Origin of the sequence: Streptomyces sp. NPDC057438, assembly GCF_042802995.1 — a bacterium.
Lineage (GTDB): Bacteria > Actinomycetota > Actinomycetes > Streptomycetales > Streptomycetaceae > Streptomyces.
In genome coordinates, this window is record NZ_JBHVDD010000042.1 from 1 (window position 1) to 54,352 (window position 54,352).

General features: G+C 70.5%; 55 protein-coding genes and 7 pseudogenes (1 of these 62 cut by a window edge). 14 read left to right on the plus strand and 48 right to left on the minus strand.

Annotated elements, in window-relative coordinates:
* Nucleotides 1-402: pseudogene (locus tag ACFU5F_RS22680) on the plus strand (hypothetical protein); the annotation flags it as partial.
* 93 nt (nt 403-495) lie between these two features.
* Here ACFU5F_RS22680 and ACFU5F_RS22685 read toward each other — a convergent pair.
* Nucleotides 496-903 carry a peptidase inhibitor family I36 protein gene (locus ACFU5F_RS22685; RefSeq protein WP_383890135.1) on the minus strand — a complete coding sequence of 136 codons (408 nt, stop codon included), beginning with the start codon at nt 901-903 and terminating at the stop codon, nt 496-498.
* A gap of 560 nt (nt 904-1,463) precedes the next feature.
* Between ACFU5F_RS22685 and ACFU5F_RS22690 the strand changes: the two genes are divergently transcribed.
* On the plus strand, nt 1,464-2,108 hold the full coding sequence (locus ACFU5F_RS22690) for a hypothetical protein (RefSeq protein WP_383890138.1): 645 nt from the start codon (nt 1,464-1,466) through the stop codon (nt 2,106-2,108).
* A gap of 517 nt (nt 2,109-2,625) precedes the next feature.
* Here ACFU5F_RS22690 and ACFU5F_RS22695 read toward each other — a convergent pair.
* Both ACFU5F_RS22695 and ACFU5F_RS22700 read right to left on the minus strand, forming a co-directional pair.
* A complete protein-coding gene (locus tag ACFU5F_RS22695) occupies nt 2,626-3,681 on the minus strand; it encodes a replication-relaxation family protein (RefSeq protein WP_383890141.1) in 1,056 nt (351 codons plus the stop codon).
* A gap of 117 nt (nt 3,682-3,798) precedes the next feature.
* Nucleotides 3,799-4,269, minus strand: coding sequence for a hypothetical protein (locus ACFU5F_RS22700; RefSeq protein WP_383890144.1), 471 nt, complete (start codon nt 4,267-4,269; stop codon nt 3,799-3,801).
* Between the two features lie 251 nt (nt 4,270-4,520).
* On the opposite strand from ACFU5F_RS22700, the gene ACFU5F_RS22705 reads away from it, so the two are divergent.
* Nucleotides 4,521-5,072, plus strand: a complete 552-nt coding sequence (locus ACFU5F_RS22705; protein WP_383890147.1) for a putative immunity protein — start codon at nt 4,521-4,523, stop codon at nt 5,070-5,072.
* Here ACFU5F_RS22705 and ACFU5F_RS22710 read toward each other — a convergent pair.
* A pseudogene (locus ACFU5F_RS22710) lies at nt 5,038-5,756 on the minus strand (IS6 family transposase). The gene ACFU5F_RS22705 and the pseudogene ACFU5F_RS22710 sit on opposite strands and share 35 nt — an antisense overlap.
* Nucleotides 5,757-6,171: 415 nt before the next feature.
* Here ACFU5F_RS22710 and ACFU5F_RS22715 point away from each other — a divergent pair.
* Nucleotides 6,172-6,384: pseudogene (locus ACFU5F_RS22715) on the plus strand (DUF6233 domain-containing protein); the annotation flags it as partial.
* 92 nt (nt 6,385-6,476) lie between these two features.
* Nucleotides 6,477-6,709: pseudogene (locus ACFU5F_RS22720) on the plus strand (helix-turn-helix domain-containing protein); the annotation flags it as partial.
* 33 nt (nt 6,710-6,742) lie between these two features.
* Here the strand turns inward: ACFU5F_RS22720 and ACFU5F_RS22725 are convergent.
* From ACFU5F_RS22725 to ACFU5F_RS22780, 12 genes are all read right to left on the minus strand, one after another.
* Nucleotides 6,743-7,420: a LysE family translocator gene (locus tag ACFU5F_RS22725; protein ID WP_383890149.1), complete on the minus strand. Its 678-nt coding sequence runs from the start codon at nt 7,418-7,420 to the stop codon at nt 6,743-6,745.
* A 109-nt stretch (nt 7,421-7,529) separates the two neighbouring features.
* Nucleotides 7,530-8,789 carry an aspartate aminotransferase family protein gene (locus tag ACFU5F_RS22730; RefSeq protein ID WP_383890152.1) on the minus strand — a complete coding sequence of 420 codons (1,260 nt, stop codon included), beginning with the start codon at nt 8,787-8,789 and terminating at the stop codon, nt 7,530-7,532.
* Nucleotides 8,790-8,860: 71 nt separating this feature from the next.
* On the minus strand, nt 8,861-9,361 hold the full coding sequence (locus ACFU5F_RS22735; protein ID WP_383890155.1) for a flavin reductase family protein: 501 nt from the start codon (nt 9,359-9,361) through the stop codon (nt 8,861-8,863).
* Nucleotides 9,358-11,028, minus strand: coding sequence for an amino acid adenylation domain-containing protein (locus ACFU5F_RS22740; protein WP_383890157.1), 1,671 nt, complete (start codon nt 11,026-11,028; stop codon nt 9,358-9,360). Before ACFU5F_RS22740 ends, ACFU5F_RS22735 begins: the two co-directional genes overlap by 4 nt.
* Nucleotides 11,029-11,033: 5 nt before the next feature.
* Nucleotides 11,034-12,050, minus strand: a complete 1,017-nt coding sequence (locus ACFU5F_RS22745; protein ID WP_383890160.1) for a hypothetical protein — start codon at nt 12,048-12,050, stop codon at nt 11,034-11,036.
* A 105-nt stretch (nt 12,051-12,155) separates the two neighbouring features.
* Nucleotides 12,156-12,881 carry a 4'-phosphopantetheinyl transferase family protein gene (locus tag ACFU5F_RS22750; RefSeq protein WP_383890162.1) on the minus strand — a complete coding sequence of 242 codons (726 nt, stop codon included), beginning with the start codon at nt 12,879-12,881 and terminating at the stop codon, nt 12,156-12,158.
* A complete protein-coding gene (locus tag ACFU5F_RS22755) occupies nt 12,874-14,043 on the minus strand; it encodes an acyl-CoA dehydrogenase family protein (protein WP_383890165.1) in 1,170 nt (389 codons plus the stop codon). Before ACFU5F_RS22755 ends, ACFU5F_RS22750 begins: the two co-directional genes overlap by 8 nt.
* Nucleotides 14,040-14,297, minus strand: coding sequence for an acyl carrier protein (locus tag ACFU5F_RS22760; protein WP_383890168.1), 258 nt, complete (start codon nt 14,295-14,297; stop codon nt 14,040-14,042). The genes ACFU5F_RS22755 and ACFU5F_RS22760 overlap by 4 nt, the downstream gene beginning before the upstream one ends.
* 66 nt (nt 14,298-14,363) lie before the next feature.
* Nucleotides 14,364-15,695: a type III PLP-dependent enzyme gene (locus tag ACFU5F_RS22765; protein ID WP_383890172.1), complete on the minus strand. Its 1,332-nt coding sequence runs from the start codon at nt 15,693-15,695 to the stop codon at nt 14,364-14,366.
* Nucleotides 15,688-17,277, minus strand: a complete 1,590-nt coding sequence (locus tag ACFU5F_RS22770) for a class I adenylate-forming enzyme family protein (protein ID WP_383890175.1) — start codon at nt 17,275-17,277, stop codon at nt 15,688-15,690. Before ACFU5F_RS22770 ends, ACFU5F_RS22765 begins: the two co-directional genes overlap by 8 nt.
* Nucleotides 17,274-18,533, minus strand: a complete 1,260-nt coding sequence (locus ACFU5F_RS22775) for an acyl carrier protein (RefSeq protein WP_383890178.1) — start codon at nt 18,531-18,533, stop codon at nt 17,274-17,276. Before ACFU5F_RS22775 ends, ACFU5F_RS22770 begins: the two co-directional genes overlap by 4 nt.
* Complete coding sequence (locus ACFU5F_RS22780) at nt 18,530-18,799, minus strand: acyl carrier protein (protein ID WP_383890180.1); 270 nt, start codon at nt 18,797-18,799, stop codon at nt 18,530-18,532. The genes ACFU5F_RS22775 and ACFU5F_RS22780 overlap by 4 nt, the downstream gene beginning before the upstream one ends.
* Before the next feature lie 924 nt (nt 18,800-19,723).
* Between ACFU5F_RS22780 and ectA the strand changes: the two genes are divergently transcribed.
* From ectA to ACFU5F_RS22795, 3 genes are all read left to right on the plus strand, one after another.
* The gene (gene ectA / locus ACFU5F_RS22785; protein WP_383890182.1) at nt 19,724-20,287 is read left to right on the plus strand and encodes a diaminobutyrate acetyltransferase; all 564 of its coding nucleotides are present in this window, start codon (nt 19,724-19,726) and stop codon (nt 20,285-20,287) included.
* Nucleotides 20,284-21,132, plus strand: coding sequence for an enoyl-CoA hydratase-related protein (locus tag ACFU5F_RS22790; RefSeq protein ID WP_383890184.1), 849 nt, complete (start codon nt 20,284-20,286; stop codon nt 21,130-21,132). The genes ectA and ACFU5F_RS22790 overlap by 4 nt, the downstream gene beginning before the upstream one ends.
* A gap of 121 nt (nt 21,133-21,253) precedes the next feature.
* On the plus strand, nt 21,254-21,685 hold the full coding sequence (locus ACFU5F_RS22795) for a hypothetical protein (RefSeq protein WP_383890186.1): 432 nt from the start codon (nt 21,254-21,256) through the stop codon (nt 21,683-21,685).
* 45 nt (nt 21,686-21,730) lie between these two features.
* Here ACFU5F_RS22795 and ACFU5F_RS22800 read toward each other — a convergent pair.
* From ACFU5F_RS22800 to ACFU5F_RS22810, 3 genes and pseudogenes are all read right to left on the minus strand, one after another.
* Nucleotides 21,731-22,345 (minus strand): annotated as a pseudogene (locus tag ACFU5F_RS22800) (haloacid dehalogenase type II); the annotation flags it as partial.
* A 92-nt stretch (nt 22,346-22,437) separates the two neighbouring features.
* Entirely contained in the window at nt 22,438-22,932 is a 495-nt protein-coding gene (locus ACFU5F_RS22805; protein WP_383890188.1) for a lamin tail domain-containing protein, read from the minus strand.
* Between the two features lie 984 nt (nt 22,933-23,916).
* On the minus strand, nt 23,917-24,636 hold the full coding sequence (locus tag ACFU5F_RS22810) for an IS6 family transposase (RefSeq protein ID WP_383890191.1): 720 nt from the start codon (nt 24,634-24,636) through the stop codon (nt 23,917-23,919).
* A gap of 195 nt (nt 24,637-24,831) precedes the next feature.
* Between ACFU5F_RS22810 and ACFU5F_RS22815 the strand changes: the two genes are divergently transcribed.
* On the plus strand, nt 24,832-25,203 hold the full coding sequence (locus ACFU5F_RS22815) for a hypothetical protein (RefSeq protein ID WP_383890194.1): 372 nt from the start codon (nt 24,832-24,834) through the stop codon (nt 25,201-25,203).
* Between the two features lie 338 nt (nt 25,204-25,541).
* Nucleotides 25,542-26,036, plus strand: coding sequence for a hypothetical protein (locus tag ACFU5F_RS22820; protein WP_383890196.1), 495 nt, complete (start codon nt 25,542-25,544; stop codon nt 26,034-26,036).
* A gap of 81 nt (nt 26,037-26,117) precedes the next feature.
* Here ACFU5F_RS22820 and ACFU5F_RS22825 read toward each other — a convergent pair whose 3' ends face one another.
* The 3 genes and pseudogenes from ACFU5F_RS22825 to ACFU5F_RS22835 form a co-directional block, all read right to left on the minus strand.
* Complete coding sequence (locus tag ACFU5F_RS22825; protein WP_383890199.1) at nt 26,118-26,321, minus strand: DDE-type integrase/transposase/recombinase; 204 nt, start codon at nt 26,319-26,321, stop codon at nt 26,118-26,120.
* Nucleotides 26,257-27,049: pseudogene (locus ACFU5F_RS22830) on the minus strand (IS5 family transposase). Before ACFU5F_RS22830 ends, ACFU5F_RS22825 begins: the two are co-directional and overlap by 65 nt.
* A gap of 87 nt (nt 27,050-27,136) precedes the next feature.
* A pseudogene (locus tag ACFU5F_RS22835) lies at nt 27,137-27,615 on the minus strand (IS6 family transposase); the annotation flags it as partial.
* 80 nt (nt 27,616-27,695) lie between these two features.
* On the opposite strand from ACFU5F_RS22835, the gene ACFU5F_RS22840 reads away from it, so the two are divergent.
* The gene (locus tag ACFU5F_RS22840) at nt 27,696-28,022 is read left to right on the plus strand and encodes a hypothetical protein (protein WP_383890311.1); all 327 of its coding nucleotides are present in this window, start codon (nt 27,696-27,698) and stop codon (nt 28,020-28,022) included.
* Nucleotides 28,023-28,132: 110 nt separating this feature from the next.
* Complete coding sequence (locus ACFU5F_RS22845) at nt 28,133-28,834, plus strand: class I SAM-dependent methyltransferase (protein ID WP_383890202.1); 702 nt, start codon at nt 28,133-28,135, stop codon at nt 28,832-28,834.
* A gap of 112 nt (nt 28,835-28,946) precedes the next feature.
* Here ACFU5F_RS22845 and ACFU5F_RS22850 read toward each other — a convergent pair whose 3' ends face one another.
* From ACFU5F_RS22850 to ACFU5F_RS22910, 13 genes are all read right to left on the minus strand, one after another.
* Complete coding sequence (locus ACFU5F_RS22850; protein WP_383890205.1) at nt 28,947-29,801, minus strand: hypothetical protein; 855 nt, start codon at nt 29,799-29,801, stop codon at nt 28,947-28,949.
* On the minus strand, nt 29,788-30,138 hold the full coding sequence (locus tag ACFU5F_RS22855; protein WP_383890208.1) for a hypothetical protein: 351 nt from the start codon (nt 30,136-30,138) through the stop codon (nt 29,788-29,790). The genes ACFU5F_RS22850 and ACFU5F_RS22855 overlap by 14 nt, the downstream gene beginning before the upstream one ends.
* 67 nt (nt 30,139-30,205) lie before the next feature.
* Complete coding sequence (locus ACFU5F_RS22860; RefSeq protein ID WP_383890211.1) at nt 30,206-31,219, minus strand: NAD(P)H-dependent glycerol-3-phosphate dehydrogenase; 1,014 nt, start codon at nt 31,217-31,219, stop codon at nt 30,206-30,208.
* On the minus strand, nt 31,216-32,091 hold the full coding sequence (locus ACFU5F_RS22865; RefSeq protein WP_383890214.1) for a class I SAM-dependent methyltransferase: 876 nt from the start codon (nt 32,089-32,091) through the stop codon (nt 31,216-31,218). The genes ACFU5F_RS22860 and ACFU5F_RS22865 overlap by 4 nt, the downstream gene beginning before the upstream one ends.
* On the minus strand, nt 32,088-33,236 hold the full coding sequence (locus ACFU5F_RS22870) for a YcaO-like family protein (RefSeq protein WP_383890217.1): 1,149 nt from the start codon (nt 33,234-33,236) through the stop codon (nt 32,088-32,090). Before ACFU5F_RS22870 ends, ACFU5F_RS22865 begins: the two co-directional genes overlap by 4 nt.
* Nucleotides 33,233-34,471, minus strand: coding sequence for a TfuA-like protein (locus ACFU5F_RS22875; RefSeq protein WP_383890219.1), 1,239 nt, complete (start codon nt 34,469-34,471; stop codon nt 33,233-33,235). Before ACFU5F_RS22875 ends, ACFU5F_RS22870 begins: the two co-directional genes overlap by 4 nt.
* 319 nt (nt 34,472-34,790) lie before the next feature.
* Nucleotides 34,791-35,210 carry a hypothetical protein gene (locus ACFU5F_RS22880; protein ID WP_383890221.1) on the minus strand — a complete coding sequence of 140 codons (420 nt, stop codon included), beginning with the start codon at nt 35,208-35,210 and terminating at the stop codon, nt 34,791-34,793.
* On the minus strand, nt 35,197-35,769 hold the full coding sequence (locus tag ACFU5F_RS22885; protein ID WP_383890223.1) for an ATP-binding protein: 573 nt from the start codon (nt 35,767-35,769) through the stop codon (nt 35,197-35,199). Before ACFU5F_RS22885 ends, ACFU5F_RS22880 begins: the two co-directional genes overlap by 14 nt.
* 35 nt (nt 35,770-35,804) lie before the next feature.
* Nucleotides 35,805-36,428 carry a GntR family transcriptional regulator gene (locus ACFU5F_RS22890; RefSeq protein ID WP_383890226.1) on the minus strand — a complete coding sequence of 208 codons (624 nt, stop codon included), beginning with the start codon at nt 36,426-36,428 and terminating at the stop codon, nt 35,805-35,807.
* Between the two features lie 81 nt (nt 36,429-36,509).
* On the minus strand, nt 36,510-36,698 hold the full coding sequence (locus ACFU5F_RS22895) for a hypothetical protein (RefSeq protein WP_383890229.1): 189 nt from the start codon (nt 36,696-36,698) through the stop codon (nt 36,510-36,512).
* Nucleotides 36,699-36,706: 8 nt separating this feature from the next.
* Nucleotides 36,707-37,552 (minus strand): hypothetical protein, encoded by an 846-nt coding sequence (locus ACFU5F_RS22900; protein WP_383890232.1) that lies wholly within the window; start codon nt 37,550-37,552, stop codon nt 36,707-36,709.
* Between the two features lie 131 nt (nt 37,553-37,683).
* Entirely contained in the window at nt 37,684-38,355 is a 672-nt protein-coding gene (locus ACFU5F_RS22905) for a hypothetical protein (RefSeq protein WP_383890235.1), read from the minus strand.
* Nucleotides 38,356-38,434: 79 nt separating this feature from the next.
* Nucleotides 38,435-39,064, minus strand: coding sequence for a hypothetical protein (locus tag ACFU5F_RS22910; protein ID WP_383890238.1), 630 nt, complete (start codon nt 39,062-39,064; stop codon nt 38,435-38,437).
* Nucleotides 39,065-39,227: 163 nt separating this feature from the next.
* Between ACFU5F_RS22910 and ACFU5F_RS22915 the strand changes: the two genes are divergently transcribed.
* Together ACFU5F_RS22915 and ACFU5F_RS22920 are read left to right on the plus strand one after the other, a co-directional pair.
* Nucleotides 39,228-40,496, plus strand: a complete 1,269-nt coding sequence (locus tag ACFU5F_RS22915) for a Tat pathway signal protein (protein ID WP_383890240.1) — start codon at nt 39,228-39,230, stop codon at nt 40,494-40,496.
* Nucleotides 40,493-41,062 carry an N-acetyltransferase gene (locus tag ACFU5F_RS22920; RefSeq protein ID WP_383890243.1) on the plus strand — a complete coding sequence of 190 codons (570 nt, stop codon included), beginning with the start codon at nt 40,493-40,495 and terminating at the stop codon, nt 41,060-41,062. Before ACFU5F_RS22915 ends, ACFU5F_RS22920 begins: the two co-directional genes overlap by 4 nt.
* Nucleotides 41,063-41,468: 406 nt before the next feature.
* Here the strand turns inward: ACFU5F_RS22920 and ACFU5F_RS22925 are convergent, their stop codons facing one another.
* The 13 genes from ACFU5F_RS22925 to ACFU5F_RS22985 all read right to left on the minus strand — a co-directional run.
* Nucleotides 41,469-42,194, minus strand: coding sequence for a prepilin peptidase (locus ACFU5F_RS22925; protein WP_383890314.1), 726 nt, complete (start codon nt 42,192-42,194; stop codon nt 41,469-41,471).
* A 77-nt stretch (nt 42,195-42,271) separates the two neighbouring features.
* The gene (locus ACFU5F_RS22930; RefSeq protein WP_383890246.1) at nt 42,272-43,879 is read right to left on the minus strand and encodes a DUF2637 domain-containing protein; all 1,608 of its coding nucleotides are present in this window, start codon (nt 43,877-43,879) and stop codon (nt 42,272-42,274) included.
* 125 nt (nt 43,880-44,004) lie between these two features.
* On the minus strand, nt 44,005-47,469 hold the full coding sequence (locus tag ACFU5F_RS22935) for a LysM peptidoglycan-binding domain-containing protein (RefSeq protein ID WP_383890248.1): 3,465 nt from the start codon (nt 47,467-47,469) through the stop codon (nt 44,005-44,007).
* A complete protein-coding gene (locus tag ACFU5F_RS22940) occupies nt 47,469-47,921 on the minus strand; it encodes a TadE/TadG family type IV pilus assembly protein (protein WP_383890251.1) in 453 nt (150 codons plus the stop codon). Before ACFU5F_RS22940 ends, ACFU5F_RS22935 begins: the two co-directional genes overlap by 1 nt.
* Nucleotides 47,921-48,364, minus strand: coding sequence for a TadE/TadG family type IV pilus assembly protein (locus ACFU5F_RS22945; RefSeq protein WP_059082774.1), 444 nt, complete (start codon nt 48,362-48,364; stop codon nt 47,921-47,923). The genes ACFU5F_RS22940 and ACFU5F_RS22945 overlap by 1 nt, the downstream gene beginning before the upstream one ends.
* Nucleotides 48,365-48,378: 14 nt before the next feature.
* On the minus strand, nt 48,379-48,804 hold the full coding sequence (locus tag ACFU5F_RS22950) for a TadE/TadG family type IV pilus assembly protein (protein WP_383890255.1): 426 nt from the start codon (nt 48,802-48,804) through the stop codon (nt 48,379-48,381).
* Nucleotides 48,804-49,019, minus strand: coding sequence for a hypothetical protein (locus tag ACFU5F_RS22955; protein WP_059082776.1), 216 nt, complete (start codon nt 49,017-49,019; stop codon nt 48,804-48,806). The genes ACFU5F_RS22950 and ACFU5F_RS22955 overlap by 1 nt, the downstream gene beginning before the upstream one ends.
* 45 nt (nt 49,020-49,064) lie before the next feature.
* Nucleotides 49,065-49,949, minus strand: a complete 885-nt coding sequence (locus ACFU5F_RS22960) for a type II secretion system F family protein (RefSeq protein WP_383890259.1) — start codon at nt 49,947-49,949, stop codon at nt 49,065-49,067.
* The gene (locus tag ACFU5F_RS22965; protein WP_383890261.1) at nt 49,946-50,899 is read right to left on the minus strand and encodes a type II secretion system F family protein; all 954 of its coding nucleotides are present in this window, start codon (nt 50,897-50,899) and stop codon (nt 49,946-49,948) included. Before ACFU5F_RS22965 ends, ACFU5F_RS22960 begins: the two co-directional genes overlap by 4 nt.
* Complete coding sequence (locus tag ACFU5F_RS22970; protein WP_383890264.1) at nt 50,896-52,395, minus strand: CpaF family protein; 1,500 nt, start codon at nt 52,393-52,395, stop codon at nt 50,896-50,898. Before ACFU5F_RS22970 ends, ACFU5F_RS22965 begins: the two co-directional genes overlap by 4 nt.
* On the minus strand, nt 52,385-53,212 hold the full coding sequence (locus tag ACFU5F_RS22975) for a hypothetical protein (protein ID WP_383890267.1): 828 nt from the start codon (nt 53,210-53,212) through the stop codon (nt 52,385-52,387). The genes ACFU5F_RS22970 and ACFU5F_RS22975 overlap by 11 nt, the downstream gene beginning before the upstream one ends.
* Entirely contained in the window at nt 53,212-53,829 is a 618-nt protein-coding gene (locus ACFU5F_RS22980; RefSeq protein ID WP_383890269.1) for an SAF domain-containing protein, read from the minus strand. The genes ACFU5F_RS22975 and ACFU5F_RS22980 overlap by 1 nt, the downstream gene beginning before the upstream one ends.
* Nucleotides 53,830-53,937: 108 nt before the next feature.
* On the minus strand, nt 53,938-54,352 hold the final stretch of the coding sequence (locus ACFU5F_RS22985) for an ATP/GTP-binding protein (protein ID WP_383890271.1). 470 nt of this gene lie beyond the right edge of the window; the window shows 415 of its 885 coding nt (coding positions 471-885); its start codon lies off the right edge, out of view; it ends in the stop codon at nt 53,938-53,940.

The window sequence follows — 54,352 nt, forward strand, 5'->3', positions numbered from 1 at the left end:
GCCGCCGCCGACGCCCTCATGGACCGGCTCCCCGAGAGCGAGCGGTCGGACACCTGGCTGACGTACGGCGAGCAGAAGCACCACGTCCACCTCAGTCACGCCTTCACCACCCTCGGGGACACCCGCCGCGCGAACGAGAGCCAGCAGCGCGCCTTGGAGCTGTCCGCGCCGACCAGCGCCATGACGCGCACTCTGCTGAACATCGACGGCGCCGCCTGCGCCCATCACGACGGCGACACCGAGCAGGCGTGCAGTCGTACGGTCGCCGCCCTGACCGCACTGCCCGTGGGCTACCGCACCGGCCTGGTCCGCCGTCGCGCCCTGGACCTGTACGAGGCGATCCCCGCCCAGCACCACCGCGAGCGCGCTGTACGGGAACTACGCGACGTCGTGGCCGGCTGACAACGACTACGCCCACAGCGGGCGGGCCAGGCCGGTCCCGCCGCAGTGACAGCAGTCTCCCTCCTCGGGCCGCTCGATCGGTGCGGCTGTCGGCTATCCGATGGTGTACGGGAGGAACTGGACGGAGGAGGCCACGTCGTTGAAGCCGTTGCCCCGGTTGAAGCTGATGGACTCGCCGGGCAGCAGTGTCACGGGCACCCCCTTGAAGTCGTAATCGGGGTAGATCCGGACGATCAAGCGGCTGTTGTTGACGGCGGAGCTGGCCGCATCGTTGAAGTTGTAGTCGTTGAGGTTGGTGATGTCCTCGGTGGTCCGCAGGATGCGGGCGTTCGTGGGGACGTTGTAGTCCCAGTTGTCGTAGAGGCAGACGTAGCTGCGGGTGCATGCGTCGCGGCCCTGGCCTCGGATGATCGAGGCGTCGGCGGAGGCGGGAGCGGCCGCCGTCAACATGGCGGCGGTGGTGAGCGCGATGCTTGCCGCGAGGCGGACTGGAGTCTGCATGGTCAGCGTCATCCTGCTTTCCGGTAGTGGAGGGGGCGGCGGGGCCGACGGCAGCACTGATGCGGCGCGTACGCGAGGGGGCAACACGGCACGCGTACGTTCCGGGCAATTGCGAGAGCCAACGACACCTGCGACCCGCGAAGTCACAACCAGCATTCTCGTGACCGAAAGTAGCGGCAATACTACTAATGGTAGTGGTTGGTGAATTGAGACATCGTCACGCCGACGCGGTCGCCAGCTCTGCGCGCCCTCACACCCCCTTGCCGGCCCCTCACCGCCGACAGTCCTCACGGCAGCATGACCACCGAACCGGAGCAAAGACTCCCCCCGCCGTGGTGCCCGGTACAGCCTCAACGAGGCCTTTCACTTCTGCGGGCCCCCTTCCCGCCCCCGTTCGTCGGCTCGTGCACAAGCGCCCGGCGGTGGCCTCAACCAACGGGCCCGCATGAGTGGCGGGAAAGTGATCGCCCAATCGGATGGTTGAAGCGTTGAGGCGTGTCACGAGGGTGAAGCGGGACAGGTTGCGGGCGTCCCATTCGTCCTTTGCGAAGGAGCACATCATGCGTGTACGCCGATCCATGGCCAAGGCGACCAGTACGGCTGCCGCCTGCCCGAGCCGCCGGCGGTGGCGCCGGACGGCTGTTGCTGCGGCCGCGGTGTGTGCCGCGCTGGGTGGCGTGCTGGGTGCTGCGACGTCCGCAGCGGCTGAGGTGTACGGCGGCACCGGAGAAGTCCGCAACGCCAGCACCGGCCGACACATCGGAACCTACGCCAACGTCGGCCAGGTGCTTGCCGCGTTCACCGATGCGAACTGGTCGCACTCGACCGACAGGAGCTGGACCTTCACTCCACGCGAGCACGACAGGTACTACAGCATCCAGAGCACCACCAAAGGAACGTGCTGGACCCGCAGCCCGAGGCCGGCAGCCGGTGGCGACTGGGAACGGTACGGCCCATGGGTTGTCACCCTGGCACCGTGCAACCCGAACGCCACGAACCAGCAGTTCCAACTGTGGTCGGAGCCCTACCCGGCACCGCGTGGGACGGTCTCCATCCACCCCCGGGACAACATCTCCACCGTCCTGAGGCAAACCAGCACCCCCCTCGGCGACGAGGGCACCTGGAACGCACTGAGCCTGGAGAACCCCCAGCACACCAACGACGAGCTCTGGACGGTACCCGTCCCTCCCAACGTCGGCTGGTGAGCCCATACACCTCTGGCACGTCCTGCGGCATTGAGGCAACAGCGAGTCCACTCGTGACAGGTATGCGCCGGCCTCTCATCAAAACCGTCAGCAGAGCGGCCGCAAGGCCCATGGCCAGCCGAACCGACTAGCCCGCTCATCAGCAGGAAAGGATCACCGTGGACCCCACCCCCGAACAGATCCGCGCCGCTATCCGATCAGCCCGCACGCGGTGCACACGAAGTACGGGCAGCGTTCCTCTCGGGGAACCTCGGTCACCGGGAATCTCCTTCAGAACGGCTACGAGTCACAGGTTCTGGCACCGCTTGGCGGTGTAGCTGCGCGGACTCGCGCGAATCGTCCACGGTGTCTGCGGCGTTGGAAACCCTATCGGCCCGGGCGGGCTGTGGTTGGGACTCCGGGCCAACCGGCCGGCCCCGCGCAGACGTGAGACACGTCGACGGAACAGGCCGCAGAACGACGCTCCCCCACTGCTGTTGTGGGAGGGAGCGTCGTCGTCTCGGCGGGCCTGCTCCCCTCAGCGGCCTACGGGCTCCGGGTAGCGCCTGCGGCGCCGGTCCGGGTCGTCGACGCCGATCTCGTACCAGGGTTCGCCGCGCTGGAGCCGGGGCAGGGTGTTCACCCAGACCGCGACGGCGATGCCCTTCACGTCGTCGGCGAGCGCCTTCAGGCGGTTGTCGAGCAGGCGCTCCTCCTTGCCCGCCAGGACGGCGTGCAGCCGCGGGAAGGTCTGGGAGCGGGTGTAGCGGTGGCGCTGCCAGAAGGGGAAGGTGCGGCCGTTGGTGCCGCGGGCGCCTTCCCAGACGCGGTGTCCGGCGTAGCGCTCGTAGTCCCAGACCTCCTTGGCGAGGCGGGCCTGGGACATGGTGCCGTTGTCGAGCTCGAAGAGGCGCACCTCGCTGGTCTTGGTCGGCCATGCGAGGACGGCGTCGGTGTTGAAGCTCAGGCCGGTCTCCTTGATGGCGTGGTTGACCTCCACCTGCCAGTCGGTCAGATGGTCCCGGCCACCGAAGGCCAGGATCATGTCCGTCACCGCGACGCCGTGCGGACCGAACCCGGCCTTCACCGCCTTCGCGCCGGTGCCGGCCTTCGGTCGGGGAGGCAGCTCGTTGCCGTCGGCCAGAGCCTTCTGTCCCGCCGGAGTCAGGTTCCAGATCGGGTGCTTGCCGTCCTTGCCGTTCGTCTCCGCCAGCCCGAGCTCAGCCAGCTTGTTCATCGCTCTGCGCACGTACGACCGGCCGTCCGACTCCTCTTTCCTGATCACCTCAGCCATCTGCCGGACCGTGGCTATCCGCACGCAACCCGGCATTCGCAGCGCATCGGCACGCACCTTCATGGCCGGAGTGGACTTCTTCCCCTTCGCTGACGTCTCAGGGGAAGGGAGAGAGGTGTCAGCGTGTCGGGAGGCCCCCTGGCGGGCGGTGTGAGCTGCGGTGATGGGAACGACGTTGGAATCGTTCGCGGCACCGTTCACGGCACTGGATTCCTGGCCGCCCAAAGGCCGCTCGACACCCCTTGACCAGGTCGGGCGCGGCTCCGGCTCGGGCTGCCGGGCGCTGCTGGTGTCCGTCATGACGAAGCTCCTCACACAGGTGGCGCGGAGGTCCGGATGGAATCCCCCGTCACCTGGTAGAGGTGTGGCGAAAGTCGACGGTGTGACGCTCCACTGAGTGCCGTTACCGAGCCGTGATCATCCGGCGGGCGCGGCGCAGAGCTCGGAGACGATCGCGAACGAGGTCGTCACCATCGGCACCGCCATGGCTGGCGGCATCACCGCGTGGGTGGTCTGGCCGTGCGCCATGCCGTTGCGGATCTGCCGGCCATAGTCGAGGTACTCCGCCTGCCGGGCCGTCAGGATCCCGTCGGCGGCGCCCTGCTTGATGAGCTGGTGCAGCGGCTTCTTGCCCGCGTCCGGGATCCGGTCGCGCAGCACGATCTCCACCGCGATCAGGGAGTGCATGACCGCCACGGTAGAGAACTCGTAGCAGTAGTAGGACTGGCGCAGCAGCTCGCGGGCCGTACGCAGGACGGTCGCCGCGGCCTCGGGCACGCCGTCGGGCACGACCAGGTCCTCAACGAGGTCGTGCATGTCGGCGTAGCTACCAACGAAGTAGTGGGCGCGTTCGTCCGGGACCGGGAACGGCAGCCGCTGCGTGGTCATCTCCGCAGTCTCCCAGCGGCGCGCCCCGCCCGGCAGCGGCTTTTCCTCGTCGTCGCTCAGCGTGCCGGGACGGAGATTCTTTCCCCATCAAAATGGGCGGTATGTCGCACGTAGCGGACCAGGTCAAGACATCTCAGGGGGCCAAGAAGTCAAGTCCGACGATCCTGTCCGCGTCGGAGGGCCAGTCGGTATGAGCGGCCGAGACCGACTTCCTGCCGCGCTGTCCGGAGGGAATCAACGAGGATGGCAGCATGACAGGGGAAGCGAGCGAGGTCGTTTTGAGCAAGCAGGATCTTCGTGCGGTCACCGCGTTCGCCGCGGCTTCTGCGGAGGTCGTGCTGAAGATATTCGAGGCTGATCAGCCAGACGACTCGCGGCCTCGAGATGCCATCGGTGCCGCGTGGGCATTCGCCCGGGGCGGCGAGCGCGGGAAATCTTTGCGCGACACAGCGTCGGCGGCACTCAAGGCAGCCAAGAGCGCCCACACTGCGGCTGCGCGCGAGGCAGCGTGGGCAGCGATGTCTGCGGCAGGCGCCGCCTACCTGCATCCGCTGGCCAAAGCCACCCAGGTCAAGCACATTCTGGGAGCCGGCGCTTATGCGGCCAGAGCGGCCGAACTCGTCGCCGCCGACGACCGGAGCGTCGGTGCTGAGCACCTTGAACGGACGGTGCGTCGTGCAACACCGGTCGTGGCGTTGTCACGTTGCTGGATGTGGGGGTGTCTGACGGTGTGCCGGGGCGTGGAGGAGTCGGGTTCCGGCTGTGTGCTCACGGCGCGGTGGGCAGGCCGGCGGCTCCGGTGATCTGCTCCCAGATCGCGAAGCGGACGGTCATCTCGGCTCGAGAGTGGGATGCGGGGATCAGATGGCGGCGGGGCCGGAAGTGGGGCGAGATGCCGCTGAACGCGGACAGAAACCGCTGTGCTCCGCCCACCGAGCGGAAGCCTTTCATCGCCCGTTCGCGCTGCCTCGTTGGCTGGTGACTGTTTTCCGCCCGGTTGTTCAGGTACTTCGACTACCGGTGCTCGACGGAGGGCATGACCTCGCGGTGGGCCGCACCGTAGGAGCGGAGCTTGTCGGTGACGATCACCCGCGGCACCGCACCGGTCTTCTTCAGCAGCCTGCGCAAGAAACGCCTGGCCGCGGCCTTGTCCCGGCGGTCCTGACGAGGATGTCCAGGACGTTGCCGTCCTGGTCGACGGCCCGCCACAGGTACCGCTGCTCTCCGTTGATCTTGATGAAGACCTCGTCCAGGTGCCATTTGTCACCAGGCCGGAGCTGCCGGCGGCGCAGTGCGCCTGCGTACCACTGCCCGAACTTGGCGCACCAGCGGCGCACCGTCTCGTACGAGACGACGATCCCCCGCTCGAGCATGAGCTCCTCGACCTCGCGGAACGACAGCGGGAAGCGGTAGTACAGCCACACGCAGTGGGAGATGACCTCGACCGGGTACCGGTGCCCCTTGTACGACAGCGACACGACCCCCACGAACAGCCCCCTCCAGCACGATCCAACCAGAAGATCATCCCACCCGGTCAACCAACGTGACAGCGCCTTCCAACGACCAGACCACTGACCATCCACGCCGGAAGCCACGTGATCAAAAACTCTTGGCAGACTTCTGAGCCAGCCCGAGGGCTTCCGCATCACCTACCTACAAGGCTCACTCCAGAACGCGTGGCCCCGTTCCTCAACGAACTGCGCACGCCCGGCACCGCAGTCAAAACCACCGCCTTGACCCAGAGTTCACCCAAGCAATGGACAACGCGCGGCAATCCGGCTCGGGGGCAATGGCTGGCCCTACCACCCCGGGCCGGTCGAAGACCGCACGGTTGCCAACGGGCAAGCGTTGCCGATGAGCAAGCGTTGCCGATGAGCAAGCGTGCTATGGCTGAAGCCGTCGCCCACGTCGGTGGTCCGCGAGGTCCTCGGGGAGCGCCGGCCTTCGGGGTGGGTGCTCGCCAAGGTGCGCGACGGGCGCGGCCCGGCCTGGTCCGTCCTGCACGCACCGGACTGCGAGGAAGCACCGGCAGGTGCGCCGCTGCTCGATGTGGACCGCGCCCTGGACGCGGCAGAGCACCCAGGCACCCGGCTGTGCTCCCTGTGCTCGGCCGCAGCCAGCTCGGCCTGGATGCGGTCGGCCTCCTCCCGCAGCCCGTCGACTCGACGGCGAGCGGCGAGCTCGTGTTTTGGGCCCGGCTCGACGCCCTGCCGCCGAGCCGACGCGATCGTCTCACGGAGACGCTGCGCGTGCACATCTCCACCCGGGTACCCGCTGAGCAGGTCGGCGAGGCGCTGGGCGTCCACGCCCAGACCGTTCGCTACCGCCTGCGGAACCTCGACACCCATCTCGGCGACCGCCTCGCCGACCCCGACCACCGCTTCGCCCTGGAGCGGCCCTGCGCTCCCTGCGTCCGCGGGGCGGCGGCGGGGCGCAGTGACCGGGCGGTGACCCGTCCCGGTCGGCGGCAACCTCAGGCTGCCGCGGCGACGCCGATGCCGATGCCGATGAACAGCCAGCCGGTCGTCATTTCCCAGCGGTAACGGACCTTCGGGCGGGCGAGGAACGCCCGGAGTCGCGCGGCGACGGCGACCAGGGCGAACCAGTAGGCGACGCCGATGACGATGTCCAGCGTCCCGAGGAAGAAGATCTGCCGCGAGGTGGAGCCGCCGCCGTGGACGAACTGCGGCAGGATGCTGAGGAAGAACAGCGCCGCCTTGGGATTGAGCACGTTGGTGAGGAAGCCCTGGGTGAAGCCGGACTGCCACCGGCCGCGGGCCGGCCCGTCCTGCTCCTTTGGAGTTCGCGGGCCGGTGCCGTCCTCCAGGCCGCCGGTCGCCTCCCGCCCGGCGGCCCGCTCACGGGCGGCCCTCCGCGCGGCCAGCACGGCCCGCACTCCCAGGTAGACGAGGTAGGCCGCGCCCAACAGCTTGATGGCGTCGTAGACCGCCGGCGAGCGGGCGGCGATCAGGGACAGTCCGGCCGCGGCGGCGAGCATGTGCACGCACAGTCCGGTCTGGGCGCCCAGCGCTGCGGCCCGGCCCTTGGCGGGATGCTCGGTGGCCGACCGCACCACCACGAGGAAGTCGGGGCCGGGGACCACATACGCCACCAGTACTACGCCGAGGAAGCCGACGAGGTCGACCGACATCCGTTCTCCCTTTCGTTGGCCCCGCGGCCGGTTCTTCGCCGGCCCTGTGGCCGGTTCGCCGCGCGAGGGTCGTGCATCGTGCGTGCAAGAGCAGGCTGCCCGGGTCCGGTCAGGCCGCGAGGGTCCGCCTGCCGACCGTCGAGGCGACGGACTCGTCGAGTATCCCAAGGCCCAGTTCCAGTTGCCCGTCCGCCACGGTCAGCGGCGGCAGGACCTTGGCCACCTCGTCGTTGGGCCCGGCCGTCTCCAGCAGCAGGCCGCCGCGGTACGCGGCGTCGCACACCTCGCGGGCCGCGCCCGGTCGGCGGAACGGCAGCCCCCAGGCCAGACCGCGTCCGCGCGGGGCGGGCAGTCCGTACCGGCGGGCGGTGTCGGCGAGGGCGCGGCCGACCCTCTCGCCCAGCGCCATGGTCCGGTCCTCCAGCGCGCCGTCGGACCAGAACAGCTCCAGCGCCCGGGTCGCGGTGACGAACGCCGGGTTGTACCCGCGGAAGGTGCCGTTGTGCTCGCCGGGCTTCCACACGTCGTACTCGGGACGTATCAGCGTGAGGGCCATGGGCATCCCGTACCCGCTGATGGACTTGGACAGGCAGACGATGTCGGGGACGATTCCGGCGGGTTCGAAGGAGAAGAACGGTCCGGTGCGCCCGCAGCCCATCTGGATGTCGTCCACGACCAGCAGCGTGCCGTGTTCCTGGGTCCAGGAGGCCAGCGCGTGCAGCCAGGCCGGACGGGCCGGGTTGACCCCGCCTTCGCCCTGCACGGTCTCCACCACCACGGCCGCGGGGAGCCCGTCCTCGGCGACGCCGTCGAGTGACCGGACCAGCCGGGCCACCGTCTGCTCTTCGTCGTCCGCGAGATCGTCGAAGGGCACCGGCACGGTGTACGGCAGCGGTACGCCCGCCCCGGCGCGCTTCATCGGGTTGGCGGTGACCGCCAGCGCCCCGAGCGTCATGCCGTGGAAGCCGCGCTGGAAGTAGGCGACGGCGTGCCGTCCGGTGACCTTGCGGGCGAGCTTGAGCGCGGCCTCGACCGCATTGGTGCCGCCGGGTCCGGGGAACTGGACGCGGTAGTCCAGGCCGCGCGGCGCGAGGACCAGGTCGCGCAGCCGTTCCAGGAAGACGCGTTTGGCCGCGGTGTGCATGTCGAGTCCGTGCGTGACGCCGTCGCCGGAGAGGTATTCCAGCAGCGCGGCCTTCAGTTCGGGCGGATTGTGCCCGTAGTTGAGCGCGCCGGCGCCGGCGAAGAAGTCGATGAAGGACTCTCCGGACTCGTCGCGCAGCACGGCGCCCCGTCCAGTGGTGAACACGGTGGGCCAGGCCCGGCTGTAGCTGCGGACCTCTGATTCCATGGTGCCGAATACGCTCATGCTCATCCCTGTCAGATGCGGGTGCGGGTGTGGGGTGCTGATGCGAGTGCGGGGTGCCCGTGCGGGTGGGGTCAGAGGGCCACGGCCTGCTGGTGGCGCTGGTAGAGCACCAGGGCCTGGGCGGTGGGGTCCTGGGTGGTCCACAGGACGCGGCCGATCAGGAGGGTGTGGTCGAGTGCGGTGGGCGCCTGGTCGAGGCGGCACACCACGGTGGCGACGGTGCCCTCCAGGGCGGGGCAGCCCTCCTCGTCCCGGTAGGGGACGCCCTCGAAGCGCTCCGGTGCCGGCAGCCGGGCGAAGCGGTCCATGAGGCCGCGCTGCTGCCAGCTGAGGATGTTGACCGCGAAGCCGCCGTGGTCCCGCACGTGCCGCACGGTGCGGCCGCTGCTGGCGAGCGAGACGAGCACTGAGGGCGGCTCGGTGGACAGGGAGAGCACCGCGTTGGCGGTGCAGCCGGCCGGGCCGTCCGGGCCGGCGGTGGTGATGACGGCGACGCCGGTGGCGAGCTGGGCCATGGCGGAGCAGAATTCCTCGCGCTCGGGCAGCGCGGTGCGCGTGCTGGTCGCGGTCACGAGACCGGGTTCCTTTCGGTAGAGGCTGCGCGGCGGGCCTCGGAGGCGGTCCGGTCCGCGGGGACGGGGCGGGGGGTGCCGGGCGTGGTGGGGCGGGCGGTGTCCAGGGCGGCGAGGACGGCCTGACGGTCGGTCTTGCCGTTGAGGTTGAGCGGCAGCTCGGGCAGGCGCAGCAGGGTGCGGGGCACCATGTAGGCGGGCAGCCGCTGCTGCAGGGCCGCCAGCAGCGGCGCGGAGTCGCGGGCGTCGCCGGTGTAGACGGCCTGGAGGACGGGGGCGGACCGGTCGGAGCGGGCCACCACGACGGCGTCGGCGACGCCGGGACAGGAGCGCAGTGCCTCCTCGATCTCGCCCAGTTCGACGCGGTAGCCACTGATCTTGACCTGGCTGTCGAGGCGGCCCAGGTGGACGAGCCCGTCGCCGTCCCGTGCCACCCGGTCCCCGGTCCGGTACCAGTGGGCCTCGGTCAGCGCTCCGCCCTCGTAGGGCGTGAGGCCCGTGCCGGGCTCGCCGCCGGCGAAGCGGCCCGGGTCGTCGGCCGGGTCCAGGTAGCCGGGGAACCGCTGCGGGCCGCGAACCAGGAGTTCTCCCTCGTCGGCGGGACGCATCCGCTCGTCCACCACCAGGGTCTCGGCGCCGGGGTGGGCGGTGCCGATGGGCAGGGTGCCGTTGGCGGTGCGCGGCCAGTCGGCCGGATCGGCAGGGAGGCGGTAGCCGGTGCAGGTGACGGTCAGCTCCGTGGGGCCGTAGAGGTTCTCCAGGCGCGCACCGGGGGCGGCCGTGGCGAACGACCGGGCCTGGTGCAGGGTGAGCGGTTCACCGGCGAAGGCCGCGTAGCGCAGCGTCGGCATCGAGTCCGGCCCCAGCCGCCGCAGCCGGGCGGCGAGCGAGATGACCGACGGCACGGAGAACCAGTGGGTCAGCCGGTGCCGCGCCACGAATCCGGCCGGGTCCATGAGTTCGTCCCGGGTGGGTACGACGAGGGCGGCGCCGGTGCTCCAGGCCACGAACATGTCGAAGACGGACGGGTCGAAGGTCAGGTCGAAGGTCTGCGAGAGCCGGCTGTCCGGCCCGGCGCCGGTCCGTTCGACCGCGTGGTCCAGGTAGGCGTCGGTGTTGGCATGGCTGATCACCACACCCTTGGGCCGGCCGGTGGAGCCCGAGGTGAACAGGATGTAGGCGGTGTCCTGCGGACCGGGTCCGGGGAGAGCGGACAGGTCGGGACCCACCGTGGAGCCCGCGGTGTTCGCGGTACCCGTCGTGTGCGTGCGGGAGCCGGTGTCCGTGAGGGCGACCGGGAGCAGTGGCGCGGCCTGTCCCGCCGGGACGGCGTCGCATGCCGCGTCGGCCACCACCAGGGCCGCGCCGGACTGCCGTACGACGGTCTCGTTGCGGCCCGGCGGGGACGCCGGGTTGAGTGGCACCACCGCGGCTCCCAGCCGCTGCACCGCCAAGTAGGCGGCGTACGTCATGGGTGTCCGCTCCGCCAGCAGGGCGACGCGGCGGGGTGGCGGGCCGGCGCACAGCCGGGCGGCCAGCGTTTCGGCGTGCGTGCGCAGTTCGGCGTAGGTCAGCGTGGTGGAACCGGTGGTGAGCGCGGGGCGGCCGGGGTAGCGGACGGCCGTGCGGGCGAAGCGGTCCCACAGGGTGAGCGTGGACGTCGGCACCGGGATCACCTTTCCTGTCGTTCGGGTGACGTGACCGTGGGACGCGCCGTGGGAACGCCGTAGCCGTGCGCCGCGTGCAGGGGCGAGGCCGCGGCCTCCAGCTCCGCCAGCGCGGTGAACACGCCGCTGACCAGGGAGGGCCGGGGGCGGCCGCGGCGGGCCGAGTTGGCGGCGAACCGGAGCATCCGCGGCAGCTCGCGCCACTTCGCGGTGGTGGCGTCGACGGTCTCGCGTTCCGCCGGGGACAGCTCCGCGCCCGCGGCGGCCAGCAGATGGGCGTCGCGGAACATGTGGTGCTGCGCGGCCGCCCAGACGTCCTCCAGCACGCCCCGCGAGCCTTCGCCGTCCATGTCCGCCAGCAGTAGCCGCGCGGTCTCCTCCAGGGCGGCGGACCCGGTCAGCCAGGACCCGCGGGGCAACTGCTCCCCGGTGGCGCCCTCTTCCTCGGCCAGCCACTGGTAGGTCTCGTGCGGCGGCAGCGTGACCGGGAAGCCGAAGGCAAGGGAGTTGCGCGTGCGGTGCACTCGCGACAGCCCGCGGGGGAAGGCGAGCAGCGCCATGAACTCCGCCTCGGACAGCTCGCCCGAGAACGGGTCCTGGGAGCCGCCGCCGCTGAACAGGGCGGTGAAGCCGTCCACCACGTGCCAGTTGCCGTCCGGGGCGCGGCCGTCCACCAGGATCAGGTGCGGCGCGTGGTCGTCGGCCGCACCGGTCAGCCAGGGCAGCGCGCCGCTGTCGGCGACCACCAGCACCCTGTTGCGTTCGGCCAGTTCGGCGGCGATGCCCGTGCGGGCGGCCTCCGCGTCGAGGACGCCCCGGTAGCCGAGCCTGCGTCCGCCGGGCAGGTTGTTCAGAGCACGGTCGTGGTGCGAGAAGCTTGCGGTGGACGGGTCGACCGCAAGCCGCACGGACCGGGCCAGCAGGTCGGTGGAGTCGGGGGCGCGGGCGGACAGGTAGGCGGCGAGGTTCTCCGTGTAGCAGCTCAGGCCCACGCTGTCGGGAACTTTCGAATCGGTACGCATCGGATCCTCCGCGAAACAGAAACGGTGATACGGCGGGCCCGTATCCCGTGCCGTGCCTCCCGTGTCCTACGGGACGGGACGGACTGGCCGGAACGGGGTGTGGTGTCAGGTCGGCTGGGCGGCCGGTCCGTAGGCGCAGGCCAGGGCTGCCTTCTCGCCGCCCGCCGGGGCCGGCTGGGCAGCGCGGCGCCAGAGCAGCGCACCCCAGGACCCGGCCTGGCCGTCCGGCTCGGCCCGCACCCGCCAGGGAGCACCGGACAGGCCCGTGCCGCGCGCCTTCACACACGCCTCCTGGACGGTCCATATCCTGGCGAAGACCTCGGCGGCCGGCTCGGGCGACAGGGACGCCAGCCGCAGCGCCGTCTCCGGCGGGCAGCAGCGGCGGACCATCGCGGACGACGGTGGCCGGGGCACCTGCACGTCGACACCGACGTCCAGTCCGACGCCGACGGCGGCCGCCACGTACGGGCCGCTGTGCGAGATGCTCACCCCGGTCCGGGGCGAGCCGGGCAGCCTGGGCCGGCCGCCCGGCTCGGGGACCACCGGCGCGCGGGCGTCGGCCTCGCCGGTGACGTCGGCGAGGAGCAGTCGCAGCAGCACCCGGCCGGCCAGGTGTTCGCGGGCCCGCCAGGCTGCCATCGCGGCGGCCGACGCGTGCTCCTCGGGGCGCAGCCGGTCCAGGGCGGCGGGCGTCGCCAGCACGGCGTCCGTGCGGGCCAGGGCGACGGTGACATCCGGAGCCGGTGCCCACAGGCGGGCGACGGGGCCACGGGCTGGACGGCCGGTCCCGGCCCCGGTCCCGGCCGACCGGAGGGCGACGGTGTCAGACAAGGGTGGTCTCCTGGTCCAGCAGGCTCAGCGAACCGTTGGCCAGGTGCAGCCGGTCGTTGCCGTAGTTGAGTGAGGCGGAACGCAGGTCACGCAGCGCGCGTTCCAGGGCCAGCGGCTGGTTGCGCAGATAGCCGTGGCGCAGTCCGACCAGCTCGATCAGCTCCTCCACGGCGGCCGGGCACTGCTCGGAGGCCGTCACCTTCAGGGCGTTGACGAGCAGCTGCCAGGGCGCGCCGCCGCGCTCCCGCTCGGAGAGGGACGTGTACACGTCGGCGGCGTGACTGAGCATGGCCTGTACGGTGTCGACGCGCTGGCGGGCCCGGGACAGCCGGGTCAGCAGCAGCTCGCTCTTGAGGTCCCGGCGGCGCCGTTCTTCGGGGCTGCGCAGCATCCGCACGGTGCGGGAGAGCGCGCCGGCCGCCGTTCCCAGCCAGCAGGCGCTCCAGCCGAGGTGGGCCAGCGGGGCGAAGACGTCGACGGTCACCCGGCGGAAGTCGCCGTGGGCGCCCACGACCTGATCGTGCGGCACCGCGCCGGTGAACCGCATCGGAACACTGTGCGTGCCGCGCATGCCCATGGGGTCCCAGCCCCCGAGCACCTGTACGTCCAGCTGACCGCGCTCGGCGTAGACCAGCGACACCTGGCCATCGGAGCCGGCTCCGGGCGCGAGAACGGTCATCAGATAGGCGTCCGCGTGAGCGCCGCCAGTGACGATCGGCGCCATTCGGTCCAGCTCGATGAGGTCGCCCTCGCGCCGGGTGCCGGTCTCGGAGCTGAGCAGATGCCCGCCCTTGCCGGCCTCGGTGGTGACCGATCCCAGGTACAGGTCCCCCCGGGCCACCTTCGGCAGCACCCGCTCGCGCAGTTCCTCGGAGGCGTGGTGGACCAGCGCCGCCACCTGCTGGCCGTGCATGGCGAACACCATGGCCGCCGACATGTCCTGACGGGCGATCAGCTGCGAGACGGCCAACAGTTCGGGGACGGTGCCGTCCAGGCCGCCGTAGCGGGCCGGGACCAACAGGCCGAGGAGGCCGGAGGCCCGCATCGCGGTCAGGCCCTCCACCGGGAAGGACGCCTTCTCGTCACTCTCGGCGGCGTGCTGCCCGACCGTGGTGAGCACGGGTTCCAGGCGCTCGGCCAGCGCCGGGTCGAGGGCCTTCACCGGGCGTCCGTCAGAGAGTCGGAGCGTGCGTCCTGCACGGCCGACCACAGGGCGCCGGCGGTCTCGAAGTTGGCGTCCGTGAGCTGGTCGTCGGGGAGGGTCACCCCGCAGTTGTCCTCCAGGTCGAAGACGAGGTCGATGGCCTGCATGGAGTTGAGCCCCAGGTCACGCAGCCGGTCCTCGGGCCGCAGCTCCTGCTCGGGGGCGAGGTAGCGCAGGTGGGGGCGAAGGGTGTCGACGAAAGGCTGGTCCATGGTGATTCTCCTAGCTGGGTCGATCCTGATGGATTGGTCCGGACGGTCCCGAGTCGGTACGGGTGGTCAGCCGTCGCCGCGCCGGACGAAGATCAGCTGGTCGCTGCGCAGCACACGGCCGCCGTCGGTGACGACCTCCAGCGGGGCCGGATGGCCGAGGAAGAGCACGAGGCTGGCGTGCAGGCCGTAGGCACCGGTGTTCGGCACGGCAAGCAGGTCGCCGGGGGCGACGGTGGGCAGCGGGTGCGACCGCGCCCAGGTGTCGAGCGGAGTGCACAGGGGGCCGCAGATCATCGCGGGGCCGGACGGTTCGGTGGGGCTGCCGGGGTCCGCCGTATGCGTATCCGGTGCGTCGGCGTCCTCCGGTCGGGTGCCGTGGGGCCGGACGACGTCGGGGTGCAGCGGTGGTACCCGGCGCAGGCCGGCCATGCCGCCGAGGTGGTTGATGCCGGTGTCCAGGACCACGACCCGCTGCCCGTGGGAGGACTTGACGTCCAGTACCCGGGTCAGCAGCTGCCCGCAGGTGGCCGTCAGGTAGCGGCCCGACTCGAAGGCCACCGTGGGCATTTGCCGGCGCCAGCCGGGCAGTGCCTCGTCCAGCCGGTCCGCCAGGCGGCCCGCGAGGCCCGGGTAGGCGGGCAGCTCACCGGCGCGGGCGTACGGGGCGCCGAAGCCGCCGCCGAGGTCGATGGTGCGCAGAGGCACAGCGAGTGCGTCGCTCAGGTCGCGCGCCACGGTGATCGCCTCACCGAAGGAGCTGTCGAGGGCCTCCTCGTCGGCGATGTTGGTGGCCAGATAGAGATGGAGACCGTCGATCCGGGCGTGCTCGCCGCCGGTGTACCGCTCGGGACGGGCGGCGATGTCCTCGGCGTCGGCGCCGAACGCCGAGGGGTCCCCGGTCATCCGCAGTCCGGCTCCGCGGGACCCGCCTCCGGGGTTGACGCGCAGCAGGTAGCCGACGCGCACGCCGTGCCGGGCGGCGGCGCCGTCCAGTTGGCCGATGCCGTGGACGGAGTCCACCGCGAAGTCGCGTACTCCCGCCTTGAGCGCTTGGTCGAGGTCCTCGTCGCGTTTGCCGGGGCCGGTGTAGAGGATGTCGTGGGCCGGGACCCCGGCCTCCAGGGCGGCATCCAGTTCGCCGGGCGAGCTGACCTCGGCCCGGCAGCCCAGCGCGTGCAGGGTGGACACCACGGCCGGGTGCGGGTTGGCCTTGAGCGAGTAGTACAGCTCGCTCGGCTCCGGCAGCCACGACCTCAGCCGGGCGTGCGCGGAGCGCACCACTGCCAGGTCGTAGACGTACGCCGGGGTCGCCGTGCCGGGCGGCACGGGCGCGGTGGACGGCTGGTGGGCGGAGGCGTGCGCGGCCGCGGGTCCGCCGCGGGAGACGGTGTCAGTCACGGACGGCCTCCGCGAGCTGTCCGGCCAGTACGGACTTCGCGGTCTTGCCGTTGGCGTTGACCGGCAGCGCGTCGACCGCGTGGCACACCCGGGGCACCTTGTAGTCCTCCAAGTGTTCGCGCAGCCGGGGCAGAACGGTGGCGGGGTCGGCCGTGCCGGTGACCACCAGGACCGCCTCGGGACGCGAGCCGTCGGGTGTCAGGACGGCCGCAGTGCTGACGTCCGGCAGCCGGCGGGCGGCGGCCTCGACCTCGATGGCGCTGACCCGGAAGCCGTCCTGCTTGTAGATGTCGTCGCGCCGGCCGGCGAAGTACAGTCGGCCCGCTTCGTCGGTCCATCCGTAGTCGCCGGTGCGCAGTTCGGGGAAGAGTCCGTCGCGGCGGGGGAAGCGGGAGGCGGTGAGTTCGGGCCGGCGCCAGTAGCCGGCCATGACGTTCGGCCCGCGCACGGTGATCTCGCCGACCTCACCGGCCGGCAGCCGTTCGCCCTCCTCGTTCACTACGAAGACCTCGGTACCGGTCAGCGGGAGTCCGCAGCTGCCGGGGCGGATCAGGTCTTCGTCCGGCTCGGCGATGGTGAGACGCTTGCACTCGGTGAGCCCGAACATCAGCTGTACGCGCAGACCGGGAAGCACCTCGCGCAGTCCGGTCGGGATGTCGGCGGGCAGCGCGGCGCCAGTGTTGGTGAGCAGTCGCAGCTGCGGCCGCTCACCGCCGCGCCTGCGCAGCAGCCTCAGCAGCGCGGCGGACACCGGCGGCACGGCCGGCAGGACGGTCGCCCGGCTGCGCACCAGGTTGGCCAGGAGTGCCGGGCCGGACTCGGTGGCCGAGCCGAGCCACACGTGGCTGCCCGCGAGCGCGGAGAGGAACACCTGGTACAGGCCGTAGTCGAAGGAGAGTGGCAGCGGGCAGTAGACGACGTCGTCGGCGCGGTACGCGAGGCGCTCGGCGATGGCGTGGACGGCGAACATCATCTGCTGGTGGGTGGAGACCACGGCCTTGGGCATGGCGGTGGTGCCGGAGGTGTAGATCAGGCAGACCGGATCGACCGGCAGCGGTCCGCCGTCGACGCCGTCGTCCTCCGCCCGGCCGGCTTCGTCCGTGGCGTCGGTCGCCGGCTCCTGGCCCGCCACGGCGTCCCGTACAGCGTCCCGTACGACGTTGAGGTCCTCCGGAGCGGCCACGACGACCCCGGCCTCGCGCACGGCGTCCCTTGTGGCGGGCGACGCGGCGATCGCGAGGGCCGGTTCACAGTCGGCTAGTACGTGACGCAGGACGTCGCCGCGTACTTGCTCGTGCAGGACGGAGAACACGACGCCGAGCCGGGAGGCCCCGAACAGCAGGGGCACCAGGAGAGGGCCGCCGTCGCTGGTCACCACCAGCCGGTCGCCGCGGCGCAGTCCGCGGGCGCGCAGCTCCCTCGCGCAGCGGTGGCTGGCGCGGACCAGTTCGGCGCGGCTGAGGGTGAGGTTGCCGCAGGTGACGGCCGGGGCGGCGGGGTCGGTGGTGGAGGCGGTGGGGGCGTCGAGGAGTTCGTGCAGCACGGTGGCGTTCGGGACGGTGGCGTGCGGGCGGGTGCTCACCGGTGGGCCACCTCCGTCCCGGTGGTGGTGCGCAGCACTAGGTCGACGAGTCCGTCGACGTGTCGCAGGACGGCCGGTTCGAGGTCGCCGGGGGCGAACTCGACGCCGTAGGAGTCCTCCAGGCGTTCCACCGTCTCCACCATCTGGAAGGAGGCGAAGCCGTCGAGGCGGCTCAGGTCGTCGGTGGCGGCGACCGCCTCCGGTGCGGCGCCGAGGACATCGGCGACGGTCTCCACCACCGTCCGGCGTACCTCTGCGGGTTCCTGGGGCATGGTCTCTCCTGGTCCGGTGCCGGCTGCTGCCACGGCGAACCGGGCGTCCGCGCGCAGCAGTTCGACGAGGCTGGTGTGGATCTGCGGGGGTACGGGGCGGCCGCGCTGGACCCGGCGTGCGGCCAGGTAGCACTGGCCGGCCAGGTCGTCCCAGGCGGCGGCCTGGTCGCGGGCGGTGTGCGCGAGCGTGGAACCCGGCGCGTGGTGGGCCGCCCAGGCGGCGTGCAGCCGCCGTGAACGGTTCAGCAGCCAGGTCTCCAGCAGCAGTGCCGTGCACGCCTCCTGCTGGTCCGGGTGGTCGCGGTAGGCGGCCGCGTAGCGCTCGGGTGTGTCACCGGCCAGCAGCAGGTCCGCGTCCCGGGCGTTCTCGGCGAGGGTCTCGGACACCGGCCGGCGGGCGGGCGGTGCGGGGCGCACCGTCACCGGCAGGACGGACGAGCCGTTGAACAGGGCGGCCGCCTGCGAGCGGTCGTAGGCGCACACCACCGGCTCCGCCCGGCCGTAGGGCGTCTCGTTGTCGTAGGCGTCCACCGCCTCGACAGTGCCGCCGTCCGCCACCCGCAACAGCACGCTGTGGTCCATGTGCTGGTGGCCGTGGTAGGGCAGCCACGGCATGCGCCAGGCGTCGCCCACGATGTACAGGGGACTGCCGTCCTCGGGGAGCAGGTCCAGCAGCGCCCGGCCTTCCGTCAGCGGCCGACGCGTTTCCAGGACGAGCCCGAGAGGGCTGCCCATCCATGCGAGCTGGTCGGCCGGTGTCTGCTCGACGGTGGGCAGGCCGCCGTCTTCGCCGAAGCGCGGGGCGAACCGCAGCCGGCCGCCGAGTGCCAGGTGGGCGCCCGGTCCGTGGGTCGCATGGGCGAGGACGGCGGCGTTGACCTGGATGCAGTCCAGCGCCGTGGTGTCGATGGCCCGGACGGCCTCGGTCAGCGGGTCGGTGGCGGAGGCCTGTGCCGGGGCGGAGGGCTTCGTCGAGGTGCTCACGCGACACGCTCCCCGGGCTCGGCCGTGGTCCGCACGATGTCCACCAGGTCTCCGACCGTGTAGACGGCAGCGAGCCGCTCGTCGGGGATGGTGACGCCGTAGGAGTCCTCGATGTCCTCCAGTACGTGCACGATCGCCATCGAGTCCATGCGCAGGTCCTGTTCCAGCCGGGTCTCGGGCGTCACGGCGGCCGGTTCGGCGGGAGGGTGTTCGGTGCGCGCCCGGATCAGCGGGGTCAGGGCGCGCAGGACGTCGTTCGTGGTCATCAGTGAAGGTCTCCTCCGCGTACGGCTGCGGAAAGGTGGGGATGGTGGGCAGGCGTGTGACCGCGGTCGCCGTCTCTACGGGCGCGTGGTCGCCGTCGCCTTCGGTGCGGGCGGGTGTGCCGGGTGGGCGTACCGGGCGCGGCCGACGGGCCACGCCTCGGTGCACGGTGGGCAGAGTGCGCGGACTGCGCACAGCAGCACGGTGTGCCGGCCCGGTGTTCTAGAAAACGCGGTACGGGATTTTCTGGTGGCTTCTCACGACTCGACGAGGGCGGCACGACAACACAGGCGTCCTGAGAAGGCGGGCTCGGCGAAGAGGGTTCCGCGCCAGGACATGCTCCTCATACAGAAATCGTTCCATTCGTCGTTGTTCCCGCCTCGGCAGGACCGTCCGTCGAGTTGACGTGATCGAAAATACGACTAGCCAGGCTAACGGTATCCATGCAGAACACATCGAGGAGTGTCCGAAAGGAAACAGCGGAAGGATCTTGTCCATTTCAAACCGGCGGGTGAAGATCGTTCGACCGGATGTCGACCGTTCCGCGGAAGCAGCTAGTGACAAGCCGTTAACCCGCGCCCACCACCTGCACAACGAACCGCCCGAAGCGTCACGCCGGTCATCCGAAGATCTTCGTTGCCTCGCGGAAACCAGCCAGAGACAGTTTTCGGCAGTTTCCCCGGGACTGACACGGGGACCCTGTGGTGTACACATATCCCGAAGGTCCTGGCGTGATCCGCATTCCCCGTGTTAGACAGTTTTCACGTCTTTGCGCGCCCCGGGAGAAAGGACTCTCCGGGCGCCGGCAGGCACGCGTTCGCGCGGTTTGACGCGGCCCACACGCCGTTCCCAGCGCGGAGCAAAATTCCGGTAAGAACTTTCCCCTTGCATTCTTTGCCGTGCCATCGAATCCCTGAAAGGCTCCCATGACCGACTCCGACGCCCCTCACCTCACCCTGCGCAGCCCGCGCCTGGCGGACGCCCCGGCGGTATGGCGGCTGGTGCGCGACTCCGACATCCTCGATACCAACAGCCTCTACTACTACAATCTCTGGTTCCGCGACTTCGCCGACATGTCCATCGTCGCGGCGACCGACGACGGCCGGATCGCCGGCTTCGTCACCGCCTACATCCGCCCGTCCCGGCCCGACACCCTGATGGCCTGGCAGTCGGCCGTCGCTCCCGATCACCACGCGCCCGGCCTCGCCGTACGGATGATGCACGAGCTGGCCGACCGCGCCGCCGGCCACGGAGCCACCTGCTTCGAGACCACGGTCAACCCGGGCAACCGCGCCGTCGCCCTGATGATGCGCAGGTTCGCCCACGAGCGCGGACTCGACGTCCACACCGAAGTCCTCTTCCGCAGCGAGGACTTCCCCGCCGACGAGGCGCACGCCCATCCTCCGGAGGTGCTCTACCGGATGACTCCCGCCGTGCCGGCCCCGGCCGCAGCCGGGCCCGCCGTCGCGGCCGTCGCGAGCCGTCGATGAGCGACACACCGTTCCATGTCACCGTGGCCGACGGCCTCGCCCTCGTCACCATCGTCGGCAGCGGCAAGGGGAACGCACTCGGCGGCTCCTTCTGGGACGATCTGCGCGACTTCATGGAGCAGGCCCGCCACCGGGACCACATCCGCGCCATCGCCCTCACCGGCGAGGGGAGAACCTTCTCCGTCGGCATGGACCTGCGCTGGTACGTCGTACGACTCCGCCGTGCGCAGCGCGCACGGGACCGCTCCTTCATGGACGCCGACGTACGCCTCCTCCAGCAGGCGGTGACCGCCGTCGCCGACTGCCCCAAGCCGGTCGTCGCCCTCATCGACGGCGAGTGCACCGGAGCCGCCCTGGAACTGGTCAGCGCCTGCGACATCCGCTACGCCACCCGGCAGGCCCGTTTCGCGCTGCCCGAGGCCGAGTTGGGCGTCGTGGCCGACCTGGGCGGGCTCCAGCGACTCCCGCTGCTGGTCAACCAGGGACATCTGCGCGAGCTGGCGTTCACCGGCCGCACCATCGACGCCGAACGCGCGAACCGTATCGGCCTGGTCAACGACGTGTTCGCCGACCCCGCAGCCCTGCACCACGCCGCCCGGCAGTTGACCGACGACCTGCGCCGGCATCCCGCACACGTCATGGAGGGCATCAAGCGCACCCTCGACACCGTCCACCAGGACGGTGTCCGGCAGGGCCTCGACCACTCCGCCCGATGGAACAGCACCCACACCGGGCCCGACGGCCTGGGCCAGGCCATGAGCGCCCGGCTGCGAAGTCCCGCCGTACCGGCCGACAGCGGCCGTCCGGCTCCCGAAGGCGCCCGCGCCATGAGCCCACATGTCTAGCCCACACACCTAGCCCGCACCCGCAGCCCACTCCCAACCCCGTACCGCCGCACCGGCCCGCCCCACGCTTGGCGTCAGACGACATGGCGTCACACGGCATCGAGCTTCGAGGAGTACCCGCATGAGCCAGCCCACCCCGGTACGGTCCCGGCCACGCCCCGCTCTCGTCCGTGGCCTCGCACCGCGCTTCGCCCTCCTGATCGGCGACCCCCGCGTGACCTCCGCACTCCAGGTGTCCTGCGTGGACGACATGATCGACGTCCGTTACCCCGAGAGCCACATCAGCTGCCGCCTGCTGCTCCAGCCGGCCACCGGCCGACTGCTGTGCGCCTTCCACGTCACCCACCTCGCCCTCGACGGCTCGGCCGAGGAACGCCACCGGATGGACCTCACGCTCGACGGCCCTCCGGGGTCCGCCGCGCAGCGCGAGGCCATCCTCCACCGACTCCACGCGTTCCGCTGCGCGGCCACCGCGTCCCGCGTCCGCGTCGCCACCCGCGTCCTCGGCCGCGCGAGCCGGCCGCTCGGACACGCGTATCTGACCGCAGCATGACCGGACCGAGTCCTGGCGGAACGGCGACAAGCCACGACCCCGCCCTCAGCCCAACACGCCGTCCGCGAAGTCCAGTTGGCCGGCCGGATCGGCCAGGTCATCGGCGTACAGGTCGAACCTGTCCGCGGTGGCGGGCGGATCGCCGACGCTCCGGGCGACATACGCGCAGCGCAGGCCGTGGCGCTGCGCTCCGCGCAGGTCCCAGGCGTGGGTGGCGACCATGAGCAGCCGCTCCGGCGGTCGCCCGGACGCGGTGACCGCCAGCCGGTAGATGGACGGGTCAGGCTTGTAGGTGCCGGCCTCCTCGGCGGACAGAGCCGTGTACCACCGCAGACCCGCGTGGGCGCTGAGCTCCAGCAGGGATGTCCGGCTCGCGTTCGACAGTCCGATCAGCCGGTACCGCTCGGCCAGCCGGTCGAGCCCCGCCACGGTGTCGGGCCATGGCGGGAGCCGACGGGCCGAGCCAACCAGCTCCGCCGTCAGCGCGGGGTCGGCGCCGATGGCGTCCACGACGAGCCGGGCGGCCTCCCGGTCGAGAACGTCGCTGGGCGCGTACGGCCGTGCGCCTTCGCGGACACGACGCTACTCCGCGTCGGCGTGCCTCTGCCACAGCGAGAGGAGGGCTTCGGCCTCGGACGCGCCGAGTGCCGGATCGAGCGCGCTTCCAGGCCCGGGCCGCCATGGCCCGGGCGCGCCGCCGTCTCACGTGCGTGGGCGGGTGGCATGGTCAGCCGTCCACGCGGTGGGCAGCGTCAGTGGCGGGCGTCGCCGCGGTCGTGGTGACGGTCGCGGCCCCAGGACTCGTCGTCGACGAAGCGGCCGCGGTCGTTGCGCAGGGTGGCGGTGTCGGAGCGGTTGTCCCAGACGTAGTGGCGGCGGTCCTGGAACAGGTCGGTGAGGGTGTCGCGGCCCTCACCGGTGTGGATACGGACCGTGGCGCGGCCGGCCAGGCGGTAGTGGTCGAAGGTGTAGGTGCGGCCGGAGTCGTCCTGGAGGGTCCAGCCGTCGAGGTTGACCGCCCTGCGGGTGGTGTTGGTGAGTTCCACCCACTCCTTGTTCAGCGAACGGTTGGAGCGGTCGTCGCGTCCCGGGGAGTCGTACTGAACAGCCGAGATCTCCACCCTCGGGTGGTGCGGGCGGGCGTGGCCGGCCGCGGACGCCGGCATGGCCGCCACCGAGACCAGAGCACCGGCCGCGAGGGCTGCGGCGGCCAGACGACGGGCGGTGTCAGAAGCGGAAGCGGACAAGAAGTCCCCCTCATCGTTGCGGGCACCTCTCCCCGCAAGCGGCCTTCACGGCCACCCGTAGGAATCGTAGCGGTGTGCGGGTGGCGACCGGCCGGCCGCCCACACACACCCTGTCCACCTCGTGCAGGAGTTGAGGCGAAAACATGGACCGTGTTACCTATTGCCCATATTTCTGTGACTCTCAACTGCATCATCCACGTATGCCGCTGCCCCCCGGCGTTGACGACCCAGCACGACCCCACCCCCGTGCAGGAGTTGCCCCAGTCCCCGCAGCGCCACACCACTCCACCCCGCCACCATGCGAGCCGTCACCCGAAAGTGAGTAACAGCCCCCGCGCTCACCTAAGCCGCGGGCGAGCCGGAAACGGCACACACACCAGAACTCCGGAAGAAGCCACAGCCTCATGCCGATACCGGCCGGGGCAGGGCAGCCAACCACTCGCCGGCCTCACCGAAACCCACCAGGTCGTCCACCCGCACAAGCAGCACACACACCCGCGACGCCTCCGGCCGGTGGCGCCACCCCGCACGCCAGCACCGCGCCCGCCCCGGCCTCTCCCCCACCACCAACCGATACGAGAAACCGCTCCTGGACAGCTGCGCTCACGGAGCTGGACGTGCGCTGGGCGTGACACCGGTCGCTGTTGGTCGTTGAACCGGACGGTCAAGCGAAGTGCACTGAGAGGCCCCGGGCGTCATCGCCCGGGGCTTCGTGCTGTCGGCGGTTCTCTCTGTCTGGACCTGGGCACGCCTGCAACGCGAGGTGCGACACGGGTGCCTGGATCCCCTTCCCGAGGCATCGCTGCAGTTCAGGAGTGAAACACGCGACGGTGTTTCACTGGCCGCGCTTCAGTGCCAGGGGCCAGCGCCGGGCTTGGTGAAAGCTCTGCGGCCCCGGGAACGGCACGGCGTTGTCACGTTGTTGGGCGTGGGGTTGTCTGACGGTGTGCCGGGGCGTGGTGGAGTCGGGTTCCGGCTGTGTGCTTACGGCGCGGTGGGCAGGCCGGCAACGCCGGTGATCTGCTCCCAGATCGCGAAGCGGACGGTCATCTCGGCTCGGTAGCCAGCAGCGGTCATCAGATGGCGGCGGGGCCGGAAGTGGGGTGAGATGCCGCTGAACGCGGACAGGAACCGCTGGGCCCCGCCCACGGAGCGGAAGCGTTTCATCGCCCGTTCGCGTTGTCTGGTGGGCTGGTGGCTGTTTTCGGTCCGGTTGTTCAGGTACTTCGACTGCCGGTGTTCGACGGAGGGCATGACCTCGCGGTGGGCCGCGCCGTAGGAGCGGAGCTTGTCGGTGACGATCACCCGCGGCACCGCACCCGCGTTCTTCAGCAGGCGGCGGAAGAAGCGTTTGGCCGCGGCGGTGTCCCGCCGGTTCTGTACGAGGATGTCGAGCAGCATCCCGTCCTGGTCGACGGCCCGCCACAGGTACCGCAACCGCCCGTTGATCTTGATGAAGACCTCGTCCAGGTGCCATTTGTCACCAGGCCGGGGCTGCCTGCGGCGCAGGGCGTTGGCGTAGGTCTGCCCGAACTTGGCGCACCAGCGGCGGATGGTCTCGTAAGAGACGACGATCCCGCGCTCGAGCATGAGCTCCTCGACTTCGCGAAACGACAGTGGGAAGCGGTAGTACAGCCACACGCAGTGGGAGATGACCTCGACCGGGTACCGGTGGCCCTTGTACGACGGCGGCACGGCCCCCACGAACAGCCCCCTCCAGCACGATCAACCAGAAGATCATCCCATCCAGTCAACCAACGTGACAGCGCCCAGCAGACCGGATGCCACAAGGCGGCCATAGTGAAACCGTGAACCTCGACGAGGTACCAGCGGCGGCACTGTGGGACCGGGTGGTCGCGGCGCGCCGGTGAGGTGCAAGCTCAGGCGGACATGTCCCGAGTGGTGCTGTCCCTCGCCCGCATGGACGGCGCCCGCGTCCTGGTCGTCGGGACGGACCAGCCGCTTGGGCCGTCCAAAGGAAGCCCCGAATGCGCCGCCGGGGAAGAACTCGCCGATGACGGATGGCTGGTGTGCACGGCGAACATGACCGCTGCCGCGGCGGACGCCGCTCTGCGCGACCTCAGAACATGGGCGGCCATGGCCGGTGTGACCGAACCCGAGGCGATGCGCACGGCCGACTGGCCGGTGCCGCTGCTCCGCAACACGTACATGCTGAATGGCCCAGCAGACGAGGAGTTCAGTCAGGCGCGCATAGCGGCAGGGGTGCCGCTACACCCAATCTTCGCCGACGCTCCGGACGAGGACGGCTGACCGGAGGCCGAAGCGAAGATCAAGTGCTTAGCGTTGCTGGCTGTTCTGTTGGTCCAGTATCAAGGCCGGGGACGTCCGTAGCCCTTCGATCTGAAGGTACGGGTGCCCAGCGAAGCGGCCGAAGGCCTGCACCGTCTCCCAGGTCGGAAGCCACTTCGTCCTGAAGGCATCAATTTTGTTCGCCAAGTTGGGCCGGGCCCTCACAGCTTCAAGATCATCCCATGGCCCCTCTTGGGCTCACCTCGATACCCCCTGCGCGCCCGTGCGCCCCTGGGATGCAACGCTGCGCTGACAGTGTGGCGTTGTCAGCATGATGCTGTGCCGAGAGAGTGAGCGGCATGACGACCACTGACAAGCCCGCTCGTCCACCCCGGCCGATCCCGTACGTGATGGACGAGGACCAGGCCCGGCTGCTTGCCCGGCTCTCCGAGGACTACGCCGACGTCGCACCCGAGATCCAGAACCGTACGCCGCAGGCGTCGGTCGCCGTGCTGCTGCACGCCGTCCATGCCCATCAGGCGCAGCGCGTGTTCGCCACCAACACACGCTGGAGGGAGATCGCGGGCCTCACGGAGGTGCCCGAGGACCGCGCGGACGACATCGCCGCCGCGCTCGCGTTGCTCCAGGTCGCCCGCGCCGATCTGGAGGGCCTGGAGGCCGCTCTGCTGCTGGCCGCTCGCACAGCCAGCACCCGCACGGGCAAGCCGGTGCTGACGTTCAAACAGATCGCTGCCGCGCTCGGCGTCGAGTCTGAGCAGGCCGCCCAGGGCCGCTACCGCCGCAAGGTCGGCAACCTCAACGGCAGCGACTCCGGCGCCGACGGCACCCCGTAGACGAAGGCGTGGCCGGGAGCGACCACCTGAGTATCACGCTCACCCCGCGTTCAAGCTGTAGCGGCTACTTCGCACCGTGGGTCAGAGATAGGACGCCGGGGCCAACGCGGAGAGAAACTGCTGGGCTTCACCGGTACTGCGGAAGCCCTTCATCGCGCGTTCACGCTGCCGGGTGGGCTGATGGCTGTTCTCGGCCCGGTTGTTCAGGCCCTTAGAGGTCCTAACAAAGGCGTTGGACGTGTCGGTGGGTGATGAGACAGGTGGCGAGGCCGAGGAAGGCTTCATGGATGTCGTCGCGTCGTTCCCAGCTCGGATGCGCAGGCGACGGAAGCCGTGGAGCCAGGAGATGGTGCGCTCGACGACCCAGCGGAAGATGCCCAGGCCGGAGCCATGTGGCTAGCCCCGTTCGGCGATCGCGGGCCGGATGCCGCGTTTCCGCAGCAGTCGCCGGTACTTGTCGTGGTCGTAGCCGCGGTCCGCGAAGAGCATGTCCGGCCGTCTCCGCGGCCGCCCGACCGTGCCGGCCACGGGTGGAATCTTGTCCAGCAGCGGGATCAGCTGAGTGACGTCATTGCGATTGCCGCCGGTCAGCGACACCGCGAGCGGGATGCCCTGCCCGTCGACAAGGACGTGGTGCTTGCTGCCCGGCCGTGCGCGGTCGACCGGGCTGGGACCGCTTTTGGGCCCCGTCGGGCCGCCCGCACGTGGGAGGAGTCGATCACCGCCCTCGACCAGTCCAGCTGCTTCGCCGACCGCAGCTTCTTCAGCAGCACCAGGTGCAGCTTCTCCCACACACCGGCCTCGTTCCATGCGGCCAGGCGCCGCCAGCAGGTCATGCCCGAGCCGAAGCCCAGTTCCTGGGGCAGGTACTCCCACTGGATGCCCGTGTGCAGCACGAACAGGATCCCGCACAGGGCTTGTCGGTCCGGCACCCGCGGCCGGCCCGCCACCAGCTTCGGTCCCGGCTCGGGCAGTAACGGCTCGATGAGCGACCACAGTTCGTCCGACACGATCCACGGCCGCGACTGACGTTTCCCCACGACCAGACCAACGACCACCCAAGTCGAAAGTCACTTGATCAACAACTTCTGTTAGGACCTCTTATGGGAACGGTGCTCGACCGAGGGCATGACCTCGCGGTGGGCGGCGCCGTAGGAGCGGAGCTTGTCCGTGACGACCACCCTCGGCACCGCGCTCGTCTTCTTCATCAGACGGCGCAGGAAGCGCCGGGCCGCGGCCTTGTCCGGCGGTTCTGCACGAGAATGTCGAGCACGTTGCCGTCCTGGTCGACGGCCCGCCACAGGTACTTCCGCTCCCCGTTGACCTTGATGAACACCTCGTCCAGATGCCATTTGTCCCCGGGCTGGGGCCGGCGGCGACGGAGTCCGTCGGCGTAGGCCTGCCCGAACTTCCGGCACCACCGCCGGACCGTTTCATAGGAGACGATCACGCCGCGCTGGAGCATCAGCTCCTCCACCTCACGGAATGACAGCGGGAAGCGGAAGTACAGCCACACACAGTGGGAGATCACCTCGACCGGGTAGCGGTGCCCCTTGTACGACGGTGACGTGCTCGCCAAAGACAATCCCCCTCCACCACGATCACGAAGAAGATCATCTCATCCCGTCAGCCAACGTGACAGCGCCCTACGACTCGGTCATGGCCGCCCGGGTCCTCGGTCAGGGCTACGCCTACCTGCTGACCGCGATGAACCACCGGGGCGAGCGGCTGGGGCTGGCGCCCAGCAAGCTCGTCGACATCGGCGTCCACACGGTCATCCTGGACACGGTCGCGTACGCCGAGCTGTGCGAGAAGTTCAACGGCGGACAGTTCTTGCACCACGTGCCCAAGGTGGACATGAAGAACGACGGCTCCGTGATCAAGACGGCCCACATCGTCGCCGCCGACGGCTGGGAGGTCGACCTGCCGTTGTGGACGGACGCCGCCGACTGCGGCCCGTGCCACCCCGGCAGCGACTCGCACTGATCACGCCGCAGCTACGAGCTCCTCGGGCCCCGGCCGCACGGCTGGGGCCCGACGGCACGCCCGGGTGAGATTTCGGCGAACCGGCCCACGGCCCGGTTGCGGCCGCCAGGATGGTCCGGGTGACCACCAGCACCGCAGACTTCTGGCACCACTACGGCCGCGCCCGCGCCACCAGTGACCGCGCCGTTCCCGGCACCTTCTACTGGAGTTGGGGCCAGGACGCCGGGCCCGGTCCCGAGGTCCTCGGTGAGGTGACCGGCCGCTGTGTGGGCGACCTCGGCGCCGGCACATCCCGGCATGCAGCGCACCTGGCCGTCCATCACCAGCCGGCCCGGATCGTCGCCGTCGACGCCTCGCCCGCCCAGCACGCCATGGCAGCCGACCTCTATGCCCACCTCGCTCCGCGCCTGCGCATCGTGCAGTCCGACGCGGTGCCCCACCTGCAGGCGATGACGTGCGCGTACGACGTGTTGTACAGCGTCTTCGGCGCCGTGGACTTCACCGACCCGCGCGAGCTGCTGCCTGCGGCGGCCGCCGCCCTCAAGCCGGGCGGACGACTGGTGTTCGCAACCCTCGCCCACTACCTGAACGGGGCACCTGCCCAGCCCGATGCCACGGCCGCCGACATTCCGGCAAAGACACCGGACGGCCGAACCACCACAATGCGCCGCTGGGTCCTCCAGGAGCACGTGTGGACCAAGCTGCTCGACGAGGCCGGATTTACCGACATCACTGTTGACGTGCTGCCCGCCGCCACCGGCGGGCCTCGCACCGCCGACACCCTGCTGGTGAGCGCGTACCACCCGTCTTAAGGGCGGGGCTGTCTATGAGCGGCCGAAGCCGGCTGGGGCCCGGATGCAGTCGTGCCCCGCCGGTTTCCCGTGAGGGGTCTGGCGGGGCGCGACTGCGTCTGTCGGCGAGCGCTCAGGCGGCGAACGCGGTGTAGCTGCCTGTGGTGAGGCCGGAGAAGGTGATGAGCTGGCGGGGTTTGAGGCAGGTGAAGGCGATGTGCATCGTGATGCCGGCGGCGATGGCGTAGGGCATGGTCTGTTCGATGAGCAGGGCGGGTGGCAGGGCGATTTCCGCGGTGATGACGGTCGCGGCGACCAGGCGCCACATCCGGACGTCACGACTGTTGAGGTTGCCCGTGTGGCGGCGGACGGGGGCGGGGATGGCGTGCTGGCTCCGGTAGGGAAGCCGGTCTTTGACCTGGGTGTAGGTGTGGACCCATTGGGCCAGGTAGAGGCCGGTGCGGAACTGTGGGGAGGTGAGTTTGTGCCAGGCGCTGTTCCAGTAGACGTCGGTGGTGATCAGCACGAGGAGACACAGTGCCCAGGTGTTGGCCGTGCTGGAGCCGTGCTCGATCCCCGGTCCGCGGCCGAGGTCGCCGGCGACGAGGAGGCAGCCGCCGGTGAGCAGGGTGTAGCGCACGGCGTTGGGGCTCTTGAGGTAGCACAGCTCCATCGCGGCACCGGCCAGGACCATCACGAGCGCCGCCCGGGGCGCCAGACCCGCCGCGAGGGCGGCGGCCGCCATCGTGCGGGCGATCAGCACGGGCCGGTAGGCGCCGGTCAGGCACCGGGCCCGCACGGGGCCGTAACGCTGCTCGGCGGTGTGGGTGCTGAGTGAGCCGGGGGTGAACCGGTCCCATCCGCCCTGGCCGAAGGAGAGGGCGAACCGCAGGGTGCAGACGGTGCCGTAGAGGATGCGGAACAGGTGGAGCCGTCCGGGATCGGTGGGGTGCTGGAACCCGGAGGCGAGGGCGTCAACGAACCACACTGTCAATCACCTCGATCGGCTGCTCGCCCTGCGCGCAGAGGACTCGGCCGCGGCCGTCGATGCGGTCGTAACCGCCGGGGCGGGTCAGGTGAGTGATGATCGCCTGGAGCCGCTCGGGGCTGAGGAGGAAGCTGCCCGGGGAGAGGTAGCGGTAGGGGTTCACCGGTTCGGTGCGGCCGTTCCTGGTGCCGTCGAGGGTGATGATCGTGAAGCGGGCGCGGCAGAACATTCTCCAGCGCAGCCACCTGCCGGGCAGGTGAGTGAACCCGGTGAGCATCCAGCCCACGAGGCCGGCGGTGACGGCGAGTTGGACAGCGGACAGCACAGACGCGTGCATGGGAAAGGGGCCTCCGTGATGGGGAGGGTGACGTGGTGAGGGGCGCCGCGCGAGGGGCGCCCGGGGGTCAGTGCTCGGGCTTGGGGGGCCGCTGCATGAGTGCGGCGGCGGCCTCATCGAGCGTGACCTTCTCGTGCAGGAGTGCAGAGACGATGTCCGTGATCGGCATCTCGACGCCGTGGGCGCGGGCGAGTTCGAGGACGGCCCCTGCGGACTTGACGCCTTCGGTGGTCTGCCGGGTGGCGGCTGTGGCCTCCTCGACGCTCATGCCCTGGCCCAGGTGGGTGCCGAAGGTGCGGTTGCGTGAACGCGGTGAGGAACACGTGGCCACGAGGTCGCCGAGTCCGGCCAGTCCCGCGAGGGTGACCGGGCTGGCACCCATGGCCACGGCCAGGCGGGTGGTCTCCGCCAGTCCGCGGGTGATGAGCATGGCGGTGGCGTTGTGGCCCATACCCATGCCGGCCGCGATGCCCACGGCGAGCGCGATGACGTTCTTGACCGCGCCGCCCATCTCGCAGCCGACGACGTCGGTGCTGGTGTAGGGCCGGAAGTAGGGGGTGAGGCAGGCTGTCTGGACGCGTCGGGCGACGGTAGCGTCCGGGCAGGCGACGGTGGCGGCTGCCGGCTGGCCTTGCATGATCTCGCCTGCCAGGTTCGGCCCGGACAGCACCGCGATCCGCTCCGCGCCGATGCCGGTCACCTCGGCGATGATCTGACTGGCGCGCTTGCCGCTTGCGGTCTCGATGCCCTTCATCAGCGACACGACCACGGTGTCCGCTGCGATGAGCGGCGCCCACGCGGTCAGGTTCTCGCGCAGAGCCTGCGCGGGAATGGACAGGACCAGGAAGTCCGCGCCGTCCAGGGCTGCCGCCGGCTCGGTCGTGGCCGTGAGCAGAGCGGGAAGCTCGGTCTCGGGGAAGTAGGCCGGGTTGCGGTGGGCGGTGTTGATCGCATCGGCGATCTCGGGGCGGCGGGCGTGCACGGTGACCCGGCTGCCGGCGTCCGCCATGATTTTGGCGACGGCCGTGCCCCAGGACCCGGCCGAGAACACCGCCGCGCGGCTGTGCTTGCGCTGGCTCACTGCGGGGTCCTCTCGCTGGTCACAGTGCCCTCCGCCAGGCGGCCGGGCTCGGGCATCCTATCGGCCTCCTCGTCCTCTACGTGTGGCGTCGGGGGGCGTCGCAGGGTCAGCAGTACCGCGCGGCGGCCGTTCAGGGCGGGCAGCATCCGGCGCGCCTCGTGGAGCATGAACCGCGCCTGGTCGCCGAGTTCGCGGTGCAGGTCGTCGGCGTGCGCGAGCCACAGCCGGTAGAGCCGCTCCCACATGGCCGGCTCGCCAAGGCGTTCGTCGACGTGCTCCACGGTGAGGCCGGCCGCATGGGCCTGCTCCTCCCACACGGGTTCGGCGCCCGGGCGCAGGGACCGGGTGAGGGTGAGGCGGCCGCCGGGCGCGAGGATGCGGCCCAGCTCGCGGACCGCCTCGCCGCGGTCCTGGGTGAAGCTGAGGGCGTCGACGCAGACGATGCCGTGGGCATGACGGTCGGGCAGGCCGGTTGCGTCGATTGAGGCGACGTGGAAGGCGGCGCGGTCGGCGGGCACGAACCGGCTGCGGCGCCTGGTCGCGCGGGCGAGGGCGACGGGTGAGATGTCGATGCCCTCCAGACGGGCGTTCAGGGCGCGGGCCAGCCACAGCCCGATCCCGCCGGTGCCGCATCCCGCGTCCACGAGCCTCTGCCCGGGACGCATCCGCAGCCGGGTCGTCATCAGCCCGAGCAGCGGCCAGTCACACGAGCTGGAGGCGTTGACCTCGTGCGGGTAGTCCTCGCCCATCGCCGCCTCGTACAGGCGGGCGACGAGATCGGTGCGGGCCCGCGCGGCGTGGAACGCGTCGAAGTGGTCCGCCGGGCTGGCGGGCGGCAGGGGCGCGGGCTGGTGAGTGGTGGGGTGTGTCATCGGGGCATCGCCCTCCTGATCCGTGAGCGGGTGCCGGGACAGACGGCCTGCACCGTGTGGACGGGCAGGCCCGGCGCGGACAGGTCCAGGACCACCGGGTCGTGTCCGGTCACGATCTCGATCCGCTCGGCCACCTCCCCGATGTGGCCGGTGAACCCGCCTAGGGGCGACGGGAAGTGGGCTGTCGCCTGCGGCCACGGCATCGCCGAGCGTGCTGTGGCCGGCCGGTGCGGCAGGCTGCCGAAATCGGGGCTGTCGCTGGGCAGGTCGTCGCGGGTGCCGGCGATGACGGCCGCGCGGGACTGGGCGGCCTCGGTCAGGGCGCGGGTGGCCGCGATGCCGGGGCCGGCGTGGCAGCCGCCGCCGGCGAACACCTGCGGGTGGTCCTCCGACCACAGGTAGGCCACGCACACCGGCAGCCCGTACGGCCCGTCGACGAGGAAGAGTTCCAGACCCATCCCTGCGTCGAGGAGCCGGTTGATCACCTCCCGGGCATCGGGGTCGGTGACGGTGTGCGGGGCGATCAGTATCCGGTTCCGCCCGCCGCTCCACCCGTCCCGGTACAGCACGTCGCGCTCGACGACCTCGTACAGCGCGTGCAACAGCGCCTCGTCGCGGGTGCTGCCGCACGCCAGGCCGGTGCTGGTCGCCCGCAGCAGATCAGGGGCCCACTCGGGCCGCTGGGCGCGGCGGCGGACCAGATCGACCGGCACCACGGCCGGCTCGCCGCTGATCAGGTGGGTGCCGGGCGTCCACTCCCACGCGATGCGGGCGAGTACATCCGCGCTGTGGGGGACGGTCAGCGGCAGGTCGGCGACGGGGCAGTCGGGGGCGACTTCCGCGGCCGGGCCAGCCGCGGCGATGGGCAGGGGCTGCTCCACGTGCCACAGCTCGATGGCCTCCATGACCGCCGACAGCCGCGCCAGGCCGTCGGTCAGGCCTTTGCCCTGGGAGGTGGCCAGGGTCAGGGAGCCGGGCCGGATCGCCGTCCACACCGGCACTCCGATGCAGTCCAGGCCGGTCAGCCGGGCCACGCGGGTGATCCCGAACCCCGGCAGATAGGGGGCCAGGGCCTGCCATGTCTCCTCGGGCCCCCGGGCCCGCAGGGTGCCCGGCAGGACCACCATGTCGTCCTCGCGCCTCAACGGGCCGCCTCCGTCCGCTCGTCCATGAATCCGGGCATCAGCCGCTTCGCCGCCTCGACGGCGCGGGCCCCGCTGACCAGTCCCCGCGCGGACGCGACGGTGTCGAAATCACCGGCCGGGCACCGCCAGATCTGCCGGAGCGTGCGGCCGGTGAGGTCGTCGCACACGGCCGCGGTCGAGAACCCCGCCACACTGCGGCGCACCCGGTTCAGGGCCTCGGCGTACCGGGCGACCGCCTGGCGGTCCTCGGGTGTCTCCTCGGCCAGCAGCAGGGCCACGGTCTCCTCGTCGCGTAGGTCGATGGCCGGGTGGAACACCTGATGCGCGGCGAGAGACCCGCCCTGGCCGGTGACCTGCTGCAGCCGGGCGCCGAGCGGCAGTCCCGGCCCGTGCTGGGGACGCAGCGAGCGGTGTTCGAGGTAGGCCGTCCACGTCCGCGTGAACTCCGGGGCGAACGCCTGTTGATAGATCAGCCGGTCCTCGGTGGCCAGGTCCAGCCCGTCAACCCGTGAGCGGGCGAAGGTGTTTGACCAGCGCTGGAAGTGCACCGTCCGCCATACCTGCGGCTCCTCGGCAGGGGCCCCGCGGTGCGGGCTGCGCAGGGCGGCCCGGACCGCGCTGAGTGCCTCGGCCCGCTTGAGGTCACCGAAGTGCGGGTTGCGCCGGCGGCGTTCGGTCAGCCACCGGTCGAACTGCTCCTCGCCGCAGTTGCGGGACACGGCCCGCACCGCGGCCCGGGTGCGCTGCGGGTAGTAGACCTCCCGCAGTGCCGCCAGGAGCCGGACCGCCCGCTCCGGGCCGACGATGCCGCGCGCGGCAGCCGTCTTCAGGACGTACCTGAGGTTGACCAGCGGCCACGTCAGTGACTCCTCCCGGCCGTCCGGGGCCTGCCCCACCGCCACCTCGTCATCCCCGCAGAGGGCGCCGACGGCGTACCCGCGGTAGATGGTGCCGATGCCGCGCATCCCGTACGGCGCGAGTTCGGCCGCCCGCAGGGCGCCGATGCTCGCCGCCCCGATCACCCGGACCCCGCGGGCCATCGCCGCCACGATTTCCTTGTGCCGCAGCGCGGGGGCCTGGTGGTACAGCCCGTCGATGATCACCGCCGTGTCGCCGTCGGGGACCGACTCGGGGAACAGGTCGCCGTGCCGCACCGGCGGCCGGGACCGTACCTGGGGCGCTGTCAGTAACGGCTCAGGCCGGGACAGGGTCGGCCCGGCAAATACATGGATCACTGCTGAAACCTCCTCGAAAGGGCGGGCACCCTTCTCCGGCCACCGTCGGCCGGGGAAGGGCGCCCAGGTGAGAACTAGTGGTGAGGACTACTCCTCGTCGTCGACGTCGACCGCGATGACCACCTCTTCGGTGGCGAGGTTCTCGGGCGTCTGCGTGGTCGAGGTCCTGGCGGCGGCCTGCGACTTGGCTTCCATGGGCTTTTCCTTCTTCCTTGTGGTGGTGCGGGCCGGCTGCCCGCACGGGTGGTGCTGCGGGGCCCTCGGGCTATGGCCCGGCGGGTCCCGCCTGCCCGCCCAGGCGGGGGCGGGAAGCTCTGGGTCAGTCGATCCGGGGAATCCGCCGCGCGAGTCGGACGACGGCGAACGCGTCCGTGCCGCCTACATATCCGCATACGCCCCAGGTCGAGGGACGGGGCTGGAGGCTCATCGCAGGCTCGGCGCTCGTGAGGCTCTCGGCACTGCGCACGCTGACCATCGCCTGGTGATCGGTCCATCCGACGGCGACCTTCACGTAGGGACTGCTCCGGAAGCTCCCGGCGAACTCCCACGCGAGATCACCGAGGAGGTCGGCGACAGACGGCGTGAAACCCCAGTGGGTGAACGCCTCCGTGACGGTGCGCACCAGATCTTCCGTCCCGGGGCCCACGGGCCAGGTCCAGCGCAGGTATGCGCCCTGCATGCGGGCCGGTCCCGCCGCATGCACGGCAGAGAGCGCGAGCGTGTCGTCAGTGGCGTGCATCGAAAGTGTCCTCGAAGGTGTGGGGGGCTGTGCGGTGTTCTGGGGGGAGGGCGATGTGGGCCCGCACGGCGGTGCCGCAGGCGGTGGGGAAGCTCTCCCACCGGGTCGCCAGGGCCTCGACCAGCACCAGCCCCCGGCCGCCCTCCGCGTCCGCTCCGGCCTGGCGGGCCGACAGCGTCCGGTAGGCGCTCTGGTCGGTCACGGCCACGGATACCTGCTCGCCGGTGAGGTAGAGGCTCACCTCGATCTCGGAACTCTTCGTGTGCGTCACCGCGTTGGTCGCGAGTTCGGACACGATCAGCGTGAGGTCGTCGGCGACCAGCATCGGGACGCGCCACAGGCGGCACCCCTCGGCGACCCGGTGACGGGCCTCGGCGGGCGTGCGCGGGTCCCGGCCGTCGAGCGTCCACGTCACCCCGAGATACGGCACCAGCGGCGCCGTCGACCCTCCCGTTCCCGGCTCGGTCCCGGAGACCGGCTGGGGCTCGCTCCAGTTCCGGGCCACCTCCGCGGCGGCGTCGTCGTACTCGTCCACTGGTTCCTCTTCCAGGTGGCTCACGAGGGGCTTCAGGGCCAACCCCGCCTGGTAGGCGGTCAGCCCGTACTTCTCCCCGAGGCTCTGCCGCGACGGAATCTGTGAGTGCAGGGGATACGCGCCCTCTTCGATCGCGCGGCGGACGTACCGCTCCGGCTCCGCCTTGGCGGCCTCCTCGTGTCCTTAGGCCGGGGTCTGGGGCCCTGCGGGTCCAGGACGATCCGGCCGCGGGAGGTGACTGTGCTGAGGAGCCCGCCATCCACGAGCTTGGCGATCACGTTGAGCAGGACGTACAGGGTCACGCCGAACTCGTCGAGGAGCCTCGCCTGGGCCGGGAACCAGGTACTGACGGGGTACACGCCGTGCTCCAGCCGCGTCCGCAGGATCGTCTCCACCCGCTCGGCTGCAGCCTCAGCAGACTCAAGACGGGGCAGCCGGGCGACGAACATCCCCTGACCGGGCACATCGCACACCGTGCCCTCGTTGGCGAGCGCCCGCAGCGCCGTGGCGATCACCTCCTTGGGCAGGCCGAACTCGGCTGCAAGCCGTGCCGTGTCGGGCAGCGGCCTTGTGATGGCGTAGGCACCGTGGAGGATCCGCCCGCGCAGAGCGTCGGTGATGACCTCGTCGGTCGCCGGCCATCGCGCTGGCTCCGACGTCGGGGCCTGTGGGATGGAGCTCAAGAAAACCCGTCCTTATCGGATGTATTGGTGGGGTCCCGGCTTTCGTTGCCGGAGGGGACAGCGACGAAGACAGCCGGCCGTCTACGCGGCGGCTGGCTGCCGCTTGATGAAGTACTGCTCGGCCTGGGCCCGGAGGCGGCTGAGGCACGGCCCGCACGTCATGAACGGGGCGTGTTGTCCGTCCCACTGCACCGGGCCGAGCCAGGTCACCAGCACGCCGGTGCTCTGGCACCCGAGCCGGCAGTCGCCGAAGACCCACCTCGACTCCATGCGCCGGATCACCTCTCGCCTCCCCTGCGCGGCGTCCGCAACTGAGCGGCTCCGCAGACCGCTGCGACGGCGAGGCCCCCGGCCAGCATGTGTGGAACGGGGGCTTCGGCCAGCCAGTTGGCGAGGACGGTGAGGTCGAACACGAAGTGCCCGATCACCACAGGAACGACACCCCCGTACCGCCGGTACAGCCAGACGCGGCCCGCGGCGTACAAGGCGATCGTGAGGGCGACCGCGCCCATGTAGGAGTGGAGAGCGATCTCAACGAGGCAGACCACGCCGTAGATCTGCCACGCCGGGCGGCGACCAGCGGCGAGCAGGGTGACGACCGCCGCCACGATCACGACGTCCTCGATGACGACCGTCGTGACGAACGCGAGAACGCCGTCCGCGACCGTCACCACACCGATGCTGGAGCGCTGCTCCAGCCCCACGACGAGAGCGTCGTCGACCCCGAGGGCCCGCAGGCCAGCCGTGATCTGCGCGGTCAGGAAGCCCGAGACCACGCAGATCAGATACGACAGTGAGGTGACCATCCACGTCCGGCGCCGCTGCTCAGTGTCCGAGACGGGAAAGCCTGGGCGCAGCCGAACCCCTTGCGAGCGGCACACCTCGACGGCCAGCCACGCCAAGGCGCATCCGTACACGGCGTCACCCAGGTGCTGGGCGAGCGCGGTCGAGGCCGGCGTCGTCGTGTAGAGGAAGACCGCACCGCCGACGCCGAACCCGAGCAGCTTCGGCCAGCGGGAGCCGTGTGACGTTCTGGTGATGACCACCCCGGCGAGCCAGACCGTCACGATCAATGCCCCGCCGAACCGGACCCACTCGCCCAGCACGTCCGGCGCGGCCTGCACGACCCGTGTCGTTCCGGCCGCCAGCGACGGACCGGAGGCGAGCGCCAAGAGCCCGCCAGCCGGTAACAGCGTGCCCCGCAAGGGGGAGTGCTCAGAAACCTCTAAGACGACGGGCGTACCGCCGGGCGGCATCATGCGCTCGCCGCCTCTCGGGCAACCGGGCCCATCCCCAGCTCGTCCAGGTCGAAGACCGTGACGTCCATGAGGGTGGCGGCCAGCTGCGCGCCAACCGTCCACTTCCTGCGCCAGTCGTCAGGGAACACGACCTCCTTCCCGACCGGGACGGGGAAAGGCCCACGACTGCTGGCATAGACCGTGCCGTATACGCCGTCGAGAAAGACGCGGCGGGCCCGGACCGCGACGACCCTGTCCCGCAGATGCGGGCACAGCCGCGCGGCCAACGGCACGCACGTGAGACACAACGGCGGATGCACCGTGACCTCCCGCTCGGGCCAGCCGTCCACGCCCCTGTAGTCCTCCAACAGCCACAGCCGGCCCTGCTCGTTCTCGTCCGACGGTCCTCCGCACACCTGACACAGCAGCTTCCGCATCGCGCGCTTCTGCCGGGGCGCATGCGCCACGTCAAAAAGCGCGGCCCCGTCTCCCTGACGCAGCGCCCAGCGCTTCCACAGCACCCCGGCCGTGCCACGGCCCTGAGCGTGTCCGTTGGCGCCCACAGCGTCTTCGAATGCGATGCCGTCGGCGGCCTGGACAACGGCCGGCTCCGGCAGGCGCTCGTTGCTCCATGCGGCGATGTAGGGGACGGGAAGGCCCTTGTAACTGAGGGAAGGGGGTCGGGACATGTCTCTCTCACGATGGCGGGTTGGGGTGGTGGAAGGCGCCGACCGTGCCGTACGAGGGGAGAGCACGGCCGGCGCCGGTCTATGCCCGGAAGGCCGTCGGCGTGGCGCCTTCGGAACCGTCGGCTGCCTGCTGCGTCTCCACCTGCCGCAGCCTGCCGATCGAGACGAGCTGGGAGACCATGTCCGGGACAGCGAGGAGGCCGGGCCCCTCGGGCGGCACGCACCAGTAGGAGCGCTCTTCAGGCCCGGTCGCGTCTGGTCGCGGAACACCGATAACGCTGTTGATCCCGAGGAACTCAGCCTTCGGGGCGAGGCGGCCGCTCCTCCACTCCTGGCGCTCCCCGGTGCTCCTCGGCACGAGGACGTAGTACCGGTGAGCGTGCTGGTCCTGGAAGACCGGAGCGCCACGCAACGCCGCCGCGAGGAAGACGTTGACCTCCGCGCTGTCCTTGGCGCCGGCCGCCGCGTGGATCAGGTTGGCTTCGATGCGGATCGCACCGAAGACGCCGCCACAGCACAGGAGCGCGATCCCGTTTCGTTTCGTCCACGCTGCCTTGGCCTCAGCCCTGTCCTGAGCCGCAGCCAGAAGCCAGGTGAAGGACGCGAAGGCACGGTCGATGCCGGAGTGCACGAGCACACCGGCCCCGGCCTCCACGGGCGTGCGCACCTCGACACGAACGGCGGGTTCTAAATCTCTGGGGTGGGGCATGGGGGACTCCCTGGTCCACGGTCGTGCTCGTCCTGGGCATCCAGAAAACAGCCGCACCACCGCCGCTGTCGCTGCCGTCACACCCGAAAGTTGCCTGCAAGCACCCTGCCGTTTTGACTATCCTTTTACCCGTCGCTTCGATGAGCCGCTCTAACGTTGCGTCATGTCGGGGACACGGAACGAGGCGCTCGCATCATGGATGGCGGCGCACGGCTTGGTTGTCAAGGAGCTGACGTCCCAGGTCAACACAGAGATCGAGAAGCTGACGGGCCACCCCGGCACAGTCAACGAAAGACACGTCTGGAAGCTGCTCAAGGGAGAGCACCGATCCCCCAACGCTCTGCTGCGGACTGCGCTGGAGAGGCTGACGGGTCTCCCAGCCACAGAGTTAGGCTTCGCATCCCGGGGGAGAAAGACATCAAACCTCTCCCCAGCATCCGAGGACGACGACTTGTACCGCCGCACCTTCCTAGCCGCGGCCACCGCCGCCGGTGTCTCCACGGCAACGCCATCAGGTCCCCGCCGTCACCGCCTCAACTCCAATGACGTCGAGGTGCTACGGGCTGAACTCGTCGCCTGGACCACCGCAGAGAGCATGCACGGCGGCACCCCAGAGTTGGAGAAGCGCGCCCAGGACATCACCGACAACGTGATCAGCCTCCAGCAGGCGAACACCTCCTCAGCGCGCATCCGCTCCGAGCTGTACACAGTCGCCGCGGCCTTCTCCAACAGCGCCATGTGGGCAGCCATCGACGGCGAACGCTTCGAGTTGGCGGAGTACCACCTCGACAGAACCATCCGCCTCGCCGGCCTGTCCGGAGACCCCGCCACCGAGTTCCGCGTATGGAGTCACGCGAGCGTCCTGTTCCGGAACCTGGACCGCCCTGCCGACGCCCTGGCCGCAGCCGAGAAAGCGCGGGCCTCCTCCATCACACGGCGCGACCCCCTGTTCGCGTCGCTCGCGATGTCCCGCATAGCGCTCACGCAGGCCGAACTCGGCGACGTCAGGAGCGCCATGCGCTACCTGGACCTGGCCCAAAAGGCACTCGACCGCTCAGACCCGAACAAGCACCGCCCGGCCTGGATTCACTACTACGACCAGGCCGAACACGACCACCTCGCCATGGTCACGAGCATGCGCCTCACCCGTTGGCCCGAGGCTGAGAAGCACGCACACCGCAGCCTCGCGTACGTGCGGCCGGACCTCCAGCGGAACAAGGCGCTCCTCCGCGCCAACCTCGCCGTTGCCCAGCTTGGTCAACACGACATCGAACAGGCCGTAGCCACTGCGCACTGCATCCCCGCCGGGATGATGCGGCACGCCCGCGTCCGCGGTCTCCTGGACCGCTTCACCGAACAGGTCACCACCCTCGCCCCCCGAAACCCCGAGGCCCGCGGCTGGCGGGCCTACTACCGAACGGCGGTCGCATGACGGACACCGGCTCCCTGCACCTCCTGCGCACCGACGACGTGGACAAGCACCGGCAGCTCATCCTCGACATCCACGTGGAGGTCCGCACACAATTCGGGCTGATGGACGACCCCTTCAACGCCGTGGACCGATTCGACGAGCGCCTAACCAGCTACACGTCCCGGGACGGCTGGGAGGTCATCATCGCCTACCAGGACGACGAGCCAGCGGGCTACATCTTCGGCTCACCCCTCGTGCGCGGATCGCTGTGGTGGTCCTCAATGCGAGAGCCTCAGCCGGACGACTTCACCCACGAGACAGGCAGCCGCACCTTCGCTGTCCAAGAGGTCCTGGTCCGCGAGGCGTTCCGAGGCACAGCGGGCGCGGGGACCTCCCGCCTCCTGCACGAAACCCTGCTCGCCGAACGCACCGAGGAGCGAGCCACCCTCCTCGTCGACCCCACCCGCTCCAATGGCAGGCTGAAGGCGGTCTACGAATCCTGGGGCTACCGGGACATCGGCGCCCAGCAGCCATTCGCCGACTCACCGGTCTTCGCCACGATGCTGCGGGACCCACTGCACCAGTAGCGTCGGCGAGGGGCGGATTCCGGGGGATGCTCACATCTGGGGCTCATAAGGCGCTCTGCGCGCGAGCGGAGGTGACCTGTGGGCTTGCCCCATGGGGCTCGATGGTCGCGATTCCTTCTCCGTGTGAGCGGTGGTAGACGGGCCCTCGGCGACGGGGGCCTTCGTCGTGCCCGTCCCTGCAGGGTTGTCACAGGAGGTCAGCAGCTCGTGCAGGACGGCGTTGAGCCGCACGGGCGCTGGCAGATTGCTCATGTCCAAGACCGGTACACGGGTGCCGATCTGCCGGTGCAAGGCCTCGTGCGATGTTCAGGCGGAGCGGCCGTCAGGAACTGCTCAGAGCAAGGGATGGGTACATTCCGACGAGCACCATCGGGGCTGTTGAAGGTTCTCGCAGCTCACGCCCGGTTCACTGGGTGTACGAGCCCAGGATCACGCCGGCGAATGCCCCGGCGAGCAGGAACGGGCCGAACGGGATCCTGGTCGCCGGGCCACCGCGGCCTGCGAGCATGAGGGCGATGCCGTACAGGGCGCCGAGCAGGTACCCGGCAAAAGTCCCGATCAGGAGGAGGGGCCAGCCGTACCAGCCCAGGACAGCGCCCAGCACGAGGGCGAGTTTCACATCACCGAACCCGAAGCCCTTGCTGATGAGGAAGAGCACCAAGAAGCAGGCTCCCAGAAGGAGGGAACCGAGCAGCGCGGGCGTCCAGCTCCCTTCGGCATCGGGGAGCAACGAGGCACCACCGAGCAGCACAAGCGCCGCCGCGGCGAGCGGCAACGTGAGCACGTCGGGCAGCCGGTGTGCCGCAAAGTCGACGGCGGCGAGTAGCACGCTAACGGGGGTGAGCAGCAGCCAGACCACCAGCTCGGGGCGGGCTCCGACGGCGGCCGCCAACGCCGCGCAGACCATGGCGACGACGACGGCGATGGTGAGGGTGCGCGGACCGTACGCATCCCCGTCGGTGCAGCGGGCCCGCCCGAGCCATCCGTTGCCGGCACCGACGAAGGGGTGTCCGGCAGGACACGCTGTCCGCCACGGCTCATCGGGGGGCACGGAAAGCCGGTACGCGGCGCGCGGTATGAGCACGCCTGTGCCGGCGCCCCACAGGGCCGCTGCCGTGATGATCCAGAACATCTCCACCGGACGGAGCTTAAGCCTCGGAAAACCGGCAGTCCCGGCTGCACCCTCTTCTGCGATGAGCCCGAATCTCATCAGGCCTGGTGGAGGCCGGATTGCCGTTGGAGCGTGCTGTAGCGGCGTTGGAAGTGCGGGAGATATTTGTGGATGTGGGTGGGGTGGAGGGGCTTGTTGTACTGGGCGGTGATGCCTTTGCGGGTGAGTTGCTCGGTGAGGGTGTTGAGGTCGGGGTTTTCTGTCGTGGTGCGGTAGCGGGCCCATGCGGTGTAGATGCGGAATTGAAGGTAGTAGCGGGCGAGGGTCTTGGGCTTGACGGGTTGGCGGGTGGTGTCGAGGACGTTGTTGGCGGCGAGGGCTGTGGAGAGTTCCTGGGGTGTGGGTTCGCGGCCGTGGTGTTGCAGGAAGGCGTGCCAGGCGAGGTAGTAGCGGTCGGCTGAGGTGAGTTGGCTGTCTTTGCCCTGCGTCCGGTCGGCTCGGCGGCGGTGCTGAGGGTGTTCATCCGGTGTGTGACCGGACGGCTGGAGGTCCGGCCGGGAGGAAGCTGGTGTTGCTTCCCTCTTATCAGGCAGGGGCGTTTTTGTTTTCTCATGCTGATGAGTCTCGTCTTCACCGGCTGGGCTTTTGCGTACTTCTCCGCGTTGATGGCGCGGTTTTGGGTTGGTGGCAAAGGATTGACCTGCCGACATACCTGACCGGTATTTCTCGCGGGCTTCGGGCGGGCGGGGGCGGCTGCGGGACAGAGCGGCGGAAGCGGGGGCCTGGTTGTGGGGTGAGGTGGTGTCGTTGGAGCGGGGCGTGTGGTCTGCCGGATCCGTGCTGGCAGAGGTGTCCGTACGGGGAGGGGGTGTGGTTGGTGCTGTGCGGGCGGGAGCCGTGTGGCCGAGGGTGTGGGGGTGGGGGCGGGTTGTCGCCCGCTCGTTCGTGACTGCCGCAGGGGCGGGAGCCGGTTGCGGTGCAGGGGCAGGCGAAGCCGGCGGGGACTGGGGATGTGCCGGGTGTGGTGGGATGGGCTGGATGCCCGCCGCCGCCAGGCCCGCCGGGGCGGTTTCCCCCAGGGGGACGCCGTAGCGCGCGAGGCGGAGCGGCATCAGGGACTCCACCGGGGCCTTGCGGCGCCAGGCCCGGCCGAAGCGGGAGCGCAGGCGGGCCTGGTAGACGAGACGTTCCTGCTCCAGCTTGATGACCTGCTCGTAGGAGCGCAGCTCCCAGAGCTTCATACGGCGCCAGAGGAGGAAGGTCGGCACGGGGGAGAGGATCCAGCGGGTGAGGCGGACGCCTTCCATGTGCTTGTCGGCGGTGATGTCGGCGATCCGGCCGACCGCGTGGCGGGCCGCCTCGACCGAGACGACGAAGAGGATCGGGATCACCGAGTGCATGCCTACGCCGAGCGGGTCCGGCCAGGCCGCCGCGCCGTTGAACGCGATGGTCGCCGCGGTGAGCAGCCATGCCGTCTGGCGGAGCAGGGGGAAGGGGATGCGGATCCAGGTCAGCAGGAGGTCCAGGGCCAGCAGGACGCAGATGCCCGCGTCGATGCCGATTGGGAAGACGTGAGCGAAGTTGCCGAAGCCCTTCTGGAGGGCCAGCTCGCGTACCGCCGCGTAGGAACCCGCGAAGCCGATTCCGGCGATGACGACGGTGCCGATGCCGGTGAGGGCGATCAGCACGGCGTGTGTGCGGCGCATTGTGCAGGGCGGGTCCTGCCGGGCTGGCTGAGGGCCGGCTGCGGGCGCGGCACGGGACGTGGCGGGTGGTGTGGGAGTCTTCCTGTCGGCCGGTTTGGCGGGCTGCCGGGCTGTCGTCATGGTGTTCACCGGTTCCGCCGCGGTCCTTGGCCGGTGGTGTTGAGGAGTTCGTTGATGAGCTGTTCGGTCTCCGTCTCCAGCGAGCAGTCCAGCGCCTGGTTGACCTGCTGGACGCGGGTGATGGCGGTGTGCAGTCCCTGCCGGTTTCCGGCCGCGTACTCGAGGCGGCACCAGTCCCGGTACAAGAGCTCAGCGGTGTCGTCGACGTCGAGGCCGGTCGCGACGGCCTGGCGGGCGGCGCTGAGATCGTGGTGCGGGCCTGCGGGGGTCCGGTAGGTGGCCACGGTGTGCGCCACGTCGATGATCCGCGTGATCATCTCCTGCTGGTAGGGCTCGGCCCAGGGCAGTGGCGTTCCCCCGAACGGCTTGCCGCGGACCAAGGTGAGCGCGTTTTCCAGATCGGGCAGGCCGGCCGGGCCCAGCGGCAGCGCGCGTTCGACGAGATGAAGGAAGCGGCTCCAGTCGCACCGCACGCCGGGGGAGAGCCGGTAGGGGTCCTCGCCGGACTTGCGCCGTGGAACGTAGGGGTTGCCGGCGGGATCGCTGCCCAGGGAACGGCGCAGGCCCTGCATCCGGGCGTTGAGGGTGCTCAGTCCCCACGGACTGATGGGATCCATGTCGGAGCACACGGTGTCCGCGCTCCGCCCGGGCCGGAAATACAACAGCGCGGCGAGCTGGGCCATGCGCGGGCCGTGGCCGGTGCTGTCCACTCCCGTCACCTCGACCGGGCCCAGAACCCGGATCTCCGGCGCGTGCAGGTCTTGAGCCGCGCTCTCCACCGCCCCCGTGCCCGCCGCAGGGGCATCCGCGGCGTCCGCTTCCTTTTCCTGGGGCTCCGATTCCTGTGCGCCCTGGGGCGCCGGAGTGCCGGTGCCCGGAGCTTGGTCCTCCTCGGCCTGAGGCACCGGTGAGGTTGCCGGCAGCCGCAGGAGGCGCAGTCCGGTCGGGTCGATGGTGGCGGCGAGCAGGGCTGGGAAGACCTCGACGCTCACATCTGCTGCCGGCGTCACCGAGGGGCTCGTGCCCGGGCGGGGCGCAGGCACGGCAGTCTCCTGCGGTCCGGTCTGCTCGGCCTGGGCCACGTGGTCGGGCTCTTCTGGGACGTCCTTCCACGGACCCTCAGCCGGATGGGCCGACTGCGCGGACACCCTCAGCGCGGTGGTGATCTGCAGATACGAGGCGTGCTCCAGGCGCTGCACCGTGATCTCTGAGCCGACGGAGTCGAGTTGCTGCGGTGTGCTGAGCGAGGCGTTGAGGATCTCCGCCTCGGGGAAGTGTGCGGCCGCCGTGCTCGCCGGGGCGATGAGGGTCACGGGAACCGTCCCCGCCTTGTCGATGACGTCGGCGAACTCCCAGGCCGCGTCGGGGTCCAGCGACGATGCGCACAGCACCAGGTAGGGCTGGTGACTGGTCTCGGGCATCTGGTGGGCCTCAAGCAGCCGCTCGCTCAGATCGCGCAGCGCGTGCGTGGCGTGGCGCATGTGGGCGATCCGCGCGGTGGGCAGCAGCTGCGGCAGGTCCTCGCCGAACCCGACCGTCACGACCTCGACTTCGCTCGCCCACGGGCTCATCCCGAGCTCCAGGGCGAGCGAGGTGCACACCTCGGTGATGTGCACCGGATTGCCGTCCAGCAAAACGGCGGACACCCGGGCGAGATTGAGCAGCAGAAGGTCGCCCGCTTCGGTGCTGCCGACCGAGACCAGTCCCGGATACGGCGCCGGCACTTCGCGGGCGGCCTCATCGCCCAGGACGACAGCATCGGAGTCCAGGACCCACCAGCCGCCCTTCCCGGAGACGAAGGGTGCCTGCGGCGTCTGGGCAAGGTCCTCGGGCAGCACCTCCACTGTGCGAGCGCCGATCCGTGCGGCCCGCAGCTGCGGCAGGACCGCAGGACCCTCCTGCTGGGCCACATGGTGGGCCATGGTCCTCAGTACCGTGTCCAGGCGAGCGGCGCCGCCCGGTTCGGCGGCGGCAGCCAACTTCGCCTCCGCCGGGGACGTCTCCGACGCGATGGCGATCTTCTCGCCCGGCTTGCGGCGGCGGCGCTGCAGCGCCCTTCGCAGGGCGAGAGCACCGGTGATGGCGGCGGCCAGCAGCGCACCGGCGCCCAGCACCGTGCGCAGCACCAGCGGACCGTCGGCCGGAGCCGACGCCGGCGTCTCGGACGCCGCGGCGGTGGGGGAGGAGCCAGCGGCACCAGGCTGCTCACCCGACGCCGACGGCAAGGAGGAAGAGGACGAGGCGCCGCTGCTGGGCTGCGGCGTCACTGAGGCCGTTGCGGAAGGAGAGTGCTCCTGGCCGGGCTGCTCGGCGGGCCGGCTGCTCGGGGGACGGGGAGCCGACGACTGTGGTGCGGGCGCGGTGCTCTGGCCTGGCGCGGGTGCCTGTCCAGAGCCTGTGTCATCGCCCGGTGTCTGCTCGCTGTCCGGCGCCTGAGTAGCCGGGGGAGTGCTCTCCTGGTTGTCCCCCGCATCCCTGTTACTGCTCTCGCGCGGCGGCGTCTGCTGGTCGGCCTGCGCGCCGGGCACGGTGATCTGCTGTCCTGGGTAGATGACATCCGGATCGGTGATCTCGGGCAGGCCGTGCGGCTGCGGCTTGCCCTCGCTGGCCTCGAATAATTCGGGCCACTTGGTGCCGTCGCCGAGCTCCTCCTGTGCGATCTTCGACAGGTAGTCGCCCGAGTGGACCGTGACGGCGTGCTCGCTCTGGCCAGCAGAAGTGGCAGGACCGTCCCCCAACTGCGTGCGGACGCCTCCCGCCGCAGCGGCGTCGGGCATCTGAAGCTGCCAGCCGGGCTGCAGAAAGCTGTTCGCGTGGAAGACCTGCCCGTCGGGCATGACACGGCCCTCGTTCAGGCTCGCGATCTCCCGCCACCGCTCGCCGTCGCCCAACTCCCGCTCGGCGATGCCCCACAGGCTCTCGGCCGGCCGCGCCTCGCGCACCGTGTACGACGTACCGGACGCGGGTGTGCGCGCCGTGGAGGACGGCGAGGGTTGATCGGTCTCGCCTCCTTGCGAGGCCTGGACCGTCTGGCCGGGGATGACGGGCGCCGCAGTAGCCGGTGCGGCCTGAGCATCAAAGGCCAGGGCCGAACTCGTGGGAACCAGCACCAGGATGCTGCCGATCAGTAGCGCCGCAGCGCGCTGCGAGGCGCCCATCCCGCGCGGTGCGTGCCAGCTCCGGCCCCGCACCTGCGCGATCAGCTCGCGTACCGCACAGAAACTGAACTGCAGCCACCCGATCCAGCCCACGCAGGCGAGCAACAGCAAAAACGCCGCGCCCGTGTCCTGTCGGTCCAGCAGGTGCGTGAGGTCGTCGTGGGTGGAAGCCCAGATGACCGGAGTGACCCAGGCCAGCAGCAACGGCAGCCCCACGACCGCGGCGACCAGAACGAGCAGGCTCAAGCCGGCCTTGAGAAGACGGGCCAGGGTGCGGGCAGCCGCTGCGGTGGGGGAGTGGGTGGTGCGCATCAGTTTCCTTCGGGAGCGGTGATGCCATGCAGGAGGGTGGCCTTGCCCTGGCCGGTCACCGACAGCGAGCCGATTCCGACCACCGACAGGAACTTCGTGTCGTAGGTGCTGGTGATGTTCACGGTGAGGGTCTTGCCGTCGCCGGACACGCTGACCGTGCCGGTGGCGCCGACGGAGCGCAGGTACGCCTGAGCGGCGGCCTGCGCGTTCTGCGGATCCACGACGATCGCATTGCCGCTGATGGCCTCAGCGGGGTCGATGGCCTGTCCGCCGGCCCGGGCTGCCTCGCCGGCGATGTAGTCGGCTCGTTCGACCGCGCGCATTTTGCTGCCGCCGTCGACGGCGACGCCGATGATGCCGATCAGTGCGATGACGCATACGGCGACGAACACGGTGACGCCTCCGCGGTCATCCCACCGTGTGTGGCTCTGCCTCATGTGCCGGAAGATCATCAGTCGCTCCGCTGCCGGTACTGGTCCACCACCGAGGTCGCCGTTGACGTGAGGGTCCGCGCCCCGGGAACGCCCGGCAGCAAGAGGTCGGAGAGGTTGACCGTGCAGGTCACGGTTGCGGTGACCGTGCCGACCTGGCCCACCGGCACGCTCAGGCCACCGGTGTCGATCCTGACGGAAGCCGACGCGCACGTGATGCCCTGGTCGTTCAGGGCGTCGGCGGCCGCCGCCTGCGCGGCGCCCTGGGCGGAGGCGGCGGTGCGGTGAATGGAGGCTTCCCTGGCCGCGTCCTCAGCCGCAGAGTCGATCTTCGCTCCGGAGGTGACGAGGCGGCCGCCGGCTATCGCCAGACACAAGAACATGATCAAAGATGGGAGGATGATGGCGGCCTCGATCGCGGCGCTGCCTTCATCGCTGCGAAGCCTGCGAGCCCATCGGGCCATGTTGCACACGTGGTTCACCCTCCCGGGACCGTCCAGCGTTCCACGGCCCCGGACGCCGACTGGGTGACCTGCAGGCCGGAAACGCCCGGGATCATCGACATTGCCGTTCCGGAGACCTCTACCCGCACACGCTGCCCGTTGCTGCTGGCCACGACGCTGTAGCTGCGCAGGCTGTCACCCGCGGTGCGCTCCAGCACGCTCCGCGCCTGGGCCGCACCATCGGCCGGGCTCGACTGGTAGGCGCGGGCTGCGGTGGCTCCTTCGCGGGCAGCGGTCAGGGCGATCTGCCTCGCGTAGTACCACATGGAGGCCTGGATGACAGCGACCGTGGCGAGCAGCACGAAGGGGAAGACGATCGCCATCTGTATGGACGTGTCACCGCGGTCGTCGCGCCATCTTCGCCCGCGCCACCAGTCCTTCAGCCGCTCCGGACGGGACATCACAGCCCGTTGAGCTTGCCGTTGTACTTGGCGATCACGACGGCGATCGTCCCGGCGATCATCACGGCGCCGGTGACAGCGGCCACCCAGATGATGACGGTGGTGGTGCTGACGTCTCCGCGGTCCGGACGGCGCCTGGCTTCCTGAAGGCTCTCCTGCAGACGCGTGGTCAGCCAGTGCACCGCACGGTAGGTACGGGCTGCGGTGTGCTTCATGATCGGGACTCCTTGCTCCTACAGCGGTTTCCGAGTTGAGACGGTCTAGATGGTGAGCATGCGGATGACCGCAGGGAACGCCATCAGAAGCATGACCAGGACGGCGAGCAGGGCTCCCGGGGCGGTCATCTTCTCGCTGGCGGCGTTGGCCTCCGCGGCCTGGTCGGCCAGCAGTTCGGCGTTGAGAGCGGCGGTACGGGCGCGCAGGGCCTTGTAGACGGCGGCGCCGTCGGTGGCCGAGCCCCGCATGATGTCGGCGACGTCGTCCAGGACGGGCAGGTCGTACTCGGCGGCCAGCTCCGTGAGTGCCTGATACGGCGGAATCTTCTCCAGCCGGGCCCGGCGCAGCGCGCCCTGCAGGTACAGGAAGGGCCAGCCGGCGCCCACTTCGGCAGCCTTCTCCAGGGCCTCGGTGGGACCGGCGTCGGCGGCTCGCTTGAGCGCGACCAGGTCCAGGTAGGCGGACAGGGCGTGCGCGAATTCCTCCCGCGCCCGCTTGGCCTGGTCCCGCACCGCGAGATCGGGCGTGATGAACAGCAGCCCCGCGATGAGGAGTCCGACCGCTCCGGGCACGTAGAACGGCAGGGAGACGCCCGCGATGATCCACGGGATCGTCGCGATCACCGGGCAGAGCAGGCCGAGCGCGGCGAGCGCCACCTTCTTCAGCATGAACTGGCCCGGCCCCTGGCCGAGGAGAGCCAAGTTGGTGGCGGGGATCCGCACGCCGGGCAGCCGCTCGAGGCGGGCCAGCAGCCACCGGCCCCACACTTCCTCGCGGTCCAGTTCCGGCTCCGGCATCGTCAAGGCGGCCGGGGCGCTGCGCGCGAGGGCAGGCCCCAACGCGGGCTGGGGGCACAGGAGTTCCCGCACCAGCAGCGCGAGGCCTGCACCGACCGTGCCGCCGGCCAGGAGGACGGGGAACAGGTTCACGAGCCGGCTCCTTCCGGCGAACGGCCGGCGACCGGTACGACGTCGGGCTCCGTCGATGGAGCAGGCAGCCGGACCGTGCTGGACGGATCGGTGATCAAGAATCGGGGGATGCGGCGGAAGGAGCCCAGCTGCCGCATCAGGGCGAGCACCCCGATGAACCCCGCCGTCAGGAAGGCGAGCACCAATTGTCCCAGCAGCGTCGAGTACGGCTTGGTGTAGCTGGGCACGAAGAACCCGGCCACCACCACGCCCACGGTGATGATGGTCATCCACCGCACCGTGGTCCGCGGTTTCGCCCGGTCGGCCTCGATGGCGCGCTTACGGGCGACCTCGTCGCGCACCGTTCCGGCCAGGTCCTCCAACGCCTGCGCCAGGCCCGGGCCGCGGTCGCCCGCCGACAAGATGAGCGCGGCAACCACCTTGTCCGCGGTGACATCGCTCAGTTCATCGGCGAATGCGCGGAGCGCTCCCTCCGGCCGCCACCCCAGGCGCAGCCGGTCGGACAGGTTGATGATCTGCGGGGCAAGCTCGTCGGGCGCGCCCTTACGGCTGGTCATCATCGCCTGCTCCAGGCCCATGCCCAGCCGCAGCAGGCCGGCCAGCCGCTGGGTCCACTCGCTCAAGGCCTCCAGCTGGCCGATGCGCTCCTGTGCAGTCTGTGCTGGGGTGATCAGCCAGGGCACGCCGATGACGGCCGCACCCAGCAGAACGCCGCCCACAAAGTTCCCCGAAACCAGCCACACGCCCGCGAAGACCACGAACGCCACGACCGCGAGGGTCCGCCGGCGCAGCCGGACGTCCTCACTCTGGTCCTTCCCCGCGCCCAGTGAGCGCCACCGCTGCCACAACGGAGCACGGCGCGGCGCCGTTGTCCCAACGAACCCGGCCACGACACCGATCAGCCCGCCGACGACGGCCATGCCGCTGAGCAGTCCCCACAACAGGGTCATCGGCGCGCCCCCACCTTCAGCGGCAGCGGGGCCTGCCAGGCCCCGTAGGGCTGCTGCAGCAGGGCGGAGTCGAACCCGACCCGGCGCAGGTCGTCGACGCAGCCCGGATCCATCCGCGGGACCGCCCGAAGCTCGCCGAACTCCGCCCCGGGGGAGAAGACTTCGTTGGTGGCAGGGCGGCCGGACTCGCCGATCCCGGTCAGCTCCAGGACGTGAGAGACGTAGCGGTGGCGGCGGCCGCCGATCTGCGTCTCATCCGTCATGCCGACGTACACGATGAAGTCCAGGCCGTTCGCGGTCTGCCGGTAGGCGAGCTGCTCGGACAGGTTGTCCTGGGCGAGCGCGTACAGCTCGGCGATCCTGTCGAAGATGATGTCCGGGCGGCGGGCGTGGATGGTGCACAGGTTGCCGCCCGAGCCGTTCGTCAGCGCCTGCATCATGGCGACGACTTCGGGCCCGCGGACCTCACCGACCACGATCCGCTCCAGCGACATGCGCAGCGCCGGGTGCATCAGGTCCAGGAGCGTGACCTCGCCGGCGCTGCGGCCGGTGACGTCCCTCTCCCCGTTCGACTCGCGCCCGACCAGGGAGACGACCTGGCGGTGGTAGCCGTTGGCGTGGGCGAAAAGCTCGTCCTCGGTCTGGATGGTGGCAAACCGTGTCTCGGGGTCGAACTCCTTGAGCATCGCCCGAAGCAGCGTTGTCTTCCCCGCCTTCTGCTTCCCCGCGATCATGATGTTCTTCTCCGCGCGGACACACGCGCCGAGGAACTCCCGCAGGATCGGGTCGATCGTGCCCAGCCGTACGAGGTCGTCCAGGTCGGCGTGGGAGACCCGGTGCCGGCGGATGACCGCGTAGGTCATCGGCCCGAGCCCGGTGATGGCCTGCAGGCGGGAACCGTCCTGCAGGGACAGGGCGAGGGTGGGGTTCGCGGTGGAGATGGTGCGCTCGTTGTGCCCGGAGCCCCGGGCCAACTCCCGCAGCAGATCCAGGAGTTCTTCTTCCGAGTCGGCGATCGGTCCGACCATGCGGCGTTCGCCGTCGCCGTAGTCGAGCCACACCTCGTTCGGGCCCTGAATGATGATGTCCTCGACCCGGTCATCGTCCAGGTACGGCTGGAGCCTTCCGGCACGGAAAAGCAGGTCGTAGACGCCTCGCCGCAGGGCTTCGTCCTCCTGCGGCGCCATCGCCTGGGCGTCCGACCACAGGGCGACCGCCTCGTTGATCCAGTCCAGGCAGCGCTGCTCTTCGCTCGCCCGGTCCATATCCGGCGTGCTCTTCAGCAACTCCTCGCGCTGCTTGGCGACCTGGGCCGCGATATGCCGGGCGACCTTGTAGTCGACGGTGACCTGAGGAGCCGCGGCGCCGAGTACGCGCGTACTTGAGGCAGCACCGGCCGGTGCCTGTGTGCCGTTCGCCTGGCGCGGCCACACCTGCTGGGGGCGGCCGGGCGGAGAAGCCACCGTGGGATCGGTGTGCAGAGGCCTACCGCGCACGGGTCACCTCGCCTCCTGCGGCACGCACGCCGCCCGGATCGAGGCGGGCCCGCCGCATTGCGGCCCGCTGCACCAGCAGCGTGGTGGCCGTCCGGGCGGCCTTCATCAGCGGCGACTTGGTGAAGTGACGCGGCTGTTCCACGCCGTCGGACAGAACCTTGGCGTCCTTCGGGGCGTACGGCAGGGTGGCCACCACGGGCACCTGGAGCACGCGCTGCACCTCGCCCGCGGGATACGGACCCTCGTTGATCATCAGCACGCTGACGCCGCCGACCCGTTCCTGCAGAGCGCGCACCCGGCCCTCGGCTGCCTGCAAACAGCGCAGGGTGTTGCGCACGACCACGAACACGGCGTCGGCCTGCTCGGCCAGGACGCCAGACGGCCCGAAAGCACCCCGGCGGCCGAGGTCAATCAGGACGTCGTGGCTGTGCTCGGCCTCGATGCCGCGGAAGATGACCCCCAGGGCTTTCCATACCGAGCCCAGGCTCGCCGCCTGCGCAGGATCGGTGATGCCCGGCAGCAGCAGCCGGTCGCGCGGCGATTCCTTCTTGCCGTCCTCGCTGCTCAGGTCGATCAGCTGACGAAAGAACGCGTCGCCGAGTTCGCCCTGCCGGGCGGCGACCGAAAGGTTACGCAGCCCGTACCGGTCGCCGAGCGTGCCCTGCAGCAGTCCGTGCAGTACGGCGCTGCCATCTGGGTCGCACTCGGCCAGGATCATCCGCCGGCCCGGCTCCAGAGGCCAGGACAGCAGCAAGGCGAGCGCGCTCGTCGTCACACCGGGTGCACCACTGCACCCGACCAGCGCGATGACAGCCATCAGCTGCCGTCCGGGGCAGCGAGGACCAGGCGCAGCGTGCCGGACGCCACCCACGCGGCCGCTGTGGGGCCGTCCGTAGCGGATGTGGCAACGTCGACAACCACGACGCCGGTGCCAGGAGCGGCGGTGGATGCCTTCACGACCCGTCCGTCGATGGTCTGCGGGACGGCATCCGATGTCTTGCCGGTGTCGGTCGCACCCTGGGCCGGGACATGGACCATCTGTACCTTCTGGCCCGGCACCAGCGCGGTGGCGGGGATCTGCTTGGGCTCGAGCCCGATCGGCACCAACTGCTCGCCGGCTTTCACCAGTGAGTCCTTCGTCACCTGCGACGGGGCGAGAAGGGACCCCGGCTTGAGCTCCACGGCGGCCCGCTTGCCCACCACCGAGTCCAGGTCATCGCTGCGCACCGCCTTGACGGCCGGGTCCAAGGCGAGGGAGGCCTTGCCCAGGTCGTCCTCCGTGAGGACCTGGCCGACCTGGACGTCCCGGACGACGGTCACCACCTCGGTGCGGTTGCCAACCTGCAGCAGCAGGACGGCAACACCAGCCCCTCCGGCGGCGATCAGCGCCAGGGACAGGGCAATGACACCGGGACGCCGCCTGCGAGCCGACACCCGAGGCGGAGCCACCGGTCCGGCCACGCGCCCCTGCTGAGGAACTCCGTTCGGGGCTGTGCCTACACGTTCTTGGGTCTTGCTCAACGTTCAGTCCTTCCGGCGGCGTTACCTGACGACTTGCAGCTCGCCGATCGCCACCTGCCCGTTGGTTTGCCGGATCTCGGTGAGCTGGCCAGCCTGCCCGCCGCCCTGCCAGTCGATCGTCCACGTCGACGTCGCGGTGACCGGGAACTTGCCGTTCTTGGCACCCGCTGAGGCCTTGGAATACACGTGTCCGCAGGTCGGCGACTGCGCCATGCCCTCGGAGGCCTGGTAGGGCGTACCAGGGCCGTTACACGTCACGCTGGCGCCGTCGCCCATCTTCCACACGATCTTCGACACCTTCGCGGTCGCGGTGACGGTGATCCCACCCGCTGATGCCGAAGCGGTGTTTGGCCCGAAGGTTGTGGCGCTTTGGTTGACCCACATCCACATCGGAACGCCGACGGTGTACTTCCCGGCCGCGCGCGGACTGGCGATG

Excerpts from the sequence above, each read along its gene's own strand:
- ACFU5F_RS22685 (WP_383890135.1), bottom strand. The coding sequence starts at position 903 with ATGCAGACTCCAGTCCGCCTCGCGGCAAGCATCGCGCTCACCACCGCC.
- ACFU5F_RS22690 (WP_383890138.1), top strand. The coding sequence starts at position 1,464 with ATGCGTGTACGCCGATCCATGGCCAAGGCGACCAGTACGGCTGCCGCC.
- ACFU5F_RS22695 (WP_383890141.1), bottom strand. The coding sequence starts at position 3,681 with ATGACGGACACCAGCAGCGCCCGGCAGCCCGAGCCGGAGCCGCGCCCG.
- ACFU5F_RS22700 (WP_383890144.1), bottom strand. The coding sequence starts at position 4,269 with ATGACCACGCAGCGGCTGCCGTTCCCGGTCCCGGACGAACGCGCCCAC.
- ACFU5F_RS22705 (WP_383890147.1), top strand. The coding sequence starts at position 4,521 with ATGACAGGGGAAGCGAGCGAGGTCGTTTTGAGCAAGCAGGATCTTCGT.
- ACFU5F_RS22725 (WP_383890149.1), bottom strand. The coding sequence starts at position 7,420 with ATGTCGGTCGACCTCGTCGGCTTCCTCGGCGTAGTACTGGTGGCGTAT.
- ACFU5F_RS22730 (WP_383890152.1), bottom strand. The coding sequence starts at position 8,789 with ATGAGCGTATTCGGCACCATGGAATCAGAGGTCCGCAGCTACAGCCGG.
- ACFU5F_RS22745 (WP_383890160.1), bottom strand. The coding sequence starts at position 12,050 with ATGCGTACCGATTCGAAAGTTCCCGACAGCGTGGGCCTGAGCTGCTAC.
- ACFU5F_RS22760 (WP_383890168.1), bottom strand. The coding sequence starts at position 14,297 with ATGGACCAGCCTTTCGTCGACACCCTTCGCCCCCACCTGCGCTACCTC.
- ACFU5F_RS22780 (WP_383890180.1), bottom strand. The coding sequence starts at position 18,799 with ATGACCACGAACGACGTCCTGCGCGCCCTGACCCCGCTGATCCGGGCG.
- ectA (WP_383890182.1), top strand. The coding sequence starts at position 19,724 with ATGACCGACTCCGACGCCCCTCACCTCACCCTGCGCAGCCCGCGCCTG.
- ACFU5F_RS22790 (WP_383890184.1), top strand. The coding sequence starts at position 20,284 with ATGAGCGACACACCGTTCCATGTCACCGTGGCCGACGGCCTCGCCCTC.
- ACFU5F_RS22795 (WP_383890186.1), top strand. The coding sequence starts at position 21,254 with ATGAGCCAGCCCACCCCGGTACGGTCCCGGCCACGCCCCGCTCTCGTC.
- ACFU5F_RS22820 (WP_383890196.1), top strand. The coding sequence starts at position 25,542 with ATGACGACCACTGACAAGCCCGCTCGTCCACCCCGGCCGATCCCGTAC.
- ACFU5F_RS22825 (WP_383890199.1), bottom strand. The coding sequence starts at position 26,321 with ATGAAGCCTTCCTCGGCCTCGCCACCTGTCTCATCACCCACCGACACG.
- ACFU5F_RS22840 (WP_383890311.1), top strand. The coding sequence starts at position 27,696 with ATGGCCGCCCGGGTCCTCGGTCAGGGCTACGCCTACCTGCTGACCGCG.
- ACFU5F_RS22845 (WP_383890202.1), top strand. The coding sequence starts at position 28,133 with ATGGTCCGGGTGACCACCAGCACCGCAGACTTCTGGCACCACTACGGC.
- ACFU5F_RS22855 (WP_383890208.1), bottom strand. The coding sequence starts at position 30,138 with ATGCACGCGTCTGTGCTGTCCGCTGTCCAACTCGCCGTCACCGCCGGC.
- ACFU5F_RS22865 (WP_383890214.1), bottom strand. The coding sequence starts at position 32,091 with ATGACACACCCCACCACTCACCAGCCCGCGCCCCTGCCGCCCGCCAGC.
- ACFU5F_RS22880 (WP_383890221.1), bottom strand. The coding sequence starts at position 35,210 with ATGCACGCCACTGACGACACGCTCGCGCTCTCTGCCGTGCATGCGGCG.
- ACFU5F_RS22895 (WP_383890229.1), bottom strand. The coding sequence starts at position 36,698 with ATGGAGTCGAGGTGGGTCTTCGGCGACTGCCGGCTCGGGTGCCAGAGC.
- ACFU5F_RS22905 (WP_383890235.1), bottom strand. The coding sequence starts at position 38,355 with ATGTCCCGACCCCCTTCCCTCAGTTACAAGGGCCTTCCCGTCCCCTAC.
- ACFU5F_RS22910 (WP_383890238.1), bottom strand. The coding sequence starts at position 39,064 with ATGCCCCACCCCAGAGATTTAGAACCCGCCGTTCGTGTCGAGGTGCGC.
- ACFU5F_RS22915 (WP_383890240.1), top strand. The coding sequence starts at position 39,228 with ATGTCGGGGACACGGAACGAGGCGCTCGCATCATGGATGGCGGCGCAC.
- ACFU5F_RS22920 (WP_383890243.1), top strand. The coding sequence starts at position 40,493 with ATGACGGACACCGGCTCCCTGCACCTCCTGCGCACCGACGACGTGGAC.
- ACFU5F_RS22925 (WP_383890314.1), bottom strand. The coding sequence starts at position 42,194 with ATGTTCTGGATCATCACGGCAGCGGCCCTGTGGGGCGCCGGCACAGGC.
- ACFU5F_RS22930 (WP_383890246.1), bottom strand. The coding sequence starts at position 43,879 with ATGCGCCGCACACACGCCGTGCTGATCGCCCTCACCGGCATCGGCACC.
- ACFU5F_RS22935 (WP_383890248.1), bottom strand. The coding sequence starts at position 47,469 with ATGCGCACCACCCACTCCCCCACCGCAGCGGCTGCCCGCACCCTGGCC.
- ACFU5F_RS22940 (WP_383890251.1), bottom strand. The coding sequence starts at position 47,921 with ATGATCTTCCGGCACATGAGGCAGAGCCACACACGGTGGGATGACCGC.
- ACFU5F_RS22945 (WP_059082774.1), bottom strand. The coding sequence starts at position 48,364 with ATGGCCCGATGGGCTCGCAGGCTTCGCAGCGATGAAGGCAGCGCCGCG.
- ACFU5F_RS22950 (WP_383890255.1), bottom strand. The coding sequence starts at position 48,804 with ATGTCCCGTCCGGAGCGGCTGAAGGACTGGTGGCGCGGGCGAAGATGG.
- ACFU5F_RS22955 (WP_059082776.1), bottom strand. The coding sequence starts at position 49,019 with ATGAAGCACACCGCAGCCCGTACCTACCGTGCGGTGCACTGGCTGACC.
- ACFU5F_RS22965 (WP_383890261.1), bottom strand. The coding sequence starts at position 50,899 with ATGACCCTGTTGTGGGGACTGCTCAGCGGCATGGCCGTCGTCGGCGGG.
- ACFU5F_RS22975 (WP_383890267.1), bottom strand. The coding sequence starts at position 53,212 with ATGGCTGTCATCGCGCTGGTCGGGTGCAGTGGTGCACCCGGTGTGACG.